Source organism: Bacillus sp. Bwzl_19, from assembly GCF_054900515.1.
Genome location: NZ_CM142729.1, coordinates 2,727,672 through 2,785,342, shown reverse-complemented (window position 1 = coordinate 2,785,342; position 57,671 = coordinate 2,727,672). Strand labels below are relative to the sequence as shown.

The window sequence follows — 57,671 nt, the reverse complement described above, 5'->3', positions numbered from 1 at the left end:
TTTTCCTGAATGTTTTCCGACTCTTCCGGATAGTATGGTGATATGCAGACATGTGCGGTTTTCTAAAAAATTTATAATTCATTTCATAAAATCCCGCCAATAAGCTGAAGCTAATACAAATGTTGATTTGATTATGCGTCTAACAGCAAAAAAAAGAAGGTGGATGTGATGGCATTGAATAAACCCAAAATCGTGGTTTTAGGTGCAGGTTATGGTGGATTAATGACAGTAACAAGGCTTCCGAAACATATCGGGACAAATGACGCCGACATTACTTTGGTCAATAAACACAATTATCATTATGAAACGACATGGATGCATGAAGCGAGCGCAGGAACGCTGCACCATGACCGCTGCAGATATCAAATAAAAGATGTAATCAATGAATCACGTGTCAAATTTGTGCAGGATACCGTAAAAGCGATAGATGTTCAAAATAAAAAGGTGACGCTTTCACAAGGGGACATCCCTTATGATTATCTCGTCATCGGGCTTGGCGCAGTCCCTGAAACATTCGGGATTAAAGGTTTAAAAGAATTCGCCTTTCCGATCGCAAATATTAATACGTCGCGCCAGCTGAAAGACCACATTGAGCTCCAATTTGCGACATACAATACGGAGGCCGAAAAACGCCCTGACCGTTTAACCATCGTCGTCGGCGGAGCGGGATTTACGGGAATTGAATTTCTCGGAGAACTCGCGAACCGCAAGCCGGAGTTATGCAGAAATTATGATATAGATGAAAGTCTCGTCCGGATCGTCTGCGTCGAGGCCGCACCGACGGTTTTGCCGGGATTTGATCCGGAGCTTGTCGATTATGCCGTTCAATACCTTGAGAGCAAGGGCGTTGAGTTTAAAATCGGCACCGCGGTTCAAGAATGCCGCGCTGACGGTGTCACAGTCGGCAAGAAAGATGAAGAGCCAGAGGAAATCAAATCGCAGACCGTAGTCTGGGCCGCAGGCGTGCGCGGACATCCGATCGTGGAGGAAGCGGGTTTTGAAAATATGCGCGGCCGTGTTAAGGTCAATCCTGATCTTCGGGCGCCCGGCCACGATAACGTTTTTATTCTCGGCGACAGCTCGCTCTTTATTAATGAAGAGACGGAACGGCCGTACCCGCCGACTGCTCAGATCGCGATGCAGCAAGGAGAAACAGTCGCCAAAAACCTGGGCCGTTTGATTAAAGGAGGCCAGCTTGAAGAGTTCAAGCCCGACATTAAAGGGACCGTCGCCTCTCTTGGTGAACATAACGCGGTCGGTGTCGTATACGGCAGGAAGCTCAAAGGCACGCCGGCGTCCTTTATGAAAAAGGTAATTGACAACCGCTCGTTATTTATGATTGGCGGACTCGGTCTGACATTGAAAAAAGGGAAGTTTAAATTCTTCTGAAAACCCGCGGCCGCGGGTTTTTTCTTCTCTCAAAAAAGAGCGCTGCGAAAAGCATGTAAGAGAAAAAAACGAATGTTTCCGCTTACATGAGTTGATTTGTTACATATTCTGACTTGGTGCTTGACAAGTAAATATGGTATATTATCAGAAAATTAAGAAAAAGGGTGATCCGCATGAAAACGACAGCAAAAAGCACTGCGGCATGTCCGTTCTGCTCAGGAAAAGGGTATTTTCAATTGCTTCTTGGCGGCTCCGAAACATGTCCCTCCTGCCGGGGAAGCGGCAAAGAGAGACGCTGATTTTTCCAGACGTTGACTTTTTTACCGCCCCCGAGGTACACTGAAAGTGCTGTAGGGGGTGGATGTTTGTGATTAGTTTGCCGGTCGTCCTGATCTCAATCGTACTATTTTTTGTACTGTTTTTCGGCATTGGCTTTCTGTTGAACATGCTGCTGAGAATGTCGTGGATTATGGCTGTTATCTATCCGATTGTATGCCTTTTCATTATCAGCAATAAAAAGATGATCAGTTACGTGCAGGCACCGGGGGAATCATTTCAAAGCCTGTTTCAGCGCATCATGTCATTGGCAGCCGCAGATGTCGTGATTTTGGCAGGCGGACTGGCGGGAGCCGTCATGTCAGGCATTGCCATAAAGGCGCTCAGAAAAAGAGGATATCAAATGTTTTAAGCCGCTTTCTTATTCAAGAAAGCTTTTTTTGTGTTTGTATAGCGCCTCATCGAGTTGGGAACACTGACTCGGAGGAGAGGTGATTTTAGAGTGACGATAATCAGACGCGTATTCATGATCGTGCTCTTTTTAGGCGCATGCCATGCGACATACTTTTCCATAACGGGTGTTGAAGCAAAGGATCTGTCAAATTGGATGACGGAACATCGCGGTGCCGCGTTGAAAAACATCGGTATTCCGTTTCAGTCATTACAGAATCAGCCGGAAAAGAAGGCATCAGGCAAGGTGAAACCCCTGGAAGAAGCTTTTGACTGGAACCGTTATCCGTCTCAAAAGGTGACGGCCACAGGTTATACCGCCGGAGCGGAATCTACGGGAAAATCTCCTGGGCATCCGCAATACGGAATTACATATTCAGGCGTGAAGGTCAAACGTGATTTATATTCAACGGTGGCGGCCGATCCGTCTGTTTTCCCGATCGGGACGATTCTGTTTATACCGAATTACGGATACGGGGTTGTCGCCGATACCGGTTCGAAAATTAAAGGCAGCCGCCTTGATCTCTACTTTGACACCGTAAAGGACGTCTATAACAACTGGGGTAAAAAAACACTTGAAGTCTACATCATTAAAAAAGGGAACGGCACGGTGACCGAGGACGAACTTGTAAAGCTGAACGAAACAAAGTCGCTGCAAGTGTTCAGAAACCAATACAAAACGGTAAAAGAATAAAAACGCTTCAGCATCCGCTGAAGCGTTTTTTACATAAAGAAATAATCTAAAATCAGAGTCAGCACAATACCGGTGACGCCGCCGAAGAACACTTCGATCGGCTGATGGCCGAGCAATTCTTTCAGTTTTTTCTGTTTTTCTTTCTCTTCCGCTTTCGGAAAGTCCTTCGCTTCGCTGACAAACCGGTTAAAATCGATAACCAGCTTATTAATGACCGTCGCCTGTTCACCCGCATGCCGCCTTACACCGGTAGCGTCAAACATCGTAATGACGGCGAAAATCGCGGCGACTGCAAACAGGGGGGAGTCCAGTCCCTGTTCCAAAGCGACTCCGGTTGACAGCGCGGTGACGGCGGCGGAATGGGAACTCGGCATGCCGCCGGTGCTCGTCACGAGAGTCCAGTCAAGTTTTTTGGATACGATAAATTGAATAGGCACTTTTACAACTTGGGCAAAAATAATGGCGGCAAAACTCGCCAGTAAAGGAAAATTCATAAGTACACCCATATGCGACATCCTTTCTGTATCTGCGAAGTCCGATCGTATCGAAAAACTGCAGAAAACGCCCTTAGTTTGGTAAAATAAAATCAATGGAAAAATGTTTTTTCATTATACCACTTTACATAACAAATACCCACATAAGGAGTGTGTACTCATGTTTTATGCATCTGATCAATTGCGGCATCCCGAAACACTTGTCATCGGTCTTTTTCAAAAAAGCACGCTGAGCGGATTTACGAAGGAATTGGATGATAAACTGGACGGACATCTGACACAGCTGTTAAAGGACGGTGATGTCTCTGCCAAACGCAATCGTGTATCAAAAGTATACCCCCCGGCCGCAACCGGTATGAAACGTATTTATTTTATCGGCATGGGAAGGGAAGCGGATTATTCGTTTGAAGATACGAAGGAATGCTTCGCACGCGTGTTTCAGCAGATTCATCAAGATAAGAAACAGGAAGTATCTGTTTTGCTTGATACATTCGTCTCCGGCGAAGTGCCTGCCGCCGATGCCGCTCATGCGCTTTCGGAAAGCTGTCTGCTTGCGGTTTATGAAGTGCAGGATTATAAACATAAATCAAATGAACCGGATCAGGAACTGACTTCAGTCTGCGCCGTGACCGAAGAAGACCTGAGGGAAGTGCAGGCCGGCCTGAATGTCGGCGCGGCATACGGTCAAGGGACGAATTCGGCCCGCACGCTCGTGAATATGCCGGGAAATATGCTGACGGCCACTGATCTTGCCTCATATGCCGCTGAACTTGCGGCAAAATATGATTTCGAGTGTGAAATTTTAGAAAAAGATGAAATGGAAGAGCTCGGCATGGGCGGGCTGCTTGCCGTTAACAAGGGCTCATCCGAACCGCCGAAAATGATCGTTCTGAAGTATCAGGGCAAAGATCAGTGGGAAGATGTCATCGGCCTGGTCGGCAAAGGAATTACCTTTGATACGGGCGGATATTCGATTAAACCGAAAACTGGCATCGTTGGCATGAAAAGCGATATGGGCGGGGCCGCTTCCGTACTGGGAGCAATGGAAATTATCGGCGAATTGCGGCCTGAACAAAACGTGCTTGCCGTCATTCCGTCTACGGACAACATGATTTCGTCCGATGCCATGAAGCCGGATGACGTCATCGTCTCACTCAGCGGAAAAACCATTGAAATCCTGAACACCGATGCGGAAGGGCGCCTCGTGCTTGCCGACGGCATTACATATGCCAAGCAGCACGGAGCTTCGGTCCTCGTAGACGTCGCCACATTAACGGGCGGTGTCATTGTCGCCTTAGGAAACGAAATGACGGGCGCCATGACCAATAACGCCGCGTTTTATGAACAGGTGGCAGAATCGGCGAAAGAATCCGGGGAACCGATCTGGCAGCTTCCGATAACAGAAAAGGATAAAAAACGGGTGAGAAACAGTCAGATGGCTGATTTGAACAATTCTCCCGGAAGAGAAGGCCATGCGATTATGGCGGGGACATTCCTTGGTGAATTTGCGGAAAACACCCCGTGGGTTCATCTCGATATCGCGGGAACCGCGACAGCCAATAAAGCGACATGCTTCGGACCTGCCGGCGCAACAGGCGTCATGGCAAGGACGTTGGCTGTTTTGACTGAACGGTTTACTCCAGAAAAATAACTGCAGCCCGCTGCCTTGATGCAGCGGGTTGTTCATTTCTAAAATCTTTAGTTGACTAAAGCGCAGAATATATGTTAACTTTAATTATCTACTACATTAGCAAACTAAAGGATTTTTGGAGGGACATATCACATGAACGCTGTTGTTGTCGCAGTACTGCTTATGCTCGTTTTAAGCCTGCTGCGTGTCAATATAATTATAGCTTTAATGATCGGAGCGCTTGCCGGCGGACTGACCGGAGGCTTAGGCCTCGGTGAGACGGTGAAGGCATTTACGGACGGTCTCGGCGGAAATGCCACCGTCGCGGTCAGCTACGCGCTGCTCGGAGCATTTGCTGCGGCGCTGACAAAGACGGGGCTTCCCGATGCGATGGTCGAAGCGTCTGTCAAATTAATCGGAAAAAAGGAAGATTCGCGGAAAAAAGCACTGTCTAAAGTGTTAATCGTACTCATTATTTTAATCATATCTTGTTTCTCGCAAAACGTGGTGCCCGTTCACATTGCGTTTATTCCGGTACTGATTCCGCCGCTTTTAAAAATATTTAATGAATTGGAAATGGACCGCAGGCTGATTGCGTGTGTGATGACATTCGGACTGACTGCGCCGTATATTGTTCTGCCTGTCGGGTTCGGACAGATTTTCCAGGGGATGCTGAGAGATAATATGGCGTCAGCAGGTTTAAAGGTGCCGCTCAGTGATATCCCGTATGCTTTAATCATTCCGACGGCGGGGATGGCAGTCGGTTTAATTTTAGCTGTCATCGTCTTTCGGAAACCGAAGAAATATGAGACGAAGGAAATTGCGGGATTATCGTCTTCTCCTTATACGAAAAAAAGCATCGCCATCGCCCTGATCTCCATTGGCGTATCGCTTGCCGTTCAGCTCTATCTGTCTCAGGTGCTCGGAGTGGAAGGCATGATCATGGGCGCGCTTGCCGGCTTGTTTACGCTGTTTATCAGCGGAGTCATGAAGCGCAATGAAGCGGATAAGCTGATTACGGACGGCATGATTCTGATGGCCTTTATCGGGTTTGTCATGCTCGTTGCGGCCGGTTTTTCAAATGTATTGAACAAAACGGGTGATGTGGCTTCCTTGGTCAAAGCATCAACAGGATTGATCGGCAACAGCCAATCATTGGGCGCACTCCTGATGCTCGTCGTCGGTTTGTTAATCACGATGGGAATCGGATCGTCATTTGCAACCGTACCCGTCATTACGACGATATTTGTTCCGCTGTGCGCTCAGCTCGGTTTCAGCCCAATGGCGACGATCGCCGTAATCGGAGCGGCCGCTGCGGTCGGTGATGCAGGTTCTCCTGCAAGTGACAGTACGCTCGGACCGACGTCAGGCCTCAGTGCCGACGGCCAGCACCACCACATATGGGATACGTGCGTACCGACATTTATTTTCTATAACATTCCGCTTGTGATATTCGGCTGGATTGCCGCACTTGTCCTGTAAAAAAAGGCTCCCGGAAAGGGGAGCCTTTTTTTGTATGTTCTAAAAATACTTACGCAGGATTTCGATTGAACCCCGTCGCTTTATGAACGGACCTGTAAACGGCAGGCGCGATAGATGCCAATAACAGTGCTAAAATGATATCTTTTATGAAAAACCAAATCATATAAAACCAGGCCATTCCGTAGCTGATCGGAGCATGAAGCCATAATTTCAGCGCAATATACGTATAGGTCGTGCCAATGATATAGATGACGGCGGTGCCGATCAAAGAGGCCCATGCATAATGCAGGCGGCCGGGTTCTTTTGTTTTTTCCAGCAGCCATCCGGCTGCAAATGCCGCCGGGATGTAGGCGAGAATAAATCCGCCGCTTTTTCCGATAAACGGCGCAAAGCCTGCTGAGAATTGAGCGAAAATAGGAGCCCCCGCGAGTCCGGCCAATGCGTATACCGTCATCGCAATGGCCGCCCGTCTTGCGCCGAGAAGCATCGCAGCTAACAGACAAAAGAAAGGCTGCAGTGATAACGGAATTCCCGCAACTTGCAAAAAGGGAGCCATTGATGTAATGTTGGCGCCGACGGCCATCAGTGCGGCAAACATGCCGATAAGCGCCATATCGCCCGCGCGAAGATTGCGTTGTTTCATTTGATTTTCCCCCTTACACTTGTACCAGATTAGCTTAATCGAAGGAAAATTAATTGTCAACACGAATTTTATATAGGTTTACTAAATGGAGGGAGCCATATGTTTTTCGGAAAAACGAAACAAACAAGGCAGTCGGATCGGATTCCGCCAAATCAAAATGTCACAACGAAGTTTCCCGTGCTTCACGCCGGAAATGTTCCTTATTATGAAGATATGTCAAAATGGAATCTGCAGGTGTACGGGCTTGTGGACCGTCCTATGCTGTTAAGCTTTGAAGATATCAAAGCCTTTCCGAAAGCCGAATTGAAAAATGACATTCATTGCGTTACGGGCTGGTCCCGACTTGATAACGTCTGGCAGGGAATACGCGCGAAAGATATCGCCGAGAAAGCGGGCGTGCATGAAGAAGCGGGTTTCGTCATTTTGCACGCTGAAGAGGGCTGGACGGCCAATCTGCCGCTTTCCGATTTTACGCGGGAGACATCCCTGCTGGCATATGCGCATAATGGAGAGCCGTTAACGCCGGAGCACGGCTATCCGCTCAGAGGCGTTTTTCCTCATCTTTATTTTTGGAAAAGCGCTAAATGGCTGCGCGGCATTCAGTTCACAAAGGAAAACCACCCCGGCTTTTGGGAGAAAAACGGCTATCATATGAGGGGAGACCCATGGAAGAATCAGCGCTTTACATGGGATTAAGCACATATCAACATATAGTTCTTAGGTACCTTATTAGAATAAGGTGCTTTTTTTATATCAAAAATCCATTGACTTTGTTTGGCAAAAAACCTATTATTTGAGGTGTCTTTTGATATTGAAAATCATTATCAATGAGAATAGATAAAGCAATTGTCACAGAGGGGATGAACTCATAATGGACGGAAATCAAACAAAGCGGGGTTCCGCGCCGGCCGGTCGATATGCGATGCCGGGCACAGAAGTAAGAGAAGTGCGTTCAAAAGGAGGCCGTACGTATCGTCTCTTTGTCTCTTTTCCTCAGGAAGAACCGCCTGCATCCGGTTTTCCCGTCATATACCTGCTCGATGCGAATTCCGTGTTCGGAACAATGGCTGAAGCTTTACGGGTGCAAAGCCGCCGGCCTGAAAAAACAGGCGTTGTCCCGGCGGTGATTGTGGGAATCGGCTATCCGACTGATCAGCCGTTTTCCGCCGAACGCCACAGTGATTTTACGATGCCGCTCTCTGAATCAGAACTGCCGGTGCATCCGCGCGGGGCGGCGTGGCCCGAGCAGGGAGGAGCGGAAGCGTTTCTGGCATTTATAGAAAAAGAAGTAAAGCCCGCGGTGGAGCGGGATTATCCGATCGACAGAGACAGGCAGACGATTTTCGGCCATTCGCTGGGCGGTCTTTTTGTGCTGCAAGTGCTTTTGACGAGGCCGGACATGTTCCGGACCTATGTTGCCGGGAGTCCGTCAATCCATTGGAACAAGCGCTTTATTCAGGAAGAAGCGGAGCGTTTGTCAGACCGGATCTCTGAGGGAAATCTTCAAGTCAGCGTACTGCTGGCAGCGGGAGAAATTGAAAAGACGCATAAAAGCAGGATTCCGCAGCACGCAGAGGCGCTGTACTCTGTATTATCTGCGTTTGAAGGTGACGGAGTCCGCGCTGAATACTGCGAGTTTGAAGGAGAAGGCCATATCTCTGTTCTGCCGGTTTTAATCAGCAGAGCCCTGCGTTTCTGCCTGAATCCGGGAGGGCCGCATACCCCGTATTCCCCTTCTTGAGAAAACAGGCCCTTCGAACTAAATGAGGCTGATTCTAATTTTCTAATTGACTGAGTGTTTTGATTTGGATATGATTGTCTTGAACCATAATTGATAATGATAATCATTATCAATAGAGAAAGGGAATGATAATATGACCGCATTGGGAATGAAAGGGAAAACGGCGGTTGTCACCGGCGCCGCTCAAGGCATCGGAGAAGCAACAGCGCTTGCCCTTGCTGAACAAGGAGTAAATGTGGCAGCTATAGATACGAATGAAGGCCTGCTTCTCGGTCTTACTGACAGGCTCCGGCAAAAAGGCGTCCAAGCGCAGGCTTTTGCCGCAGATGTATCAGACAGTGCGGCTGTCAATGATATCATCGCCGCCGTTGAACACGACATGGGCCCTATTGAAATATTGGCGAACGTTGCGGGCGTACTGCGGCCGGGTCCGGTGCATTCCCTCAGTGATGAAGATTGGGCTCAAACATTTTCAGTTAATACGACCGGCGTGTTTCATGTATCACGCGCCGTCAGCCGGTACATGATGGAGCGGAAAAAGGGCGCCATCGTTACGGTCGGTTCAAACGCGGCCGGCGTTCCGCGCGCTTCCATGGCGGCTTATGCGGCGTCAAAAGCGGCTGCCGTCATGTTTACGAAATGCCTTGGACTGGAGCTTTCGGCCTATCATATCCGCTGCAACATCGTATCTCCCGGTTCAACGGAAACCGAGATGCAGCGGGCGATGTGGCAGGATGAAAACGGAGCACGGGACGTCATCAGAGGTTCGCTTGATACATATAAAACGGGAATTCCGCTTCAAAAGCTGGCAAAGCCTTCTGATATTGCAAATGCTGTTTTGTTTCTGGCCTCTGAACAGGCAAACCATATCACGATGCATGACTTATGCGTTGATGGCGGCGCTACTTTAGGCGTGTGATTTACGAGAAGGAGGGACAAACATGACAAATCAATATTTATTGACGGAAGTATCTGCAAAAGAGGTGCTTGACGCTTACAAGCCCGGGGCGTTCTTTTTAGCTTCCCCGAAAAGTACGATGCTTGCGGAAGGAATTTTTTCAAAAGTGCCTGATGCGGGTGAGGAGAAACAGCTGGAATCGCTGCCTGAACGTGTGCGGCAGACGCTTCTTGAGGCAAAGCAGGCCGGCATCAAACATCCGATTGCGGCTGGCGCCATTCCGTTTGACGGAAGAAAAGCTTCCCGGCTTTTTGTACCGAAGGATGTCCATACGGCAGGCCCGCTTTCGTTTACAGAAGCTTCCGCAGAAAAACCGCAATCCAATACATATGACATCCGGCCTGTTCCGGAGCCTGAGGGCTTCATGAGCGGTGTGGAAAAAGGCGTTTTAAGCATTACGGACGGACCGCTCAGCAAGATTGTGCTGTCAAGGACGCTTCATCTGACCGCTGAAAAGGATATAGACATTCCCCAAGCCGTCAAGCATTTGGCGCAGCACAACCCGCGCGGCTATACATTCGCTGCGGATGTGACGGGAACGTCAGAAACAAGAAAAACGCTTTTCGGAGCAAGTCCTGAACTGCTGCTGTCGAAAAGCGGGACATCAATTTTGTCCAATCCGCTGGCTGGTTCCAGACCGCGCAGCACAGATCCCGCCGAGGATCAGAGAAGAGCGGAGGAACTGCTGCAATCACCCAAAGACCTGCATGAACATGCCGTAGTCGTTGCCGCCGTTGCCGCTGCTCTTAAACCGTTCTGCCGCGTGCTTGATGTGCCGGAAAAACCGTCACTCATTAAAACCGAGGCGATGTGGCACCTGTCAACCGAAGTCAAGGGAGAACTTGCTGATCCGTCAACGACATCGCTTGAATTGGCCATCGCTCTTCATCCGACTCCCGCTGTATGCGGAACGCCGACGGATGCGGCGAGAGAAGCGATTCAGGATATTGAGCCGTTTGACCGCAATTTCTACACGGGAATGGCAGGCTGGTGTGATGCTGAAGGTGATGGAGAGTGGATTATTGCACTCCGCTGCGCCGAGGCGGAAACAAGGTCTCTCAGGCTCTTTGCGGGTGCCGGGATTGTCACCGGATCAAAGCCGCAGGATGAATTGGACGAGACTTCGGCAAAATTCCGCACAATGCTCCGGGCGATGGGGCTATATCAAGATGAGATGTGAAAAAGGAGGATACGGATCGTGCTGACAGGATTTACGCCATGGCCGGAAGAATGGGCTGACAAATACCGCAAAGAAGGCTGCTGGAAGGGTGAAACTTTCGGAGGAATTCTGAAGGAGCGCGCGGCTTTATATGGAAATCAAACTGCCGTGACGTATAAAGATGTACATTGGACCTATAAAGAATTAGATGAAAGGGCCGATCGTTTAGCGGCGGGACTGCACAAGCTCGGGATTCAAAAGGAAGACCGCGTTGTTGTTCAGCTGCCGAATATCGCTGAGTTTTTTGAAGTGATTTTCGCGCTGTTCCGGCTCGGAGCGCTCCCCGTCTTCGCACTGCCTTCTCATAGAAGCAGTGAGATTACGTATTTCTGCGAGTTTGCAGAGGCGAAAGCATACATCATTCCTGATACGCATTCAGGCTTTGATTACAGAGAGCTTGCCAGACAGGTGAAAGATAAACTTCCGGCTTTGGCGCATGTCATTGTGGCCGGCGAGGCTGAAGAGTTTCTGGAACTGAGCAGCCTGCACAGAGAGCCTGTTCAGCTGGAAGACGTAAGCCCGGCGGAAGTCGCTTTTTTACAGCTTTCAGGAGGCAGTACGGGGCTGTCCAAGCTGATTCCGAGGACACATGATGATTACATATACAGCTTGCGCCTCAGCGCGGAAATATGCGGCTTGGATCATCACAGCGTTTATTTAGCCGCTTTGCCGACAGCGCATAATTATCCGCTCAGCTCACCCGGTGTGCTGGGAACTTTATATGCCGGGGGCCGGGTTGTTCTGTCACCGACGCCGAGTCCGGATGACTGCTTCCCGTTAATTGAAAAAGAACGTGTCACGATTACGGCGCTCGTCCCGCCGCTTGCCATGGTGTGGATGGAAGCATCTGGATCGCGAAGTGATGATTTATCAAGCCTTCAAGTGCTGCAGGTGGGAGGCGCCAAATTCAGCGCTGAAGCGGCCCGCCGCGTGAAGAGCGCTTTCGGATGCACCCTTCAGCAGGTTTTCGGAATGGCGGAAGGATTAGTGAATTATACGAGACTGGATGATCCTGAGGAGATTATTATCAATACGCAAGGCAGACCGATGTCACCATTTGATGAAGTGAGGGTTTTAGACGATGACGGGCGGAATGTGGCTCCCGGCGAAACCGGACATTTGTTTACACGCGGTCCTTACACGATTCACGGATATTATAAAGCGCCTGAGCATAATGCGAGATCTTTCACAGCCGACGGCTTTTATCAGACCGGCGATATCGTCAAACTGACGGAAGACGGTTATATTGTCGTCGAAGGACGGGCGAAAGATCAAATCAATCGGGGAGGCGAAAAGATTGCTGCTGAAGAGGTGGAAAATCACCTTCTTGCCCACCCTGCCGTTCATGATGCGGCCATGGTATCAATGCCGGATGATTTTCTCGGAGAGCGGTCCTGTGTGTTCGTCATTCCGAAAGGAGAAGCGCCGAAACCGGGAGAGCTGAAAGCATTTTTGCGTGAGCGCGGACTGGCGGCCTATAAAATTCCCGACCGGATTGAATTTACCGCTTCTTTCCCGAAAACCGGCGTCGGCAAGGTCAGCAAAAAGGACCTTCGCGAAACGATCGCCCAAAAATTGAAGCCTGCTGAAATCAAACAATCTTAAAAAAGGAAGTGTTTACATTGGCTATACCGGCTATTCCCGCATATGCGCTGCCGACAGCGTCAGATATGCCTGAAAATAAAGTATCGTGGACTCTGAACCCGAACCGCGCGGTGCTTTTAATCCATGACATGCAGAATTATTTCGTCGATGCGTTTACGAAAGGGGAGGCTCCGATCACGGAGGCGGCTCAGAATATCAAAAAAATAAAAGAGCAATGCAAAGCGCTCGGAATTCCGGTGGTGTACACCGCGCAGCCTGGCAGCCAAGACCTGGCGGACCGTGCGCTGCTGACGGATTTTTGGGGGCCGGGACTCAAAAGCGGGCCTTATGAGGAAAAGATCATTCCGGAACTTGCCCCTGATGATCAGGACATTGTCCTCACAAAGTGGAGATACAGCGCGTTTAAACGGACGAATCTCCTTGACATCATGCGTGAAAGCGGCAGGGACCAGCTCATGATTACGGGAATTTATGCACACATCGGCTGCCTCGTCACAGCCTGTGAAGCATTTATGGATGATATCCAAAGCTTCTTTATCGGAGACGCCGTTGCTGATTTTTCTTCAGAAAAACATAAGATGGCCATCGAATATGCGTCCCAGCGCTGTGCTTACACGGCTTTGACAAACGAAGTGCTGGAGCTCTTGGCAGGCTCTGCTGACGGAGAAGAGAAGACTTCAGCCGCATTGACAAAAGAACGGATGAGGGAGCAAATTGCGGCGATTCTTCAAGAATCACCGTCTGATATTCTGGATCAGGAAGACCTGCTGGATAGAGGCCTTGACTCTGTCAGAATCATGAGCCTTGTCGAACAATGGCGCCGTGACGGAGCTGAAGTGACGTTTGTGGAACTGGCGGAGAATCCGACGCTGGAAGAGTGGTGGAGACTGCTTTCTTCCCGATCTCAAAAAGTCTTGCCGAACGCAGATTATTTATAAGGGAGAGAATAGAATGCATGAAACACAACAGCTGCCTCTGACAGGCGCACAGGCCGGTATCTGGTTTGCGCAGCAGCTTGATCCTGATAATCCGATTTACAATACAGGCGAGTACGTTGAGATTAACGGCACAATTGATGTGAACATATTTAAAACGGCTGTTGAGCGCGTGCTGACGGAAGCCGCGTCATTACACGCCCGCTTCACAGAAGGAACTGACGGGCCGAGACAGATCATCAATCCTTCTTGTGAGGTGGCAATCGATGTCATGGATGTGAGCGCAGAACCTGATCCGATGCAGGCCGCTCTCAGAATCATGCAGTCGGATTTGGCTGAGCCCGTTGATATGGCGGCTGGGCCTTTGTTCCGCGACATTTTATTCGAAGCCGGGCCGGAACGCTTTTTCTGGTATCAGCGCATTCACCACATTGCGATAGACGGCTACGGTTTTTCACTGCTGGCACGGCGTACGGCGCAATTATACACCGCGATACGGGAGGGACGTCCGGATAACGGGCGCTCCTTCGGTTCTTTGGAGGAGCTGGTAAAAGAAGATCAAGAGTACCGAGCGTCTGATCAATTTCTGAAAGATCGGGAATTTTGGATGGAGAAATTTGCGGATGAACCTGATGTCGTCAGCTTGGCAGAAAGAGCGCCGAGAACGTCAACAAGTTTTCGGAGGAGCACGGCTTATCTTTCTGAAACGGTTTTACAGCATGTAAAAGCGATTCCAAACTGGCACGAGGCCGTAACGGCCGCAGTGGCGATATACGTCCACCGGATGACAAACGCCGGGGATATCGTGCTCGGTTTACCGATGATGGGACGAATTGGTTCGATTTCACTGAATATTCCGAGTATGACGATGAATCTTCTGCCTTTACGGCTTTCTCTCCGCCCGGATATGAATGTTCACGAGACCGTCAGCCAAGTGGCAAAAGAAATCCGAAGCATCCGGCGCCATCAGAAATACCGCCATGAAGACCTGCGCCGTGACCTTAAATTGTTAGGAGAAAACCGCAGGCTGTTCGGCCCGCAAGTCAATGTGATGCCGTTTGATTATGCGCTTGATTTCGCCGGAGTGCCGGGCACCGTCCATAACTTATCAGCGGGGCCCGTTGATGATTTGTCAATTAACGTTTACGACAGAGCGGACGGCCGCGGATTGCGTGTGGACTTTGATGCGAATCCGGAAGTCTACAGTGCCGAAGATATCGAAAACCATCAAAAACGCTTCTTGCTGCTGCTGGAGTCGGCTCTGAAAGACCAGACGCAAAAAATCGGCAGACTCAATCTTCTGCTTGAAAACGAACGTCTCCGCGTGCTGGAAAGCTGGAATGACACGCGCAAGGCCGAAAAGCAGAAAAGTCTCCCGGAGCTGTTTCATGATCAGGCTGCAAAAACACCTGACAGCCCGGCAATCATCACGGAAAACGGAGAGCTCAGCTATGCCGAATTGAACAGGCGCGCGAACCAGCTTGCCCGCATGTTAAAGAAAAAAGGGCTCGGGCCGGAACAATTTGCCGCCTTATTGCTTCCTCGGTCACAGGAACTGGTTGTGAGCATGCTGGCCGTTTTGAAAACAGGAGCCGCGTACCTGCCGCTTGATCCTGATTTTCCTTCTGAGCGGATCACATACATGCTCAAAGATGCACAGCCCGCCTGTCTGATTACAACGATGGAATTATCGGGCCGTATGCCGGAGGAAAGCGATGCACAAACGATTATTCTTGATCACCCGGATACGGTAAAAACCGTTGCCGGTCAAAATGCTGACTGTCCTGCTCACATGGAATATTCACCTATGCACCCTGCTTATATCATTTATACCTCAGGCTCAACGGGCAGACCGAAAGGCGTTGTCGTCACATTAAAAAGCGTAAGCAATTTCCTCCTATCCATGTGGGAAATGTTCCCGCTCGGCGCACAAGACCGCCTGCTTGCCGTTACGACTGCTGCGTTTGATATTTCCGGACTTGAGCTCTTCCTTCCGCTTATCAGCGGGGCGGGCTGCGTCATTGCCCGTAAAGAGACGATTCAGGAACCGCAGGCGCTTGCACACATGATTCACTCATACGGTATTTCAATCATGCAGGCAACGCCGACACTGTGGCATTCATTGGTCACAAATGAACCGGATTCACTCCGGGCGCTGCAGGTGCTTGTCGGAGGTGAAGCGCTTCCGAATGCGCTTATGCATGCTCTGCTTGAATTGGACTGTACGGTGACGAATCTGTACGGGCCGACTGAAACAACAATCTGGTCGGCAGCACAGCCGCTTGCAAAAGGCCATAAAGGGGCGCCTCCGATTGGAACGCCGATTTGGAACACGCGGGTATACGTGCTGGACGCCGCATTGCAGCTCGTCCCGCCGGGGGTTGCGGGCGAGCTTTATATCGCGGGCGAAGGACTTGCCAGAGGATATTATAACCGGCCTGATTTAACAGCCGAGAGGTTCATTGCCGATCCGTACGGGTCAGCAGGTGCGAGGATGTACAGGACGGGAGATCTTGTGCGCTGGCGTAAGGACGGCTCTCTTGATTATATCAGCAGAGCCGATCATCAAATTAAAATTCGCGGCTTCCGGATAGAATTAGGAGAAATTGAGACGGTGCTGTCGAACTATCCGGGTATTTTGCAGGCCGCTGTCATTGTCCGTGAAGATCAGCCGGGAGACAAGCGGCTGGCGGCTTATGCTGTCGCGGATCATCCCCTTGATATCGGCGGGCTCCGTGCATTTATGGGCGAAAGCCTGCCGGATTATATGGTGCCGGGCGCGTTTGTACAGCTGGAAGAATTGCCGCTGACACCGAATAAGAAGCTCGATCGCAGCGCTCTGCCTGCGCCGGATTTTTCCGCCGTTCTGTCTGACAGAGGGCCGCGGACGCCGCAGGAAGAAATATTATGCGATCTGTTTGCCGAGGTTCTCGGCCTCGCTCGGGTCGGAATTGATGACGGATTCTTTGAACTGGGCGGACATTCACTCTTAGCCGGACGCCTGATGAGCCGGATTCGGGAGACGATGGGCGCAGAGCTCGGCATTGGCCGCCTGTTTGATACACCGACCGTTACCGGGCTCGCCGCGCAGCTTGACACCGCAAAGAGTGCGCGCCCTAAGCTCAAGCCTTTTGACCGGCCGGAGCACATCCCGCTGTCATTTGCGCAGCTGCGTTTGTGGTTCCTTTACTGCCTTGAAGGTCCGAGCCCGACTTACAACATTCCGGTGATTGTCCGCATGTCAGGAAACCTTAACCAGTCAGCGCTGAAACACGCTTTTTACGATGTTGTCAGCCGTCATGAAAGCCTGCGCACCGTTTTTCCGGAAAATAAGGGATCATCTCATCAGCTCATTTTACCCGCTGAAGAAGCCCGGCCTGCGTTTACAGTGACACATGCAGACAAAAGTGAGCTTCAAGACATGATTGCCGCTGCAGCACGCTACCGGTTTGATTTGGCAAAAGAGCCGGCCGTCCGGGCTGAGCTGTTTGATCTTGGTGACGGTGAGTATACGCTGATGGTTCTCCTGCATCACATCGCAGGTGACGGCTGGTCCTTGAATCCGCTCATGCGTGACTTATCCGCAGCCTATACCGCCCGTCAAACAGGCGAAAAAGCAGAATGGACACCCCTGCCGATTCAATACGCGGATTATGCGCTCTGGCAGCAGCAGCTTTTAGGCAGTGTGTCTGATTCTGAGAGCTTAATAGCACGGCAGCTTGATTTTTGGAAGAAAACGCTTGAACATGTGCCGGATCAGCTGGAGCTGCCGTCTGATTTTCCGCGTCCCGCCGAATCAAGCTACAGAGGCGGCGTCATTCCGGTCAAAATCGGTCAGGAGCTTCACAGCCGTCTCCTCTCGCTAGCCAGAAATCAGCGCGTCAGTCTGTTTATGGTGCTTCAATCAGGGCTTTCGGCGCTGCTGACCCGGCTCGGGGCAGGAACCGATATTCCGATCGGCAGTCCGATAGCCGGCCGCAGTGATGACGCATTGGGCGATCTTGTGGGCATGTTCATCAATACACTGGTACTGAGAACCGATACCTCAGGCGATCCAAGCTTTAGTGAGCTTCTTGAGAGGGTGCGGGAGATGAATCTCGCGGCATATGAAAATCAGGACGTGCCGTTTGAACGTCTCGTGGAAGAATTGAATCCGGTTCGTTCCCGCTCAAGACATCCGCTGTTCCAAGTGATGCTCGCATTCCAAAATACGCCTGATCCTGTGCTCAGCCTTCCGGAAATGGAAACAAGCCTGCAAATCAGCAGCGTCGGAGCGTCCAAGTTTGATTTGACACTTGAATTGGCTGAACGGCGCCATGACGACGGCACGCCTGCCGGTATTGAAGGCCTGCTGGAATTCAGCACGGACTTATTTAAAAAAGAAACGGCTGAGGCACTTGCGGGACGTCTGCTTCTTCTGCTCGAAGATGCTGCGGCGGACCCGGATAAGCCGATCGGAAGCTTAACCATTCTTTCCGATGAAGAGCGCCGAAAGCTGTTGCCGGTTAAACGGACTGCACAGCACATTCAGCCTCAGCAGACACTGCCTGAACTGTTTGAAATACAGGCCGCTGAAAAACCTGATGAAACGGCAGCAGTATTTGAAGAGCGCCGACTCACTTACAAAGAGCTGAATCAAAGGGCTAATCAGCTTGCGCATATGATGATTGCCCGCGGCGTCGGCCCGGAGCAGTTTGTCGCGCTGGCTCTGCCTCGCTCTTTAGATATGATTGTCGGGCTGTTAGCCGTCCTGAAGACGGGAGCCGCGTATTTGCCGCTTGATCCTGATTATCCGGCGGACCGCATCGCTTTTATGTTACATGATGCCAAGCCCGTATATATGCTCACCAACCGTGAAGGCTCAAGTAAGCTCTCTGTCGGAAGCGGTATGCCCGCCTTCATCTTAGATGACCCGCAGAATAAAAAAATACTTGAGCAATATGCCGTCACGAACCCTGCGGATGCCGACCGGCTTTGTCCGCTGTCGCCGCTTCACCCGGCATACGTCATTTACACGTCGGGATCGACCGGTGTGCCGAAAGGCGTCATCATTCCGCACAGCAATGTCATCCGGCTGTTTGAGTCGACGCAGCACTGGTATCACTTCGATTCTGATGATGTATGGACGATGTTTCACTCTTACGCGTTCGATTTTTCTGTCTGGGAAATTTGGGGGCCGTTGCTTCACGGCGGACGTCTCGTCGTCGTGCCGCATGACACCAGCAGATCTCCGGAAGCGTTTCTGCATCTCCTCGTAAAAGAGCGAGTGACCGTGCTTAATCAAACGCCGTCAGCATTTTACCAGCTGATGCATGCGGAAAAAGAAAACAAAGAGCTGGGGCGTCAGCTCGCACTCAGATATATCATCTTCGGCGGCGAGGCGCTTGAGCTGAGCCGGCTTGAGGACTGGTACAGACGCCACCCGGATAATAAACCCGTGCTCGTGAATATGTACGGCATTACGGAAACGACGGTGCACGTCAGTTATCTTGAATTAGATAAAAACATTGCCGAACTGAAGGCAAACAGCCTCATCGGCTGCGGTATTCCTGACCTGAACGTATATGTGCTTGATGATCGGCTGGAGCCTGTGCCTCCGGGCATAACGGGCGAAATGTATGTTGCCGGAGGTGGCGTGGCCCGCGGTTACTTAGGGCGTCAAAGCCTGACCGCGGAACGCTTTGTGGCTGATCCGTACGGCCCGCCGGGAACAAGGATGTACAGGACGGGGGACTTAGCCCGTCTGCGGCCGGACGGTTCGCTTGATTATATGGGCAGGGCGGACCACCAGATTAAAATCCGCGGGTTCCGAATTGAACTGGGCGAAATCGAAGCGGTTCTCGTCAAACATCCGGGTGTCGAGGACGCTGCCGTGGTCGTTCGTGAAGATCTGCCGGGAGATAAACGGCTCGCCGCTTACCTTGTCCTTTCTGATCTCAGTACCTTGGATACGGGGGACATGCGCCGGTTTGCCGGAGAAAGCCTGCCGGATTACATGGTGCCGTCGGCTTTTGTCCAAATGGATGAACTGCCGCTGACCCCGAATGGCAAGCTTGACCGAAAAGCGCTCCCTGCGCCTGACTTCCAAATGGAGGTCTCCGGCCGGGGGCCGAGAACCCCGCAGGAAGAAATACTGTGTGAACTGTTCGCAGAGGTGCTTCACCTCCCGCGTGTCGGTATTGATGACAGGTTCTTTGATTTAGGCGGCCATTCTTTACTTGCGGTTCATTTAATGAGCCGTATTCGGGAAGCGACGGGGGCTGAGCTGAGTATCGGAACATTATTCGAAGCTCCTACTGTGGCAAGCCTTGCTGAAAGGCTTGAGACGGGCACGGGCACAAGCGCGCTTGATGTTCTGCTTCCGCTCAGAACGGCGGGAGAAGAAACACCGCTCTTCTGTGTCCATCCGGCCGGGGGTCTCAGCTGGTGTTATGCCGGGCTGATGTCTTCTTTAGAAGCTGATTATCCGATTTACGGCTTACAGGCGAGAGGCATCGGGAAAAAAGAAGCGCTTCCGCAAAGCTTAGATGACATGGCGGCGGATTATATTGAAAAAATCCGCACCGTGCAGCCGAAAGGGCCGTACCGTCTGCTGGGCTGGTCACTCGGAGGAAATGTCATTCAGGCCATGGCGACACAATTACAGAGCCGGGGCGAAGAGGTTTCCCTCTTGGTGATGCTTGATGCGTACCCGAATCATTTTCTTCCGATAAAAAATGCGCCTGATGATGAGGAAGCCGTCATTGCCCTGCTTGCCCTTGGAGGGTACGACCCGGACAGCCTCGGGGATCAGCCGCTTGATTTTGATACCGCGCTGACCATTCTCCGCCGTGAGGGAAGCGCATTAGCCAGCCTGGATGAGTCAGTGATGATGAATTTGAAAGACACATACGTTAATTCTGTCGGTCTGTTAGGAACATACAAGCCGAAGCCGTTCCATGGAGATGTTCTGTTCTTCAGATCCGCGATTATTCCCGAGTGGTTTGACCCCATTGAACCGGATACTTGGAAACCGTATATTACGGGGAAAATCGAGCGGTATGACTTAGACTGCCGCCATAAAGATATGTGCCAGCCGGGCCCGCTTGCCGAAATCGGCGCGATTCTGGCGGAGAAATTAAACGGACGGCGTACAGTCCGGTAAAGAAAGGAATGAGCTGATATGACAAATCCATTTGAACGGGAAGACGGCTTATATCATGTGCTCGTCAATGCTGAAGGCCAGTACTCGCTGTGGCCGGCCTATCTGGATGTGCCGGACGGGTGGGAAACCCGCCTGACAAATGAAAACCGTTCCGTTTGTCTCGAATATATTGAAACAAACTGGCGTGACATGAGGCCTGAAAGCCTGAAACGGGCTGAACCCGCTAAGATGTAATAAAAAAAAGCCTGCCGTTGATTCGGCAGGCTTTTTATGCGGAAATCAGCTGTTAAGCTGTGTGTGATCACAAAATTTATAAGGGTGGCCTTCTTCATTCGTGCACCATGACTGAGACAGAAAAGCCAAAAAGACCGCGGCCCACTGGTCTGCAAACTGGATTAAAATACCGCCGTCATGCCACGTTCCGTTATCCTTCTTCCAGCGTGTATCAATTGGATTTCCCTGATTCATATGAATATTATGCATGCCGTTTGTCGGTTTGAACCCGAAAATCTTATCAGCGTCCTGCTCCGGCCCGAATTTAGAGCCGTAAATATAGACGGTGGCTTTTTCTGTTTTTGCTTTTTGCATATACGTTTCAATAAAATCATTTAAGTCATTATCCGGACCGGTGACTTCATGCGGGAGCGGCACCATGTTCCGGGGATCAAACAATCCGCCGCGGACGTAATCCAGCGCCAGCTCACGGCTGGTTTCATCAATTGGGGTGTATCCATACGGTATGTTGGGCAGCAGGGTGATCGCGCTTGCGTCAAAATGATCGCGCGCCGCATACAGAACCTCTGATTCTTTTGAACTTGACATGACATTGATCGCACAGCGATAGTGCGTATCAGGCTCGCCTAGCACCTCGACTTGAAAATGCGGAGAATCATCATCTGTTTCCCTTCTCATATCTAACACAGTGCCTTTTAATACACCATAGTGCTGAACAGCCATATGAATCCTCCTTTTTCTTCCGGGATATGAATTGATATTCGAGATCGGAGGCCGTTTTTCCTTTTACGAGAAAGAAAAAAAGGACAGCCTGCTGATCAGGCCGTCCTCTTCATATCTATTAAGCTTTTGCAGCTGAACCTCGCATCGCTTTTTCAGCAGGCACATAGTCATAGCCTAAGTCTTTGGCTACCGCTTCATACGTGACGTGTCCGTTAGCCGTATTCAGGCCGGCTTTAAGCGCCGGGCTGTCTGCAATGGCTTTTGCCGCGCCTTTATTGGCGATTTCAAGCGCGTAAGGAACGGTCACATTCGTTAATGCGAGCGTAGATGTACGCGGTACGGCGCCAGGCATATTGGCGACAGCATAATGAACGACGCCGTGTTTTTCATAAGTCGGATTATCGTGTGTTGTAATATGATCAACGGTTTCCACAATGCCGCCCTGATCGATGGCAACATCAACAATGACGGAACCCGGTTTCATTTGTTTAACCATTTCTTCCGTAACGAGGGTCGGCGCTTTGGCTCCCGGGATGAGCACGGCACAGATCAGAAGATCCGCTTCCGCGACGGAGTCTGCAATATTTACAGGGTTTGAGATCAATGTTTTAATCTGATGCCCGAAAATATCATCAAGCTGACGCAGGCGGTCTGCGTTCAAGTCGATCATCGTCACATCGGCACCGAGTCCGACAGCCATTTTCGCGGCATTTGTTCCGACGCCGCCTCCTCCGATGATCGTGACTTTTCCGCGGGATACACCCGGTACGCCGGCTAATAAAATTCCTTTTCCGCCCTTTGGTTTTTCAAGGAACTGAGCTCCGATTTGAGCGGCCATTCTGCCGGCCACTTCAGACATCGGCGTAAGCAGCGGAAGTGAACGTCCGTCCGTTACCGTTTCGTACGCAATAGCTGTCACGCCTTTTTCTGTAAGCGCTTTAGCTAATTCCGGCTCTGCGGCTAAATGAAGGTAAGTGAATAAGATCAGGCCTTGACGGAAATACGCATACTCCTCAGCCAGCGGTTCTTTTACCTTCATGACCATTTCTGCATCCCAAACTTGCTTTCTGTCCTCCAGAATTTCCGCGCCTGCGGATACATAATCTTCATTTGTAAAGCCGCTTCCGAGTCCTGCTCCGGATTCCACAAGAACCCGATGGCCGTTTCCGATAAGCTGTGAAACGCCTCCAGGTGTTAATGACACTCGATTTTCATTGTTTTTGATTTCCTTTGGAACCCCGATAATCATGTCTGTTTCCCCCAATGTTTGTGTGATGCTTCAAGTGTAGCGCGATTGTTGCGAAAATTCTTTGTTTGAAACAGAAAATAAAAAAACACGGATTTGTGAAATTTCACGAATCCATACTGCGAAGCTTGATATCGAGGTAAATCGTAAACTTTTCATTCACATTTTTTAAGTCGATTTCTGCGATCTGGCTGATTCTTTTCAGCCTGTAATTCAATGTATTGACATGGATGTTAAGCGCTTTAGCGGCGGTGTTGACATTGCTGTCGGCATCGATAAAATGTTCGAGCGTTTTGACCATATCGGCCTGGTGCTCTCTGTCATACTGCTCAAGCTTTGACAGGGAATAGTTCATATAGCCGCTGTGCTTGCGTTTTTCATCCAAAACATCAAGGTACTGATAAATCCCCAGTTCAGAAAAGCTGAAAAGGTGTTTGGTTTCTCTCACAAACCGTTCTTTCGCTTTCAATACGGAGAGCGCTTCCTGATAGGAGCGGTAAACGTAAGAAATCGATTCGTAAATACCGCCGAAAGCAATCGACGCATCCTCAATTTTATATCGTTCTTTCAGCTGTTTTTGAACATAGAGGGCGAACTGCTTTAAATCTTTAAAAGGCTGATCGGATTTCGGCGCGGCTAATAAGATTAATTCATTTGAATCGACAGTCGCCAGCATGACATGAATCTGCTGTGTCGTTTCCTGCAAATATTGCAGCTGCTGTTCCGTCTTTTCAGTCAGCTCATCATGTAAACGGATGATCATGACGCTGAACACGGACGGCAGCGCCATTCCGAGCTTATGAAACCCTTCGGCCATCTCGGCTTCCTGATAAATATGGCCGGTCAGCATTTTCCAAAAAAACTCCTGGCCCCGCTCTTCGATTTTTGTTTTGCGGATCTGCAGGTGCAAAAGCTTGTTCCGCACCGCTTTGGCGGCCAGCTGAAGCGTCTTCAGGTCCTCGTCATTGAGCTTTTTTTTGATCTCAAGCGCCCATATAAATCCGAGAACCTGGCTGTTTTTCCAAATGGAAATCGCCACGCGGTTGCTCAGGCCCACCTCGTCGATTTCTTTCACTTTGATCGGCTGGTCTGTTTTTAAAAGCGCCGGAATGGTTCCGTCTTTCCACAGTTTGTTGATGACTTTTTCAGGCACCCTCCGTCCGATAATCGTCGACGTCCGGGCCGGATCTGTACAATCGCTGTGCGTGCTGTATGCAAGCAGTTTATGATTCACGTCTTCTATTGTAATAGGGCATTGAAGAACTTCACTGATATGGTCGGCAACATCTTCAAGCCTGTCGAAACTGTACTTAAATGGATCTTTTGGATTGGTCATCTGTATCCCTACTTTTTCATAGCTTCATATCTTGATCTTACCATCTTGCTTTTCAGACTGAAAGGCATCTTTGAACGGAAATAAAATAGGAAAATAAGATCATTTGACAAAATCAAAAAGAATAAGAAAATCATACTATTGTATTTACAAAATGTGTAAATTCGACGAAAAATCCAGTATATCATAAGACTCATTTTGTAAAATTAAAACAGATTTGTTTGACTGTGCCGAATTGTTGTTTTTATAATAATGACGTTCAAAAAATAAGTGAATTAGCCCATATTTAGGCTGATGACACAGGAGGGTATAAGGAATATGTCTGGATTAATTCGTGTCACACCCGAAGAGCTAAGAGCGATGGCTAAGCAATATGGCGTTGAAAGTCAGGAAGTCATGAATCAGGTTGACCGCCTGAACCGCATGATTTCTGATTTGAAAGGCATGTGGGACGGTGCTTCAAGTGAAGCATTTGCGGATCAATATGAGCAGCTGAAACCTTCATTTATTAAAATGTCTGAATTGCTGCAAGATGTGAATCATCAGCTCGAACAAACGGCAAATACGCTTGAGTCTACTGACCAAGATATCGCTAACCAAATTCGCGGATAATAAGATGAATGAAGAAACGGAGCGCCTGATTCAATCAAGAAGACGGCGCTCTTTCTATGTAAGGGTGATATGAAAATGTATATCGATATTACAATAGATTTAACACAATATAACGGCAGCGTCTTCGATCTCAGATTGTCAGATTACCATTCTGTGAAAAAAGTCATCGATATTGCCCGGCAGGCTCAGCACGTATCCGTTCCGCCGCGTGAAGGCTATTGGATCAGAGTGGTCAATAAAGAAACGGTTTTTTCCGGGGAACAAAAACTATCTGACTGCGGCATTACGAACGGAGACCGTCTTGAAATTTTATGAGAGGAAATGGTGGAATGACAGATCATAACAGATCTTATTTAGAAACTGAATTAGACGCCGTCCGGGCAGAAACCGAATCAGGCTTCACCTTCACCTTTCAGCGGGAAAAAGTCAAGCTTCTTGACGGGCTGGAAGCAAACGTGATTAAAGATGCTGATCCTTTTTTTCAAAAAGAGGTTTCGGTTTCAGAAGACGAAGTAACCATAACAATCAGACCCCCTTCTTCTTATCAGGCTTTCCGCTATATAAAAGGAAAAGATAAAAAAAGCAGATGGCAATTTGCCTACCGTCTCGTGCAAGCTGTGAAACAGCACAAGCTGAAACGCCTTAATCTGATTGCTGCGCCGGAAAATATCGTATTTGATAAAGCGCTGACGCCTTACTTTCTTCATTACGGCGTAAAGGAGAGTCTCCCGCCTTATGAAGAAGATAGACAAAGGGTGTGGAAAGAGCTCAAAGCCTGTGCGGCGCTTGCAGCTGACGGGGCGTACACCTTCGAAGAATATCTGAAGTATAAGGAGACGCTTCAATTCTCTCCTGAGGTGAAAAGCGTGTTAGAGGCTGAGACGTTTGAAGAACTGGAAGAAACAATTCAAACCACAATTGATTCCCTCGAAGCGAGGGACAAGACATACATAAAACTGCCGAAAAAGAAATGGAAAATCCAAAGATACACCGGTCTGGCGCTTGCAGTTCTCCTTGTGCCGGCGCTTCTGTATTCCTTGTACGTGTTGTTTTTCGCCCAGCCGAAGCAAGAGGCAATCACGGAAAGCAACCGCTATTTTCTCAATCAGCAGTACAGCAAAGTCATTGACACACTCGCTAAATACGATGCGGAAAGTCTCCCTGAATCTGTGCAGTACGAGCTTGCTTCCTCTTATGTGGCGGTTGAAAATCTGAGCGAAGAACAGCGGAAAAACATTGGGAATCTGGTCACGCTGCAATCAGATCCGAAGCACTTCCTTTATTGGATCGATATCGGCAGAGGGGAAAATGAAGAAGCCATCAATATCGGCCGCAATCTTGAGTACAACCCGTATATCTGGCTCGGGCTTACAAAATATAAACAGCAATTATTAGCGGACGACAGTATGAAAGACGATGAAAAGCAGAAAGAACTGGACGCCGTGGAAAGCGAGCTGGCGAAGGCGAAAAAAGAGCAGGAAGAGCAGAACAAAGAAGCGGAGGAAAACCGTGACACCGCCGAAGCTTCCGCCGGCCAGGATGAAGGCGGCAAACAGGACAAAGCGAAGGATAACAAAGAGAACGACAAGAAAGATGAGAAAAAAGATGAAAAAAAATAACAGCACACATCAAATGGCCGTAAGTAACGATCAGGCTGTCAGGAGGTTCGCCATATGAGTCTGTTATGGGTCTTTTACCGAGAGCACGTACAAAAGATTCAGCTGTCTGAACTCCCGCCGTCTCAGCCGATAACGATCGGCCCGGATATAAAGGATACGATCACGGTCGGCACACTGCCTTTACGGCAAACCGCCGCCACCCTTTATCGTAAAGAAACAGACCGTTATGATGTTTTCCTGGGAAATAACTGTGCCGGCGAATTGACAATAGGAAATGAAATGCCTTGCAGAATGGAAGAAGAGACGATGCGGCTTCTTCTCACTCCTGATCAGGAAGAATCCTCCGTTTATTTTGTCGGCAGAAAGGACGAGATCGTTTTCTCATCAGAAACAGAGGAAGCGGATATATACAAAGAGCCGTCGTCCGCTCAAAAAGGCGCTTTTTATCTCCGAAAAGCGGGAGGAAGCTGGTCTGTCATTCCTGATGGCCAGGAAGTTTATGTAAACGGAGAGCTCACAAAAGTCCCTGAAAGGCTTCGGATGGGAGATGAGCTGCTGTGGAATTTTCTGCGTCTGAGGCTGGCGGAGGACGACCTTTTAGAAGTCGTTCATCACGAGGAGTTTCAAACCGGCTTAATCAAAACGGTAAAGCCGAGCACCGAAATGAAAAAGAAATACCCGCAATATCGAAGAACGCCGCGGATGGTCTATGATCTTCCCGAAGACCGCGTTTCATTCAGCTTTCCCTCACAGGAAAGCGAGCAGAATAACAGGGGGCTCTGGCTCGTCATTCTGCCTCCTGTGGTCATGCTGATTGTAATGGGGGTTGTCGCCATTATACAGCCGAGGGGCATTTTCATTCTCGTTTCTTTAGCGATGTTTATGATGACTCTCATTACGTCCACCGTGCAATATTTCCGAGAAAAAAACCAGCGGAAAAAACGGGAGGAGAAGCGTGAGCGTGTGTACAAGCAGTATTTAGAGAGTAAACGGAAAGAACTTCAGACGCTGTCGGAAAAACAATTGCAAGTGCTGACGCACCATTTTCCCACGTTTGAAAAAATGAAATATTTAACCTCTGAAATCAGCGGCCGCATTTGGGAGAAATCGCTGGAAAGCAGGGATTTTCTGATGCTCCGGCTCGGAACGGGCACTGTCCCGGCAAGCTACGAGATCTCGATGAGCGGAGGGGACCTGGCGAACCGTGATGTGGATGACTTAATGGAACAGTCGCAGCACATGCAGCGTGTATATAAAGATATCCGCCATGCACCCGTGACCGTTGATTTACAAGAAGGGCCGATGGGGCTTGTCGGGAAACCCCAGATCGTCAAAAATGAAATTCACCAGCTGATCGGCCAGCTCGCTTTCTTCAACAGCTACCATGACCTGCGGTTTGTCTTTATCTTTCATGAAGATGAATATAAGGAATGGGAATGGATGAAGTGGCTGCCGCAATTTCAGCTGCCTCATATGTATGCGAAAGGGTTTATTTACAATGAACAGACCCGTGATCAATTGTTATCTTCCATTTACGAGCTGCTGCGGGAGCGGGATTTGGAAGAAGATAAAGAGAAAAAGATCTTCCAGCCGCATTTTGTCTTTGTCATCACGAATCAGCAGCTGATCGCAGAGCACGTCATTTTAGAATATATCGAAGGCCGGCATGAGCATCTCGGCATCTCAGCGATCATCGCCGCGGAAACGAAGGAAAGCCTGGCAGAAAACATTCACACCCTCGTCCGCTACATTAATGAAGATGAAGGAGACATCCTCATTCAGAAGAAAAAAGCGGTCCAGATCCCGTTTAGGCTGGACAGGCATGAACGGACAAACAACGAGCGGTTTTCCCGAACGCTTCGGACATTGCACCATCAGGTCGGGATGACGAATTCCATTCCCGAAACGGTCTCATTTTTGGAGCTGTTTCATGCGAAGGAAGTAAAAGAAATCGGCATCAGGCAGAAGTGGGAGACAAGTGAGTCGGCAAAATCACTGGCTGTTCCGATCGGCTACAAAGGTAAAGACGATATCGTGTATTTAAACCTGCATGAGAAAGCCCACGGGCCGCACGGATTGCTGGCGGGAACGACCGGCTCCGGGAAAAGTGAATTTCTGCAAACGTTTATCCTGTCATTGGCCGTTCATTTTCACCCTCATGAAGCGGCGTTTTTGCTGATTGACTATAAGGGCGGGGGAATGGCGCAGCCGTTTCGCAAAATGCCGCACCTTCTCGGAACCATTACGAATATCGAAGGAAGCAAAAACTTCAGTATCAGGGCGCTTGCCTCTATAAAAAGCGAGCTGAAAAAACGGCAGCGGCTGTTTGATCAATATCGCGTCAATCACATTAATGACTATACAAAGCTGTATAAACAGGGGGAAACGGATATTCCGATGCCGCACCTGTTTTTGATTTCAGATGAATTTGCCGAGCTCAAAAGCGAAGAGCCTGACTTTATCAGGGAGCTTGTCAGCGCGGCACGCATCGGGCGGAGCCTTGGTGTGCATTTAATCCTTGCCACGCAAAAACCGGGAGGCATCATTGACGACCAGATATGGAGCAACTCACGCTTTAAGGTCGCGCTGAAAGTCCAGGATGCAAGTGACAGTAAAGAAATTCTGAAAAACAGTGATGCGGCGAATATTACAGTCACCGGACGCGGCTATTTGCAAGTCGGAAATAATGAAGTGTATGAGCAGTTCCAGTCTGCCTGGAGCGGCGCCCCTTACATGGAAGATGTATACGGCACCGAGGATGACATTGCCATCGTTACCGATACCGGCTTAATTCCGCTGTCTGAAGTGGATGCGGACGACTTGGCGAAAAAAGACGCCCCGGCAGAAATAGAAGCCGTAGTCGAAGAAATCGAGCGGATTCAAAAAGAAATGGGCATTGAAAAGCTGCCGAGCCCATGGCTTCCGCCGCTTGCCGCACGTATTCCGCGCACGCTTTATCCCGCAAAGGAAAAAGACCGCTTCTTCATCGCCTGCGTGGATGAGCCTGATCAGCAAAGACAGGCGCCTCTCGCTTATACGATGATGGATGACGGCAACATCGGCATTTTCGGCTCATCCGGATACGGCAAGTCAGTGGCTGCCATCACTCTCCTGATGAACTTCGCGGAAGGGTACACGCCAAAAGAGCTTCATATGTACATCTTTGATTTCGGAAACGGCACGCTTCTGCCATTGGCAAAGCTTCCGCACACCGCAGACTATTTCTTAATGGATCAAATGAGAAAGATCGAAAAATTCATGATCCGCATCAAGGAGGAAATCGAGCGGCGGAAACGGCTGTTCAGAGAAAAAGAAGTCAGCCATATCAAAATGTACAATTCGCTCAGCGAAGAAGAGCTGCCGTTTATATTTATCACAATTGATAATTTCGACATCGTCAAAGACGAAATGCATGAATTGGAAACGGAATTTATCCAGATTTCACGCGACGGGCAAAGCTTAGGCATTTACTTCCTGCTGACCGCAACGAGGGTAAACGCCGTCCGTCAGTCATTGTTAAATAATATAAAAACGAAAATCGTCCATTATTTAATGGATCAGTCAGAAGGTTATTCCATTTACGGGCGCCCGCCGTTCAGTCTTGAACCGATTCCGGGCCGCGTCATGATTCAAAAAGAAGAACTGCATTTCGCGCAAATGTTTCTTCCGGCTGAAGCGGAAAATGACCTCGAGATGTTCCAAGCGCTGAAAGCCGATGTCAAAGCTTTAGCTGAGCGCCATTCCGGAACAGCCGGTCCACACCCGATTCCGATGCTCCCGGACATGCTGACGGCCGGCGAATTTTCGCTCCGTCTCGGCCCGGACCAAGAACCGTTCCGCATTCCTGTCGGGCTTCATGAGGAAAAGGTCAGCCCGGTATACTTTGATCTGGGCAAATATAAGCATTGCCTCATCTTAGGCCAGACACAGCGGGGAAAAACAAACATCCTGAAAGTCATGCTGAATCACCTGCTGCGTGAAAGCACGGAACGGATCGGACTGTTTGACTCGATTGACCGCGGATTGTCGCAGTATGCGCAGGAAACAAAGGTCAGCTATCTGGACACAAAAGAAGACATACAGAAGTGGATTGAAGCGGCTGAAGCCATTTTCACGGAGCGGGAAGCTCAGTATGCACAGGCCGTCAAAAATGGCGATGTGCACAAACTCAATTTCTCTCCGATCGTGTTAATGGCCGACGGCATTACAAGATTCCAGCAGACAATCGACACCGCCATTCAGGACAAGCTGGCGATGTTTATGAAATCTTACGCGCATGTAGGCTTCAGTTTTATCCCGGCGGGCAATCACAGCGAATTTTCAAAAGGCTATGATTCCTTAACGACGGAAATGAAACAGATCCGCCACGCGATGCTGCTTGTGAAAAAATCTGAACAAAATGTCATTCCGCTGCCTTACCAGAGACAGGAACCGGACATTCAGCCGGGCTTCGGCTATTTGGTTGAAAACGGCAAGGAGCAAAAAATCCAAATACCTTTATGTTCAGCGGAAAGGGAGGCCGTCAGATGACTGAACAACGAAAAAGCCTGATCAAATTAGTAGCCGCGATCGTCATTATTCTGCTGCTGCCGGTGCTGTTTTTCCGGTTTATCGGCGATGACCCGGGAAAACAAAAAATCAATGCCACCCGCCAAATCGCAGTCGTGAATGAAGACATGGGCTTACATGATGAAACAGATGAAAATGAGGATAGGGAATCGGTCCATTTCGGCAAAGAAGTAGCGGCGGCTCTCGGCGACCGTCCGGATTATTCCTGGACGGTCGTCAACAGGAGCGCGGCTGAAAACGGCCTGGCGGATAAGAAGTATGACGCAGTCGTTTACATTCCATCCGATTTTTCAAAAGACATTTTAAGCTATGACAAGGAGCGTCCGCAAAAAGCTACGCTGACATTCAATATTCAAAGCAACCTGAACGCCGTCAACAAAGAAAAAGTGCAGCGTGAGCTTGAAGACGCCCAAAAATCAATGAATAAAAAAATGTCGGCATTGTATTGGAATTTCGTCTCACAAAAAGTGAACAATGTCAGAGGCGATTTTGACAAGATCGTCAATAAAGAATCAGAATTTCAAAATGTCATGTACAACTTTTACAAGCCGAGCTCCAATGACTTGGCAGGTGAGATCAAACGGCAAAAAGACCTGATTGACGAACTGAAAAAATCAATGAACGAAGCGCAGGGCGCAGCAAAAGAAAAATTGACCTCGGCAGATGAAGCCAAAAACACGCTCAAAGACTTTGCCGATACAGTTGAGCGCTATAAACAATATCAGGAAAATCAGAAAAAACTGCTGCTGGCCGCGCAGGAACAAAATCAAAAGCAAATCACAACCGGACTGAACGCTATTAAAGCGCAGCAGGCCGCCAACCAGTTCAGCACCATGATGAGCGGGCTGTCTTCAGGCATAAACCGGGCGCAGACACAGCTTGACCAGACAGGATCGGCACTGGCAGCCGCCCAAAAGGTGAGAGAAGCGCAGGTCCCTGAGCAGGAACAAGGGATGGCAAATATTCAATCCAATTTACTTGACAATTATTTGACTCAATATAAAGCCCAAGCAAGATTTGAAACACTGAACAGCATTCAAGCCCTTATGAAAAGGGATCGCCAGAACTTAACCGTTCCGGAAAAAGACCCGGGGGATGACGGCTCGGATGAACCGAAAGAAGAAGAAAAACCGGAAGAAGAAAAACCCGGTGATCTGAAAATTGACCTTGACGATCAGCGTAACGAATTAAAACGCATCTCCGCTGAGATCAATTCTATTTCTGACGGTTTAAAAGAACCGGAAAAAGAAAATCCAGACCCTGAAAACCCGGGCCATGGGGATAATGGTGAAAACTCCGGCGGTACCGAACCGAATGACGGGACGGCTCCCGGAGAAGACGGAAAAACGGATGACGGCACAAAAGAACAGCAGTCTCCTTCCGATAACACAGGCGATCAGCAGACAAAAACAGCCGCAACCGCTAAAAACGTCACTCCGCTTGCTGATGACCCCGCGGACGATCCGAACGGCTCTGAAGGAGACGGCGGCACAGAAGTATCTAAGGCAAAAGAAAGGCTGAACCAAGCCGCAGAGCGCATTCAGCAAATTGAAAAAGAGCTTGAAGAGAAACAGCAGACACATAATGAAGAACTGAAAAAACGTCTCGATGCTCTTGATGAAGAAATCCAAGGCCTTAAAGACCAGATTGCCAAAGTTGAAAAACGTGCGGACAAATTACAAAAAAAGCTGGAACAATCAGAAGAAACGAGAAAACAAGACTTCAATACCGTTTACAGAATGATTTTAAAAACAGAACAGAACATTTTGAACTACCCGTCATTGGACGGCGGCCGCAAATCTGCTCTTGAACAGATATTTGCCGCTGACATCAATACAAAAGTGATATCCGATTTAATGAGTTACTATAATGATTTATCTTTGTATGAGGCAACACTTTATCATTCTCTCGACGCAGGCTCGCTGCCTGATGTGAAAAACAGGGTGCTGAAAGCCCAGCAAGGCGAAGTCCAAACCGTTCTCGCCATCAAACCGATTGAAACGGCAAGCTGGGAAAACCTGAAAAACAATAAGATGCAGACAGATGAAGACATCAGCAATTTCATTAAAGGCATGACCGAATTCTCGGATAACTACAGCTCATATATCAGAGATGAACAAGCCGGAGTGCTCGATGAGCTCGCCAGCATCGCAGACAGCGCGGCTAAAGCATCTGATCAGCTTGCTGAAGGCGCTGTGCAGGAAGCGGCAACGTTCAGCGGAGACAGATTAACCGGAACGATGGCGCTCGGCGCTCAGGATACCGTCGGCCGCGAAGTGCTGCAAATGTCTGACACGATGGGCCATCTGTCAGAACGCCAGTCCGGCATCATCAGCTATACCGACAATATGCAGCAAAGCGTAAATGACGTACAGCAGAAAGCGGACACCCTGAACAGCAATTGGGGCAAAAACGTCGATTCCACAAAATTGATCAGAAATGACGTGTACGGCATTTTAGGGAACGCGCTCGTTGACGGACAGGAAAACGGATACGTTTACGATTATCTCGCCAACCCGCTTAAAATCAGCGGAGAGGTGCCGGAAGACCGGGTTCAGAATGTTCCGCCGGTCGTCATTTTGGTGATCGTTTTGATCAGCAGTCTTCTGATCGGCTATTTCAGCTCGTATTATCAGCAGGCGCCGCTTCTCGTCAAAGGCGCGCTCTTTGGGATTTTAAACATTATGGTCGGACTGATGATCAGTCTGTTCGGTCTGAATATCTACTCGCTTCCGGACGATCAGACGATTAAATGGTCAATCTTTACGATTCTCTTGCTCGCGGCGAGTTCGGCTTTTATCCGGGCAGCCTTTGTCTTTGGCTCGATCACCGGATGGATCGCTTCGTCAGCGCTCATTCTCTTTTATGTGGCGCCTTTGATCGACTTGATTATGCCGAACTTTACCTTTGACAGCCCGGTTTCGAAAGTCTATATCGATATCCAATACGGTACGGGCCATCTGTTTGCGATGGGAATAACGGTTCTTGTGATTATTACGCTGATTGCGGCGGTGCTTCCGCTCATTATTCGGCTGTTTGCGGAAAAAACGGAGGAAAGTGATCAGTCTTATGAGGCGTAACACATTCATGGAAAAAGGGATCTTGCTGTTTGCTCTCTCCTTTTTCCTTTTCCTTCCTCAAGCCGCAGCCGCGAATGAGGACAATACTGATGTCAAGCCGAATGAATATGAAAAGAAAGACATTGAAATTCGTACGGATTACCTGCACGACGACGCCTACTCCGAAGAAAAAACGGCGCTTCCGAAAGAGCAGAAGGACATTACGTTTGATCAACCGGCCGAAAGCCCGGATGAAAAACTGATATCAAATTTGTTTACATCGTCAGACACTGAGCCGAATACGATCAAAGCGCAATCGAAAAAACTGGGGATCACTTTTGCCGAGCCGGCGGTGCGCCATACCTCGGCAGATATGGAAGCGGATGAGAAAAAGACTTCTTTTCTTTTGCCTGTCATTTATGCCGTCCTGATCCTCTTCGGCATTGCGGCGATGATTTATCTGATTCCGAAAGTCACGGCGCAGGAAAAGGCAAAGCGGTAAACAGATCGCTTGTGTTTGCGGGAAGACAGTCCGTAAAATAAGAAAAAAAAGGAGGAGTGTCATGCAGTTTTTTCTGATAACAGGCGCATCAAAAGGATTGGGGCGGGCGCTTGCGGAACAGGCGCTTCAAGAAGGAGCCGAAGTCGCCGCGCTTTCAAGAACGATAAGCGGAGAAAAGCGCGAGGGACTGACAGAATACAGTGTTGATTTAACCGATCTGTCAGACACCGAGCGGCAGATGAAGGCGATTCTTGATCAAGCTGATGAGAAGCGGTATTCCGCCGTCACACTGATCAATAATGCCGGAATGGTAGAACCGATCAAGCGGGCGAAAGAAGCTTCCGCAGAAGAATTGAACCGCCATTACACCCTTAATCTGACGGCGCCTGTTTTGCTCAGCCAAATGTTCACGAAGCGTTTCGAAGCGTTCACCGGCAGCAAAACCATTGTCAACATCACATCGGGCGCGGCGAAAAATCCTTATAAAGGCTGGAGTGCGTATTGCAGCTCAAAAGCTGGGCTTGATATGTTTACGAGAACATTCGGGTTTGAACAGGAAGATGAAGAGCTGCCGGTCCGCATGTTGTCATTCTCACCGGGAGTGATGGATACAGACATGCAGGCCGTCATTCGTTCTTCATCCAAAGAAGATTTTCACGACATCGATCGGTTCCGCAATCTGAAAGAAACGAACAGCCTCAGAAGTCCGGAATACATCGCTGGTGTCATCCGCTCACTGATCGCAGGAGAGCCGGAAAACGGACGGATATACGATATCAAAGAGTTTTTGTAGAGCAGCTTCCGCGCTGCTCTTTTTTATTTGTACAATCACTTCGCGGCCCGGCGGCATATTATGACTGAAACGCAATATAAGGGGTATAATAATGTATCGGATGAATTGAGTTTCTTCTCGATTTATGTTAGGATTCTAAAAATATAAATAAGGAGGGGTTTCCATGAGAAATGTAACGTTAATGGATGTCTTCACCCATCCAATCGCACAAAAGTATTTACAGCGTTCCGGCGTCGCCCATGCGGTTGCCTGCGCGTTTCATGCATACCGTCTTGCCGTAAAAGCAGGTGTCAGCCCGGATCTTGCGGCGAAAGCGGCTTTACTGCATGACATCGGCCATTACGAATGGTACACAGACGGCAAATGGGATTATGAAAAGTACAGAAGAAACGATATCCATGCCATTAAAGGCGCTGAACGGGCGCATAAGCTGCTCATCCGGCTCGGTGAAGAACCGAAAGCGGCGAAAGAGATTGCGCTGGCGATTCTGCTTCACACCGATTCCTATCTGCCTGAAGGCGAACTGGACAAGAATACGCTCCAGCAAATTGTGAAACAAGCGGATGAACTCGATGAAGAACCCGGCGGACATCACCATTACCGCCAAATGGACCATACGGCCGCGCTCAAACAAATCCAAAAGCTTGATCAGTTAATTGACCAAGCCCAATATCCCATAAGAAGCTCAGTCTAGGCCACTCATGCGGCCTTTTCCGCTTACATAACTCCGCATACTCACTAACCCTTTTCCCCTCCGATAGACGTACTGTGTCAAAGCCTTTGTCCGCTGCATATGCTGAAGGAAAACATAGTAAAGGGGATCAGCGAAAATGGCCCATCAAGGAAGCCCGCAAATCGTCTCGTTAGTAGATCCTTACGTTTATCAGACCATCCATAAGCTTATCGGCTCAAGGTTTATCATTCAAACCGTCAGACGCATTGTCAGGGGACGGCTGATTGATGCCACTCCAGATCATATCGCCATTGAAGAAACGCATGACCGCGTATTTTATATCAGAAACCGCCATGTGGTTTCTGTCATGCCTGATTATACCGAACGTGTGTAACAGCCCGATAAGGCGCAAACCGGAGGCCGTCCTTACAAAACCCCGGTGCGTCTTCTTTTTTGAGATACATAGATGCACGGCGGCTTTTTTTGGTACAATCACAGTACAAGTTCACATAACAATAGGAGGAAACCGCTTGTTGAAATCAAAGGTCCATTTTTGGACGCTGCAAATTTTGCTCGTTTTGCTCATAATTTACGTATCAACGAAAGTCTCGTTTATTTTTCAGCCGTTTTTCGGTTTTATCAGCACTCTGTTTTTTCCGATTCTGATCTCGGGCATTTTGTTTTTCATTTTTAATCCGATCGTGCGCCTGCTTGAGAAAAAAATCCCCCGGACATTGGCGATCCTGCTCATTTATCTCGTTTTCATCGGCCTGATAGCCTTTATGTTCACCGCAATCGGACCGATTGTGGCTTCCCAGGTCACGGGGCTGTTTAACAATTTCCCTGATTACATTAATCAGATTCAAAGCTTGACGACACAATTATCCCATTCCAAATGGTTTACGTGGATGATGACGCAGGATTATGTGTCGATAGAAAAAATTCAGCAGTCTCTGACGGGATTTTTACAAAGTCTTCCGCAAAATATTACCGCAAGCCTGTCCGCCGTGTTCGGCGTCGTTACGAATATAACGCTTGTCGTGATCACCGTTCCGTTCATCTTGTTTTATATGCTGAAGGACGGCCGGCGTTTTCCGCTCTTGGCGGTCAAAATCCTGCCTTCTTCCTACCGGGCGGAAGGTCGGAAAATATTCAATGACTTATATGTCACATTGGCCGCATATTTCCAAGGCCAGCTGCTGATCTGTCTCTTTGTCGGGACGGCATGCTTTATCGGATATTGGATTATCGGCCTGCCTTACGCGTTAATTCTCGGGATGGTGATTGCCGTCACCAATATCATTCCGTACCTCGGACCGTTTCTCGGGGCTGCGCCGGCGGTAATTATCGCGTTTATGGATTCTCCGGCTAAGGCGCTGTTTGCCGTTATTGTTGTCGTTGTCGTCCAGCAGCTTGACGGAAACCTGCTTTCTCCGCTTGTTATCGGGAAACGGCTCAATACCCACCCGCTCACCATTATTCTTCTGCTTGTCGGAGCGGGCAGTTTCGGCGGCATTCTCGCAATGATTCTGGCTGTGCCGGTTTACGCGGTCTTAAAAGCATTCGTCTTAAATATCGTCCGCCTTATCAAACTTCGTCAGCGGTCAAAACACGAAGACAACCGCAAGCCGAAATAAAAACGGGCACAACTCCGCACGCGCCGCATAAAATGCTGTAAAGAAAAGCGGAGGTGTGGGTATGCCTGCAATTGTGGGACCGATTTATATTATGAGCTTAGCCGGAGACGCTGCGGCGAGCTTCGGTGACGTGTTTGCCATTTCTCCCAAAGCCGTTGACCACTCAGGCGCGGGGGCAGGGGCGTTTCATTCCGGAGATTTTGTCAAAGTCACTAATAAATTCAGCAAAACGCTCTTTGAAGATATCGATCTGTTTGACGAACCTGATTGGTTTAACGCGTGACAGCCTCCCTTTAGGAGGCTGTCGCTTTTTTGTAGTATAATAGAATCAGTCTTTATAAAAGGGGAATTTTTATGAAAATCAGAAAAGCGAATATTACCGTGCAGTCCGGAATGATCGGCGATGTGTATCTGCATGAAAATAAAAAAGAACAGCATACCCTCGTAGCCGTTCCGGAACTTGAGTGGAGCACGATTATTTCCTATGAGGAAGAGAAAAAGGCGCTGGCGCAGCGGCTTTTACAATCATTCAGCAAACTGATTGATGAAGAGCCTGCCGGAGAGCTCGCCGGCAAGATCTCCCATTGGGTCGCTGAAATGTAACGAAACGGTTTACCGCGTCCATGCCGGGGCGATAATTGTAAAACAAGCTGAGGAGGGACAGGCCGATGAGCGACAAAACAGTTGACCTTTATTTACAGCAGGGTATGTATGGCCCTCTGCAGACGAAACCGGATGAACGCCATTTATTTTTAGGCTCGCTGCGTGAAAGAGTCATCATTGCCCTGACGAAGGGGCAGGTGCTGCAAAAGAAGCCGTATGAAGAAGTGAAACAGGCGCTGAAAAACCGAAAAGACGCGGTGCTGTATATAAACGGAAGGCTGCCGTATCATGCTTATTCACCATATATGAAGCTTGCCGCACTGGACGGTGTCCGAAGCTCAGTGATCTCGGACCTTCAATTTGAAACGCCGCTCGGCCTGGTTTTTGCCGCCGATCATGCTGTGAACCTGGACGGCATTTATGTTCAGGATGACATTTTTCAGCGTTCACTCCTGAAATAAATGTCATTTTACAATGCCAATTCACTTACAGGTGGAGATAGGATATAATGGTTTTCATATGAATGGCGGGGAGGCCGGCTATGAAAAAAGCATTTATATGCATTGATTATACGAATGATTTTGCAGCAGAGAACGGAGCATTGACGTGCGGAGAACCCGCAAGGCAAATTGAAGATACGATTGTCAGTTTGACGCAAGCTTTTATAGAAAACGGTGATTACGTTGTTTTTGCGGTGGATTCACATGATGCAGACGATGACTTTCATCCCGAAATACGCCTGTTTCCTCCGCATAATATCAACGGCACGGAGGGCAAGGAGCTGTACGGAAAGCTTTCGCCTCTTTATGAGAAACATAAAAACGCAAAAAACGTAAGCTATATGGAAAAAACGAGATATTCTGCTTTTGCGGGAACGGATTTAGAGCTGAAACTGCGGGAACGGCAGATCACTGAACTGCATCTTGCGGGCCTGTGCACCGACATCTGTGTTCTTCACACGGCGGTTGACGCCTACAACAAGGGCTTTCAGATCGTCATTCATCAAAACGCTGTGGCAAGCTTTAATCCTGAAGGGCATGAATGGGCCCTGTCCCATTTTAAGAACAGCATCGGAGCGCAAGTGGCAGAGTAAGGAAGGGGAAAATAATTTTGGTGGAGCATGGTTTTAAAGACGACAGTTTGTCTTTACATACAGATCTTTATCAAATTAATATGGCCGAAACGTACTGGAGAGACGGCATTCATGAGAAAAAAGCGATCTTTGAGCTTTTTTTCAGAAAGCTTCCCTTTGAAAACGGCTATGCGGTATTTGCGGGCTTAGAAAAAGCAATCGAATACTTGGAGAACTTCAAATTTACCGACAGCGATCTGAATTATTTAAAAACGGAATTGCACTATGATGATGATTTCATTGAGTATTTACGGGATCTTTCTTTTACCGGGTCTCTTTACAGCATGAAAGAAGGAGAGCTCGTTTTTAACAACGAACCGATTATGCGGGTCGAAGCGCCCCTCATTGAAGCGCAGCTGATTGAGACGGCTCTGCTTAACATTGTGAATTACCAAACATTAATCGCGACAAAAGCAGCCCGCATTAAAGGCGTTGTCGGTGATGAGGACGCCCTTGAATTCGGCACGCGGCGCGCCCATGAAATGGATGCGGCTATGTGGGGAGCGAGAGCGGCCCTGATCGGCGGCTTCAGCGCGACGAGTAATGTAAGAGCCGGAAAGCGCTTTAATATCCCGGTATCCGGCACGCACGCCCATGCGCTCGTGCAAGCGTACCGTGATGAATATACGGCTTTTAAGAAATATGCGGAGACGCACAGAGATTGCGTGTTTCTCGTAGATACGTACGATACGATCCGTTCAGGCATGCCGAATGCGATTAAAGTCGCGAAGGAATTCGGCGACCGGATCAACTTCATCGGCATCCGCCTGGACAGCGGGGACTTGGCGTACCTGTCAAAAAAAGCGCGTGAAATGCTTGATGAAGCGGGTTTCAAAGACGCAAAGGTTATCGCTTCAAGCGACCTTGATGAGCATACGATCTTAAATCTGAAATCGCAGGGAGCGAAAATCGATACGTGGGGAATCGGCACAAAACTGATTACCGCATACGATCAGCCGGCCCTCGGCGCGGTTTACAAGCTTGTGGCCATTGAAGAGGACGGCAAACTGACCGATACTATCAAAATTTCGTCAAACCCTGAAAAAGTGACAACGCCGGGAAGAAAGAAAGTATACCGGATTATCAACAAGCTGAATCATCACTCTGAAGGGGATTATATCGCTCTTTATGACGAGCGGGTAAACGACCAGAAACGCTTAAAAATGTTCCATCCCGTTCATACATTCGTCAGTAAATTCGTCACTGATTTCTATGCGAAAGACCTGCATGAGCCGATTTTTGAAAACGGCGTTTTATGTTATGATAATCCAGAAATTACCGATATCCAGCAATATGTCCAGGAAAACCTCAAACTTCTGTGGGAGGAATACAAACGGATCAGCAAGCCGGAAGAATATCCGGTCGATTTAAGTGAAGACTGCTGGAGCAACAAAATGCAGCGGATTCATGAGATCAAAAGCAAGCTGAAACGGGAGCTTGAATAGATGATAAAACGGCCTTTCCTTTCTCTGGAAAGGCTTTTTGTTTGTGATAATATTTTTCACATTTAGACAAATTTCGTCAAGTTATTTGATATACTTATGTTCGAAGGCCGCACCTAAGGGGGTAAATGAATGAAGGTGTTTGTTGCGAGACAGCCTATCTTCAACAGAAACGAACAGGTTGTTGCTTATGAACTTCTTTACCGGGAGAGTGAAGAGAACCGTTATTCGGCCGCGGACGGAGATAAAGCTACTACAGATCTCATTATAAACAGCTTTATCAACATCGGGATCGAAAAGCTGACAGAGGGGAAACGCTGCTTTGTGAATTTTACAGAAAGCCTGATGTTTTCAGATCTCCCTACCTCCTTTGATCCTGACCAGCTCATTATCGAAATTCTTGAAGACATACCGATCACTCCGGCACTGATCTCAAGATGCAGACAGCTGAAGAAATTAGGATATACATTAGCACTTGATGATTTTTACGCCATCAATCCGGCAAATGAAGAATTATTGGAACAGCTGATGAAATATATTGATATTTTAAAAATCGATTTCCTGCAATCTTCGCGTCTGGAACGCAAAAAAATCATTCAGACGTACAGCTGTAAAAATCTGATTTATTTAGCGGAGAAAGTGGAGACAAGAAAAGATTATAAACAGGCAGCCATAGACGGCTTTCACCTGTTTCAAGGATATTTTTTCAGTGAACCGCGTGTCATCAGCGGAAATGATCTGACGTTTCATTTTCATTCTTACTACCAGCTTTTAAACGAATTAAACCAAGACCAGCCCAATATAGAGCGCGTAACGGAATACATAGAGCGGGACGTTACATTATCGTATCAGATTCTGCGTTTTTTAAACGGATCGCAAACAAGGCTGAAAAAAAAGATAGACAGCATCCAGCAGGCCATCATGATGCTTGGGCTGAATGAGATTAAGCGTTTGATTTACATTCTTTCATTCAGAGATTTAACGGCGAAAAGCCACTCAAGCCAAAAAGAAATCATTAAGATTTCTTTAATCAGGGCCAAGCTGTGCGAACTGCTGGCGAAAAGAACCGGAAGACCGCAGCCTTCCTCTTACATGCTGATCGGCATGTTTTCACTCATCGATACGCTTCTCCAGAGAGAGCTTGAGGACATAGTCAAAGAACTGCCTTTAATTGATGAAGTCGGACAGGCGCTGCTCGGTTATGAAAACGATTATTACATGATGCTCGGGCTCGTCAAAGCCATTGAATGCAACAACTGGGACTGTGACGAGTGGGGAAAAGAACTGGACAAAGAAGAAGCATATGAATGTTACTTACAGGCGATCGAATGGTGCCGGCAGCTTATCGTGAATTGAGGCGCTTTAAGCCGACCACCTGAGGGCGATGATGAACCGGCTTTGCTCTCTGAACAGACTGACACGGATGCCGTCGGGATTAAATGTCACATCAAAATCATTTTTGATGCCGGTCTGCTTAATGAGCCGCTTGACCGCCGCGGCGTCAGATGATTGCGCTGCGGTGAGGATGCGGCGCGCAAGCTCTTTTGACGCCGACAGCCGCGCAAGGAGCAGGCGGGCGTCCTCCAGCATGCCCGCAGCCTCTTTTGCGGACGCTGTCAAAATATCTGCGTGAATCGTGGGAGCAGGCGCAGGATTGCGGTATGGCGCGGCGAAAACAGGACAGCATGGATACACATAAAGCATGCGGCGGCCTCCTTCTGAGATAACATTCGTTATACATGAGTATAGGCGGCGTGATAACGAGTTATGACATGCAAAAAGACCACAATGCGGGTGTTGCGGTCTTTTCGGTGTTTGTCGGTGGTTATGCGACGCTGTTCGCCCATTCTCTTTTGAAATTGCGACGTCAGGGACTATAGTCCTTAGCGGTTTGTCGGAAAACCGTTAAAAAACCAGCAGAACCACCAGATTGATCTGCTTCATCCCAAACGTCTGCCTTTATGGTAGTTATATAGTCCTGTTCGCCAAATGCTCTGTTCGGGACTATGGGATTACCGTGGTTTGCGGTGTCACGCAGATACTTTTACACATACTTTTCGGTGAAAAATCCCGCAAAAACGTTTACACTATTAGTAACAGATCAAATACCTAGGACTCGTTCACCATACACAATTCATTGATCTTTCAAAAAAAGGAGTGTGGAAACGGTGGAAAAGAAATTAGAAGAAGTAAAGCAATTATTATTCCGACTTGAAAATGATATCAGAGAAACAACCGACTCATTACGAAACATTAACAAAAGCATTGATCAGCTCGATAAATTCTCATATGCAATGAAAATTTCTTAAAAAGACTTGGAAACAAGTCTTTTTTTTGTGCATTTTTCACCCATTTCATGGATAAAGTATTATACGATTGTTAAAAAACGAAAAACCTGCTGTCTTTCATCACCTGCATTTAGTAAAATAGAATGGGAGGGTGAAGACAATTATTGAGCAAATGTGTTTAGATGCCGAAACGATTAAAGGGAAGATGAAGGAAATTGTTGGGGATAAAGTCGATAATCTACATTTAGAAGAGACTCTTTTGACCTTCATTAATGAAAAGAAGCACTTTTCATTCGGTGTCCTTGCTTTCCAGCATTATGTTGCTTTTAAGGGTACACATTCCTCGGAAATCACACTACTGGCCGCTGGAATTGAACTTTTAATTTTAGCTTTTGATATTTTTGACGATATTGAAGATGAAGATAACTTTAATAAGGCATGGATGCAAACTGACCATGCTATATCCCTGAATGCGGCTACTTCTCTGTATTCAATAAGCCTGCAAGCCATTTGTGAGCTTGAATCAAACATCGATTTTTCAAGACTTGCAATAAAATATGCCCTAAATGCAATGCAAGGTCAGCATAATGATCTAAGAAATTTCCCGGAGACTGAAGAAGAGTGTTTACATATGATAAAACAGAAATCAGGATCGTTAACTGCAATGTCAGCTGTTTTAGGGGCGATGCTTGCAAGTGGTGAATTTAACGCAACAATTGAGAATTATTCTTATAAAATTGGCGTTATTAAACAAATTGAAAATGACTATTATGGTTTATTTGATAAAAGCCGTAGTGATATAAAGAAGAAGAAAAGAACTTTGATAAACTTGTTTTTAAATCGTCAGTTTAATAGTGCCTCAAAAAAAGTTTTAAATATGATGAATTCTAAAAACAGCTATTACTCTCTCATATCGGACAGAAATTATTTTGAAGAATTGCTGTGTAAAGCAGGAGTCAGACAATATGTTTTAATGTTAATTAAAATATATGAAAATGAAATTTATAACGAAATGGAAAAGTTGAACATAAGAATTAAACTATGGTGAGAATTATGGGGGAGTAATATGAAGAAACAAGACATTGTGAATTATCTTATAGAAAATCCAAGAGTGATCCATCAATTGGAAGAGGGGGAAGTTTGCTTGATCGGAATTCCCCATTCAATTATCCCCGCGATTATAGAAATATTCAGTAACAGCACTTATAAGAAAAAACCTGAATTTACATTTTGGGATCAATAATTTTTAAGAGAGTTGTGATCCATTGAGGTATTTTATTAAGCATCTTTCAATCGCACTGTTGATATTTAGTTTTTTCTATATTGCACATATTATATACTTTACCCAGAATGGAATTTTAGTCGGAACCTATGTTGTTGAAACATCAAAACATGAGTTTGAAGTTGTTAAAATTACAAAATCTTCTTACGGAAGATACTTGAATTTAAAAGAAGGGGACAAAATTCTACAGATAAATGGGCACATGCCTTCTTCTCAAAATATCAAAAATGGTTATTTAGCAAAGGCTAATAACTTAAAGGTTGAGAGACGTAATCATGAAATTCAATTGCATGGTTCAGAGGATTTGTCTTTAAACAGTTCAGTTAGTTTCTTTATTTATATTGTCCCTTGTATATTATTTGCACTAAGCTTATTATGTATTTTCTATATATACAAAGTCAATCGTATAAAAAATACAGTTTCTGCTTATATTCTAATCTGCTTCTTAATTTTTATATCGATAGCTTATTTAAGTGCAGGCGGTGTAACAAGAGGATATGAGATAAATAGATATGTTAATCTTTTTACTTTTTTAAATGTGCCTGTACTATACCTGCATTTTTTATATCAATATTTTAAAGAATTAAAAATAAAATTTTCAGCAAAGAGTATAGTATATATTCTTTACTGTTTACCTGTCCTTAACATTGTTACAGAACTTTTTAGATATCGATATGATTTATACTTTGTTAGAGACATGAATTTATTGTCATTTTTTATCGAGATACTAATAGTGTATATGTATATTGTTTATTATGCCATTATTTATAGAAAGAGAGATCATGCTTATCTATTAAAAGTGTTACTAATATCTAACACAATAGCTTTTTTACCATTTACTGTTCTTTATCTTCTTTCTGAAGTTATTTTAGGACAGTATATTTATTCAGCTATAGTAACTGCTCCGTTTCTGCTCATTATTCCATTGGCATTGGTTTATCAATTTGTTGTCAACAAGATTTATGATATAGATTTTTTGTTGGGAAGAATTAGATACTATAGTTTTTTGTCTATTGTTCCTACAATAGGGGTTGTATGGCTGTCAATCTTATATGAAAGTAAAGGTAATCATTTTAACACCATTCAAATCACTTTATATGTGTTTTTGATTTTTTTGGCGGTCTTTTACACCAAAGAGGTTTTAGACTATAAATTCCGTTTGAAACGTTTTTCAGAAAAATACAATTATCAAGACAGCATTTATAAATATACACAGCTTCTTAAAAGTGTGTCAGCTTTAAATCAAGTGTTTATGAATCTGAAAAAGACTATATTGGATGTATTACCTGTAAGTAAGGCTTACATTTTTGAAATCAGTTCAGACGGAGATATTCTTTATTTTGATAAACAAAACATCGAACCGAATTGGCAGCCGTATAAAAAAGAATTTGATAAAGTCACATCAGAGATTGGGAAGATAATTGAAGTAAATCAAGGATTTCTGATGAAGATTGGAGAAAGAGGGGCAAATTCATACATTTTGCTCTGTTTATCCAGCATTAATACCCCAAGGCTGACAAGGGATGAAATCTCTTGGTTAAAGACATTGTCTTTTTATACAAGTGTTTCGATGGAAAACATTTTACAGATCGAAGAACTCATGAACCATTTACAAGATCTAAAACAACAAGGTTCAAACCCGGTCTGGCTCAAAAAGCTGATGTTTACGATTGAGGAAAAGCAGCGGTCGGATTTGGCCCGTGATCTGCATGATTCGGTGCTGCAGGATTTGATTTCTTTGAAACGCCAGTGTGAGCTGTTTCTGGCCGATTTTAAGAAAGAAGAGCCTTGTCACATAGAGGTGCAGGACAAGCTTCATCAGATGAATGAGCAGATGTCGGATGTGATTTTGATGACCCGGGAGACGTGTCATGAGCTTCGGCCTCAGCTGCTGTATGATTTGGGTCTGGTGAAGGCGGTATCCAAGCTTGCCGCTCAGCAGCAGGAGCGTGCGCCGTTTCATATCCGTCTGAATACGGGACGGTTTACGGCGGCGCTGGATTTGGATACGCAGCTGAATTTGTACCGCATCATTCAGGAATTTCTTTCGAATGCCATGAAGCATTCACAGGCGAATGAGGTGCTGATTATGCTGATCAGCATTCAAAATAAAGTGATTCTGCATTATGAAGATGACGGGGTCGGATGCAATCAGGAGGAAGGCAGCGGACAGGCGATGAGCATGGGGCTTTCGGGTATTAAGGAGCGCGTCCGGGCGCTTGACGGCCGGATGAAAATCGACACAAGTGAAGGAAATGGTTTTAAAGCGGATATTGAAATGGAATTGTAACCAATTTATCACTAAATCGACTTGGCAGAAGCCAAGTCTTTTTAATAAAATGGAAATGAATGAGTAAAAGGGAGGAAACCATGAAAAAGATACTAGTGATTGATGATCATCCGGCTGTCATGGAGGGCACCAAGACGATTCTGGAAACGGACACGAATCTTTCTGTCGATTGCCTTAGTCCCGATGCCAGTGAACAATTCGTTCTTCGGCATGATTTTTCAGCTTACGATCTCATATTAATGGATTTAAATCTGGGTGATGACCTCAGCGGCATAGAGCTTTCCAAGAAAATCTTAAAAGAGAATCCTCTCTGCAAAATCATTGTTTACACAGGTTATGAGGTTGAAGATTATTTTGAAGAATCCATCCGCGCGGGTCTGCACGGTGCCATCAGCAAAACCGAGTCTAAAGAGAAAATCATGCAATACATATATCACGTGCTTAACGGACAGATTTTAGTTGATTTCTCCTATTTCAAACAGCTGTTGACCCAGCAAAAAACAAAAACGTCTTCTTCCCCTCAAAGTGAGCAGGATCGGTTAACACCGAGAGAGCGCCATATTCTTCAAGAGGTCGAAAAAGGTTTGACCAATCAGGAAATCGCCGATGCGCTTCACTTAAGCAAGCGGTCGATTGAATACAGCCTGACATCCATTTTTAACAAGCTGAATGTCGGCTCCCGTACAGAAGCGGTGCTGATCGCCAAGTCAGATAACGTACTATAAACCTTGAAAGGAGAATGACCTATGAATCTGAAAAATACATTGCTCGGCGCACTCGGCATTGAAATCACTGAAAACACGGCGGGAAGATGCGTCGCGGTTATGCCGGTGGATAAGAGGACGGTGCAGCCTTTCGGATATCTGCACGGAGGCGCATCAGCAGCGCTGGCGGAGACCGCAGCCAGTGTCGGGGCCCAGCATTTTATCGATCAGTCGTCACAGGCGTGTGTCGGACTTGAGATTAACGCCAATCATTTAAAATCCGTGAAAGAGGGCGGTACGGTCACGGCGATTGCGCAACCCGTTCATACAGGCAGAACAACCATTGTTTACGAGATTAAAATTTTTGATGAAAGAGAAAGGCTGATCTGTGTTTCCCGCTGCACGCTGGCTGTTATAACAAAATAAACAAACAGCCGGAACCCTGAATCGTCCGGCTGTTTGTTTTTACAAATATGAATCTTTTTTTCGTTTGATCACAAAGTTTCTGATCCCTTTATAATCATCCTGAACGCTTCTTTTATCAAGCGCCGCTCCTGAATTGTACGCCGCCCTGCAGATGAGGTGCGCCCCGACCGGAGCCGTCAGCAGGATAAAAATCATCCCGAGCAGTATTTTTACAGAAATTTCTCCGGTCAGCATCCACAAGTAACCCAAAACGCCGAGCAATATCAAATTAACGCCGAGTGTCGAGCCTTTTGAGGAGGCGTGGGCGCGTGTATACACATCAGGAAGCCTGAGTGTGCCGAAAGACGCGACCAGACAGATCAGCGATCCCATCAGAATACAAACGGCGACGGCCCATTTAACGATATCGATCATTTTCGATAATCTCTCCTTTCTCCAAAAACTTAGCGAAGGCAATCGTACCGATAAATGATAAAATGCCGAGCAGCAGAATGATGTCCAAAAAGGCCGTTGTTTTTATGAGAATGGATACAAGCGCGGTCATGGCAATCAGATTAATGCCGATCCCATCAAGCGCGACGACCCGGTCCGGTATCGTAGGCCCTTTAATGACGCGAATGACGTACAGAAGAGTCGAAACCGCCATAATGCCGAGCGATAATTGCAGAATAAACGTAAACATCAGCGGCTCACCTCCTGAATGGCTTTCTCAAAAGAGACACGGATGTCATGAATCGCTTTCTCCGCATCTTCAATGTCCATGGCGTGTATATAGAGAATCGACCGATCATCGGAGATATCCATCACAAGCGTACCCGGTGTTAAAGTGATCAACAGCGAGAGCAGCGTGATCTCCCAATCCTCCGTCAATTCCGTCTTAAACGCGAAAATACCCGGGCGGATGTTCATTTTCGGAGACATAATGGTTTTCAGCACGCTGACATTGGCCAGATATAATTCTTTTATAAAGATCAGCATCAGTTTGATGACTGACCATATTTTCCAAATATAAAACGGCTGCGAGAAGAAGCGCCGGAAAAAAAACAGCGCCGCCAAGCCCGCGATAAATCCGGTAATAAATCCCGCCGTGCTGAGGCTGTTTGTGAGAAACATCCAGCAAACAGCGAGAAACACATTTAATAATAGTTGAAAAGCCATGCCATCTACTCCTTCAAAACAGCTTCAATGTATTTTTCCGGATTCAGCAGATTCTCAGCCGTCTGATTGACATACGGTGAAACCCATTCGGTTCCGAGTCCGAACAGAAGCGACAATAGGAGAAAAGCGGCTGCCGGATAAAGAAGTCCTTTTGCGGACCGTCTTGCGGTGCCCGGTATTTCTTTTTCTTCTCCCCAAAAAGCGGTCGTAAAAACCTTCAGCACGGAGTACAGCACTAGCAGGCTTGACAGCAGAATCAATACGGAAAACAATGTTTCCCCCTTATCGAAACCGCCTTCCGCGATCTTCAGCTTGCCTACAAATCCGCTGAACGGCGGGATGCCGGCCAGAGATATGGCGGAGATAAAGAACATCCAGCCTAAAACCGGATAACGGGTGATCAATCCGCCCATTTTGTGCAGACTGGCAGTGCCTGTCAACGCGATAAGCGTGCCCGCCAGCATAAACAGGGCTCCTTTAATCAGCATATCGTGAATCAAGTAATACACCGCTCCTTGAATGGAGGCAGGCGTGTTCATGGCAATGCCGAACAAAATCACGCCGACGGCTGTAATAATATTGTAGATGACGATTTTCATGACATCCGAAAAGGCGATAGATCCGATTACGCCGAATAACACCGTCAGCATCGCAAGCCACATCATCAATTGGTGGGTAAAGCCTGTATCGTGAATAAAAATCAGGGTGAATACTCTCAAAATGGCATACAGGCCGACTTTCGTCAAAAGAGATCCAAATAAGGCTGAAATCGCAGCCGGCGGGGCGTAATAAGAGCCCGGCATCCAAAAATACAGCGGGAATATCCCGCCCTTTAAACCGAAAACGACGATAAACAGGACGCCGATGACGGTTATCAACCCGGTCTGGCCCGATTCGCTTATTTTTACGCTCAGATCAGCCATATTCAGCGTGCCCGTCACCGCATATAAGTAACCGACACCGATGACAAAAAACGCGGATGACACAATGTTAAATACGATATACTTCAATGATTCTCTTAATTGAATTTTCGTTCCGCCAAGCACGATCAGCATGTAAGACGCGATCAGCAGTAACTCAAAAAAGACGTACATGTTGAACAGATCACCCGTCAAAAACGCTCCGCTTACACCGGCCAGAAGAAACTGCACCCCTGAATAATAGAAAGCGCGCTCCCGTTTTTCTCCGATGGAGCGGAAGGAGTACAAAATGACAAGCAATCCGATGACCGCGGTTGTCAAAACAAGCAGTGCGGCGAGCTGATCTGCGGCGAGCACAATGCCGTACGGCGCTTTCCAGCCGCCGAGCGTCAGCGTCTGAATCCCGTGTGTAAAAACCGTCTGAACGAGAATGGCGCTGATGACGATGGAGACAGCGGAAGCGGCGGTGCTGAATATCCGCATCAGCATAATGTGCCTGTTCATAAAAATCAGCAGCACCGCGGCAAGCAGCGGCACCAGGATAGGCAATATCACAAAGTTATTCATGTTGATCATTTCCCCTCATTCGATCCATATCGTCCGATTTCAGTTCCTGATAGGCGCGAAACGCCATTACGAGCAGGAAGGACGTGACGCCGAACGAAATAACGATCGCCGTCAGTATGAGTGCCTGCGGCAGCGGATCGACAAACAATGTGCTTTTCCCGCCCAGTATGGGAGGGGCGCCTTTTTTCAGTCCGCCCATGGTCAGAAGCAGCAAATGGACGCCGTGGCTTAAAAGCGCGGTGCCGATAATCACGCGCAGCAGACTTTTAGAAAGCAGCAGGTAGGTTGCCGCCATAAACAAAATACCGGCTATGACAGACATTAAGATTTCCACTATTCTTCCTCTCCAATCGTTTGAATAATGGTCATCGTAACGCCGACAACAACGAGATACACACCTAAATCAAACAAAGTGGCCGTCGCAAGCTCCGTATTCCCAAGCACCGGGAGATGAAAATGGCCGAATGTATGGGTGAGAAAGGGCGCCCCGAATAAGAACGAACCTGCACCCGTCGCAATTGCGATAAGCAGACCCACGGCCGCTACATAAATAAAATTGACGGGCAAAATCGATTTGACGGTTTTTAAATCAAAGGCCAAAAGCAAAAGCACGATGGCCGAAGACGTAATCAGCCCGCCGACAAATCCTCCGCCGGGAGCGTTATGCCCCGCTAAAAATAAATAGAAAGAGAAAAGCAGAATGATAAAAGATACAAGCTTCGTAGCCGTCTGAAGGATGATGTCGTTTGTTTTTTGCTGTCTCAACGCTCTTCTCCCTCCTCTTTTACTTTCGTTCTGATCATGCTGTAAATGCCGAGTGCGGCAATCGACAGCACTGTGATTTCAAACATCGTATCAAATCCCCTGAAATCAACGAGGATGACGTTGACGATATTGTTGCCTCCCCCGAGCTTATGGCTGTAAGCGGTGAAAAAGGAGGCGATGCTGTCTTTTGTTTTTTCGCTGGAAGACGCGATCCCGAGCATTGTCACGATGACGCCGACGCCGAGAGAAATGATAAAATTCGTCATCCGGAATGTTCTTGTCTTCTTTTTCCGCCGCATTTTCGGCAGATGATAAAAACAAAGAAGAAACAAGGCGACGGATATCGTCTCAATGACAAGCTGTGTGAGCGCCAGATCGGGCGCTCTGAAAATCACGAAAAACAGCGCGAGCGTGTACCCGACAACACCGAGTGAGATAATGGCCGTCAGCCGCGATTTGGCAAACACAGTCGCCGCCGTCGCGCTCACCATAACGAGGGAGAGCACGATTTCATACAGGCCGATTTCAGCCATTCCTTTCGTTGTCACGGAAAAGCCGCCTTTCATCACAAACGCCGTTCCGATGAGAATGATAAACGCCGCAAAAGTATACAGCAGATAATCCCGCAAGAATCCGGTCATATAAGATGACGTCAGCTGATAAGATCTTTTTTCCATATTGCCCGTCACCGCATCGTAAAGCCGGTTCAATGACAGTTTTTTCGGAAACAGTCCGTACAGCCGCTCCCATTTAGACAGCGTCACGTAACCGATTGTGCCGACAATGATGATCCCGAGGGTCATCAATAACTCAGCCGTCACCCCGTGCCACTGGGAAATATGGACGTGGAATGTATCTCCGCCGGTTAACAGAGCCGGATAAATGGAATTCATCGCCGGTTCAATCAGGCTGTAGGACAAAACGTTCGGTGCGAAAAACAGACTGACGGCGCAAGCGGCAAGAATTACCGGCGAAATCAGCATGCCGAGCGGAGCTTCATGCGGCGTCTTTTCAAGCTGATCAGGTTTGCGCGCGCCTCTGAACGTTCTGAAAAACAGCTTCATGCTGTAGATAAAAGTGAAGACACTGCCGATCCATGCGAGAACGGGGAACAGCACGCCCCACGTATCAAGATTGAAAATATCTGCATGAGCAATCCGCAGCATGCTTGTAAAGAACATTTCTTTACTTAAAAAGCCGTTAAAAGGAGGGAGGCCCGCCATGGAAAACGTTCCGATCAATGAAACGGTGAACGTTACCGGCATGAGCGCCATCAGTCCTCCGAGCCTGCGGATATCCCGTGTCCCCGTTTCATGGTCGATAATGCCGACCACCATAAATAAACTTCCTTTAAAAGTAGCATGGTTTATTAAGTGAAACACAGCCGCGGTCACAGCCAACGTAAAATACTCTGAATGCTGATAATGAAGCGCGGCGGCTCCTGCACCGAGCATAGATACAATCATACCGAGCTGGCTGACTGTGGAAAAAGCCAGAATCGCTTTTAAATCGGTTTGTCTGACCGCGTTGAAGGAAGCCCATACCATCGTGATGAGACCGACTGAGGCAACCGTCCAAAACCAGACGGGTGAAAATGCAAAAATCGGGCTGAATCTGGCAATCAGATAAATACCCGCTTTCACCATTGTAGCCGAGTGCAGATAGGCGCTGACAGGAGTCGGCGCCTCCATGGCATCAGGCAGCCAGATGTAAAACGGAAACTGCGCTGATTTCGTAAAGGCTCCCAGTAACAGGAGAATCATCGCCGGAATAAAGAACGGATGGCCGGCAATAATATGCACCTGGTTGACCATTTCTCTGATACTGAATGAGTCTGTCATCAGATACAGCAGGATAAAGCCGCCGAGCATACACAGTCCGCCGCCGACGGTAATCAATAGTGATTTTTCCGCCCCGTAGCGTGATTTCTCCCGCTTATACCAATACCCGATTAATAAGAAGGATGACAGGCTTGTCAGCTCCCAAAACATATAAAGCACAATGACATTATCGACGAGCACAACGCCGAGCATCGCGCCCATAAACATCAGCAGGTACACATAAAAGGGGCCGAGCTTTTCTTTGTCCTTCGATAAGTAAAAAATGCTGTAAAGAGTCACCAAAGAGCCGATTCCCGTAATCAATAAAGCGAATAACAGCCCGAGTCCGTCAATATAAACGGTATAGTTAATGCCGAGGGACGGAATCCATTCGGCCGCATACCGGACGGTCTCTCCGGCCATTGTAATAGGGAGCTTGCTGATAAAGTAAACAAACAGCACAACGGGCAATATCAGCACAAACCAGCCTGTATGGACCCGTTTTACCCGTTTATAGAGAAAGGGAACGATAAATGCAAATAAAAAAGGCGCCAAAATCGCGAAATGTAACAGCTGCAACAAAAGACCTCCTTTGCTTGTTTTTCATCAAGCAACTGCTTTATGTAAGAGTGAACCAATCAATTCACGGTCATAGGACCCAGTACAAATTATATCGCACTTTTTTTTACCCTGCTACGGCATAATGTATTCCTCTCTGTATTTTTGTGGTCTTTTGAACCCAAAATAAATTTATCAAATTTCCTGATCTTTGTATATACTTTTATCTTTCAGATCAAGCTTTAAAAAAGGAGCTGGTCAGATGAAGAGAAAGGCGGCGGCCTGTATTGGAATATTTTGCTCTATTATCGCAGGAACATTCATAGCGGACGGTTTTTGCAAAGGACGGCAGCAGACGGAGGCAGATGAATGGGAGAGTTTTTTTCTCGGTGCGGAATACGCACACGGCAAGCTGAGTGCGGCTGAATCAATACAAACACCGTTTCAGCCGCGTGAGTATATAAGAATCGTCTATAAATGAAAAGAGTTCCGGCACCAGGGCGCGGAACTCTTTTTTGTGTGATGATCAGCGTTTTCCTTTAATGTAAGGGATGCCGTTGGCTTTAGGCGCATCAGCGCGGCCGATGAAGCCGGCAAGCGCGAGAATGGTCAGGATGTAAGGGGCCATCAGCATGTATACATTCGGAATGTCTTTGAACAGGGGCAAAAGCGAGCCGATAATGCTTAAACTTTGCGCAAATCCGAAGAACAGCGCCGCTCCGAGCGCGCCGATCGGATGCCATTTGCCGAAAACAAGAGCGGCAAGAGCGATAAAGCCTTGCCCGGAAATGGTAGAGTGCGTGAAATCAAGCGCGATCGTGGAAGCATATACACCGCCGCCGAGCCCGCCGAACAGCCCGCTGATCATGACGCCGATATAGCGCATGCCAAACACATTGATTCCCATCGTATCGGCCGCCATCGGGTGTTCGCCGACAGAACGGATACGGAGGCCGAACGGCGTTTTGAATAAAATAAACCAGGAAACAAAGGCCAGTACGATAGCTAAAATCGACGTATAATATACGTCAGAAAAGAAAATCTTTCCTAAAACCGGAATATCGCTTAACCCGGGGATGTTCGCTTTGTAAAAGGGCACGGGAATTTTATCAGTCTGAGCTTTTCCGTAAATCAGCTTGACGATAAACAGTGTCGCTCCTAATGCGAGCATATTGATCGCCACACCGGTTACCGTCTGGTCGGCACGGAAAGAAACCGCGGCAGCCGCGTGAATCAGCGAGAACAGCCCGCCCGCAATCATGGCGGCAGCCAAGGCAAGCCACGGAGCAGCGGCACCGAGCTCGCGTCCGAAAAATAAGTTGAACATGACGCTTGTAAAGGCGCCGATAATCATCAGTCCTTCCAGACCGATATTGACAACCCCTGATCTTTCGGAAAACACGCCGCCGAGAGCGGTTAAAATAAGCGGAGCCGCATATACGAGTGTTGCCGGGACAATAATGGATAAAATCTGCAGGAAGTCCACTTACTTCGCCCCCTTATTCTTCAATTTATCAAGGATGAGCCGGATGGCGTAGCTTGATGCCACAAATAAAATAATAATGGCGATGACGATGTCAACGACTTCAGAAGGCACGCCGGATTCAATCGGCATATTTAAGGCGCCGACTTTAAGGCCGCCGAGAAGACATGCCGCAAGAACCACGCCGATTGCCGTGCTGCCGCCGAGAAGCGCAACCGCGATGCCGTCGAATCCGACTCCGGTAAACGCGCCTTTAACCGCCGCATATTGAAAGGTTCCGAGTCCTTCCATCGCACCGGCCAGCCCCGCGAATGCACCGGAAATCATCATGGCGTACATCATATTTTTTCTGACGCTCATTCCGGCGTATTGTGCGGCGTGCTGGTTAAATCCCACAGCCCGGAATTCGAATCCGCTTTTTGTTTTATGAATAATAAACCACATGAAGACTGCCATGAAGAGAGCGATCAGAATGCCCCAGTGAAGGCGGGAGTAATCTGTCAGCTGCTCTAAAAACGGCGAGCGGAGCGACGCGCTTTCATGAATTTTGCCTGTTTTGTCCCGGTGATCGGTCATGACATCGGAAATGAGATAATTGGTTAAATGAAGAGCGATATAATTCATCATGATCGTGACAATCACTTCATGGACAAAAAAACGGGCTTTTAAAAATCCGGGAATCAGCCCCCAAATGCCTCCCGCGGCAGCAGCCGCCAATAACGCAAGCGGAAGGTGGATGTAAGCGGGGGCGTCAAAGGAAGTACCGACCCAAACCGCGGCGGTCCAGCCGACAAGGAGCTGTCCTTCAACACCGATATTGAACAGGCCGGTCCGAAATGCGAACGCCACAGCCAATCCGGACAAAATATAAGGCGTAATCTGCCGGATCGTTTCCCCGATGTAATACACCTCGCCGAAAATGCCGTTCCAAAGAGCCGAATACCCGCTTGCGACATTGTAGCCGCTTGCGAGCATGATGACTGCGCCCGCAGCCAAACCAAGGATGATCGCAATCAGCGGCACAGCCAGATGAGAAAGTCGATTAATCATGTATTTTCCCTGCCTCCATTTGCTTACTTCCCGCCATTAAAAGTCCGAGCTCCTGCTCGCTTGTTTCAAGCGGATTGACGTTTGCGATGATGCTGCCTTCAAAGATGACGGCGATGCGATCGCTGAGATTCATGATTTCATCAAGCTCAAAAGACAATAGCAGCACCGCTTTACCGGCGTCACGCTGCTCAATGAGCTTTTTATGGACGAATTCAATCGCGCCGACATCGAGTCCCCGCGTCGGCTGGGCCGCAATTAAAAGATCCGGATTTCTGTCCACTTCCCGCCCGATAATGGCCTTTTGCTGATTTCCTCCCGACAGCGCGCGCGCAGGCGTATATTCATCAGGCGTTCTGACGTCGTATTCTTCAATCAGGCTTCGCGCTTTGTCATAAATCGCGTGTTTATTTAATATGCCGAAAGAAGAGTAGGGCTTTTGATAATAACTTTGCAGCACGATATTTTCTCCGATCGGAAAATCAAGGACGAGCCCGTGTTTATGCCTGTCCTGCGGTATATGCCCGATTCCGGCTTCAGTCATTTTCCGCGGCGGCATGTTTTGCAACTGTCTGCCGTTTAATGTGATCGTGCCGGCATGTGTTTTTCTGAGACCTGTAATCGCCTCAATTAATTCAGACTGGCCGTTTCCGTCAACGCCCGCAATGCCGACGATTTCACCGGCTCTGACAGAGAGGGAGAGCTGTTTGACTGCCTCAACTCCGCGCGCGTCTTTAACCGTTACATCAGAAAGCGAAAGCACTTCTTGTTTCGGATCAGCCGGTTGTTTATCCGTTTTGAATGAAACTTCGCGCCCGACCATAAGGCTTGCCAGTTCATCTTGATCCGTCTGTGCGACATCGAGTGTTGTAATGCCTTTTCCTTTCCGGATGATGGTGACACGGTCGCAGACTTCCATAATTTCTTTTAATTTGTGGGTGATGAGGATAATTGATTTTCCTTCATTGACCAGGTTTTTCATAATCTGAATCAGTTCTTGAATTTCGTGCGGGGTCAGCACCGCGGTCGGTTCATCAAAAATGAGAATGTCGGCACCTCTGTAGAGGGTCTTTAATATTTCCGCCCGCTGCTGCATGCCGACAGAAATATCGGCAACTTTGGCTTCGGGATCAATCTGCAGGCCGTAACGGCCGGAAATATCGCGCACGTCCCGGGCGGCGCGCTTTCTGTCAATCCGGCCCAATGTTTTCGGTTCTTTTCCGAGAATAATATTTTCTGAGACGGTAAAGGTATCCACAAGCATAAAATGCTGGTGCACCATTCCGATGCCGAGATCATTGGCTTTGTTCGGGCTGTTGATGTGAACGCGTTCACCCCGCACCCGGATCTCGCCTTTTTCCGGCTGATACAGGCCGAATAAAACGTTCATGAGTGTCGATTTTCCCGCGCCGTTTTCACCGAGCAGGGCGTGTATTTCGCCTTTTTTTACTTGAAGCGTGACGTCATCATTGGCGACGATTCCCGGAAATTCCTTGCGTATATTAAGCATTTCAATGATATAATCC

Annotated in this window: 53 protein-coding genes (1 of these 53 only partly in view); 37 read left to right on the top strand and 16 right to left on the bottom strand. The window is 47.8% G+C overall.

Going from position 1 to position 57,671, the window contains the following annotated elements:
• The first annotated feature begins 168 nt into the window (after nucleotides 1-168).
• The 4 genes from ACW5MY_RS14760 to ACW5MY_RS14745 all read left to right on the top strand — a co-directional run bounded on the left by ACW5MY_RS14760 (nucleotide 169) and on the right by ACW5MY_RS14745 (nucleotide 2,809).
• Complete coding sequence (locus ACW5MY_RS14760; RefSeq protein ID WP_013353433.1) at nucleotides 169-1,389, top strand: NAD(P)/FAD-dependent oxidoreductase; 1,221 nt, start codon at nucleotides 169-171, stop codon at nucleotides 1,387-1,389.
• Between the two features lie 173 nt (nucleotides 1,390-1,562).
• Nucleotides 1,563-1,688: a YuiA family protein gene (locus ACW5MY_RS14755; RefSeq protein ID WP_013353432.1), complete on the top strand. Its 126-nt coding sequence runs from the start codon at nucleotides 1,563-1,565 to the stop codon at nucleotides 1,686-1,688.
• A 68-nt stretch (nucleotides 1,689-1,756) separates the two neighbouring features.
• Nucleotides 1,757-2,077 (top strand): YuiB family protein, encoded by a 321-nt coding sequence (locus ACW5MY_RS14750; protein WP_014470918.1) that lies wholly within the window; start codon nucleotides 1,757-1,759, stop codon nucleotides 2,075-2,077.
• Nucleotides 2,078-2,167: 90 nt separating this feature from the next.
• On the top strand, nucleotides 2,168-2,809 hold the full coding sequence (locus ACW5MY_RS14745) for a 3D domain-containing protein (protein ID WP_013353430.1): 642 nt from the start codon (nucleotides 2,168-2,170) through the stop codon (nucleotides 2,807-2,809).
• 29 nt (nucleotides 2,810-2,838) lie between these two features.
• Here the strand turns inward: ACW5MY_RS14745 and ACW5MY_RS14740 are convergent, their stop codons facing one another.
• Nucleotides 2,839-3,315, bottom strand: coding sequence for a divergent PAP2 family protein (locus ACW5MY_RS14740; RefSeq protein WP_013353429.1), 477 nt, complete (start codon nucleotides 3,313-3,315; stop codon nucleotides 2,839-2,841).
• A gap of 148 nt (nucleotides 3,316-3,463) precedes the next feature.
• Between ACW5MY_RS14740 and ACW5MY_RS14735 the strand changes: the two genes are divergently transcribed.
• Nucleotides 3,464-4,954, top strand: a complete 1,491-nt coding sequence (locus ACW5MY_RS14735) for a leucyl aminopeptidase (RefSeq protein ID WP_013353428.1) — start codon at nucleotides 3,464-3,466, stop codon at nucleotides 4,952-4,954.
• A 132-nt stretch (nucleotides 4,955-5,086) separates the two neighbouring features.
• Nucleotides 5,087-6,415: a Na+/H+ antiporter NhaC family protein gene (locus tag ACW5MY_RS14730; RefSeq protein WP_013353427.1), complete on the top strand. Its 1,329-nt coding sequence runs from the start codon at nucleotides 5,087-5,089 to the stop codon at nucleotides 6,413-6,415.
• 49 nt (nucleotides 6,416-6,464) lie between these two features.
• On the opposite strand, the gene ACW5MY_RS14725 is transcribed toward ACW5MY_RS14730, so the two are convergent.
• Complete coding sequence (locus ACW5MY_RS14725) at nucleotides 6,465-7,058, bottom strand: biotin transporter BioY (RefSeq protein ID WP_013353426.1); 594 nt, start codon at nucleotides 7,056-7,058, stop codon at nucleotides 6,465-6,467.
• Nucleotides 7,059-7,157: 99 nt separating this feature from the next.
• On the opposite strand from ACW5MY_RS14725, the gene ACW5MY_RS14720 reads away from it, so the two are divergent.
• From ACW5MY_RS14720 to ACW5MY_RS14685, 8 genes are all read left to right on the top strand, one after another.
• Nucleotides 7,158-7,754: a sulfite oxidase-like oxidoreductase gene (locus ACW5MY_RS14720; RefSeq protein ID WP_013353425.1), complete on the top strand. Its 597-nt coding sequence runs from the start codon at nucleotides 7,158-7,160 to the stop codon at nucleotides 7,752-7,754.
• 175 nt (nucleotides 7,755-7,929) lie between these two features.
• Entirely contained in the window at nucleotides 7,930-8,799 is an 870-nt protein-coding gene (locus ACW5MY_RS14715; RefSeq protein WP_013353424.1) for an alpha/beta hydrolase, read from the top strand.
• Between the two features lie 133 nt (nucleotides 8,800-8,932).
• The gene (locus ACW5MY_RS14710) at nucleotides 8,933-9,718 is read left to right on the top strand and encodes a 2,3-dihydro-2,3-dihydroxybenzoate dehydrogenase (RefSeq protein WP_013353423.1); all 786 of its coding nucleotides are present in this window, start codon (nucleotides 8,933-8,935) and stop codon (nucleotides 9,716-9,718) included.
• Nucleotides 9,719-9,740: 22 nt separating this feature from the next.
• Nucleotides 9,741-10,937 carry an isochorismate synthase DhbC gene (dhbC, locus tag ACW5MY_RS14705; protein WP_013353422.1) on the top strand — a complete coding sequence of 399 codons (1,197 nt, stop codon included), beginning with the start codon at nucleotides 9,741-9,743 and terminating at the stop codon, nucleotides 10,935-10,937.
• Nucleotides 10,938-10,955: 18 nt separating this feature from the next.
• Nucleotides 10,956-12,581 (top strand): (2,3-dihydroxybenzoyl)adenylate synthase, encoded by a 1,626-nt coding sequence (locus ACW5MY_RS14700; RefSeq protein WP_013353421.1) that lies wholly within the window; start codon nucleotides 10,956-10,958, stop codon nucleotides 12,579-12,581.
• Nucleotides 12,582-12,598: 17 nt separating this feature from the next.
• Entirely contained in the window at nucleotides 12,599-13,519 is a 921-nt protein-coding gene (locus ACW5MY_RS14695; protein ID WP_013353420.1) for an isochorismatase, read from the top strand.
• A gap of 13 nt (nucleotides 13,520-13,532) precedes the next feature.
• Nucleotides 13,533-20,660 carry an amino acid adenylation domain-containing protein gene (locus ACW5MY_RS14690; protein ID WP_014472203.1) on the top strand — a complete coding sequence of 2,376 codons (7,128 nt, stop codon included), beginning with the start codon at nucleotides 13,533-13,535 and terminating at the stop codon, nucleotides 20,658-20,660.
• Between the two features lie 18 nt (nucleotides 20,661-20,678).
• Nucleotides 20,679-20,894 carry an MbtH family protein gene (locus tag ACW5MY_RS14685; RefSeq protein ID WP_013353418.1) on the top strand — a complete coding sequence of 72 codons (216 nt, stop codon included), beginning with the start codon at nucleotides 20,679-20,681 and terminating at the stop codon, nucleotides 20,892-20,894.
• A gap of 45 nt (nucleotides 20,895-20,939) precedes the next feature.
• Here ACW5MY_RS14685 and ACW5MY_RS14680 read toward each other — a convergent pair whose 3' ends face one another.
• The 3 genes from ACW5MY_RS14680 to ACW5MY_RS14670 all read right to left on the bottom strand — a co-directional run bounded on the left by ACW5MY_RS14680 (nucleotide 20,940) and on the right by ACW5MY_RS14670 (nucleotide 24,199).
• Entirely contained in the window at nucleotides 20,940-21,617 is a 678-nt protein-coding gene (locus ACW5MY_RS14680; RefSeq protein WP_013353417.1) for a YukJ family protein, read from the bottom strand.
• Nucleotides 21,618-21,735: 118 nt separating this feature from the next.
• Entirely contained in the window at nucleotides 21,736-22,866 is a 1,131-nt protein-coding gene (gene ald, locus ACW5MY_RS14675) for an alanine dehydrogenase (RefSeq protein WP_013353416.1), read from the bottom strand.
• Nucleotides 22,867-22,969: 103 nt separating this feature from the next.
• Nucleotides 22,970-24,199: a PucR family transcriptional regulator gene (locus tag ACW5MY_RS14670; protein ID WP_013353415.1), complete on the bottom strand. Its 1,230-nt coding sequence runs from the start codon at nucleotides 24,197-24,199 to the stop codon at nucleotides 22,970-22,972.
• Between the two features lie 315 nt (nucleotides 24,200-24,514).
• On the opposite strand from ACW5MY_RS14670, the gene ACW5MY_RS14665 reads away from it, so the two are divergent.
• From ACW5MY_RS14665 to ACW5MY_RS14590, 16 genes are all read left to right on the top strand, one after another.
• Nucleotides 24,515-24,808, top strand: a complete 294-nt coding sequence (locus ACW5MY_RS14665; protein ID WP_013353414.1) for a WXG100 family type VII secretion target — start codon at nucleotides 24,515-24,517, stop codon at nucleotides 24,806-24,808.
• Between the two features lie 75 nt (nucleotides 24,809-24,883).
• Entirely contained in the window at nucleotides 24,884-25,123 is a 240-nt protein-coding gene (yukD, locus tag ACW5MY_RS14660) for an ESX secretion system protein YukD (RefSeq protein WP_013353413.1), read from the top strand.
• 14 nt (nucleotides 25,124-25,137) lie between these two features.
• On the top strand, nucleotides 25,138-26,427 hold the full coding sequence (gene essB, locus ACW5MY_RS14655; RefSeq protein WP_013353412.1) for a type VII secretion protein EssB: 1,290 nt from the start codon (nucleotides 25,138-25,140) through the stop codon (nucleotides 26,425-26,427).
• Nucleotides 26,428-26,481: 54 nt separating this feature from the next.
• The gene (gene essC / locus ACW5MY_RS14650; RefSeq protein WP_289393864.1) at nucleotides 26,482-30,957 is read left to right on the top strand and encodes a type VII secretion protein EssC; all 4,476 of its coding nucleotides are present in this window, start codon (nucleotides 26,482-26,484) and stop codon (nucleotides 30,955-30,957) included.
• Entirely contained in the window at nucleotides 30,954-34,076 is a 3,123-nt protein-coding gene (gene esaA / locus ACW5MY_RS14645) for a type VII secretion protein EsaA (protein WP_289393863.1), read from the top strand. Before essC ends, esaA begins: the two co-directional genes overlap by 4 nt.
• Before the next feature lie 7 nt (nucleotides 34,077-34,083).
• Nucleotides 34,084-34,557: a type VII secretion protein EssA gene (gene essA, locus ACW5MY_RS14640; protein ID WP_013353409.1), complete on the top strand. Its 474-nt coding sequence runs from the start codon at nucleotides 34,084-34,086 to the stop codon at nucleotides 34,555-34,557.
• A gap of 61 nt (nucleotides 34,558-34,618) precedes the next feature.
• Nucleotides 34,619-35,350 (top strand): (S)-benzoin forming benzil reductase, encoded by a 732-nt coding sequence (locus ACW5MY_RS14635; protein ID WP_013353408.1) that lies wholly within the window; start codon nucleotides 34,619-34,621, stop codon nucleotides 35,348-35,350.
• Between the two features lie 163 nt (nucleotides 35,351-35,513).
• Nucleotides 35,514-36,044, top strand: a complete 531-nt coding sequence (locus tag ACW5MY_RS14630; RefSeq protein ID WP_013353407.1) for an HD domain-containing protein — start codon at nucleotides 35,514-35,516, stop codon at nucleotides 36,042-36,044.
• Between the two features lie 136 nt (nucleotides 36,045-36,180).
• Nucleotides 36,181-36,417, top strand: a complete 237-nt coding sequence (locus ACW5MY_RS14625) for a DUF2642 domain-containing protein (protein WP_003152023.1) — start codon at nucleotides 36,181-36,183, stop codon at nucleotides 36,415-36,417.
• A gap of 136 nt (nucleotides 36,418-36,553) precedes the next feature.
• Complete coding sequence (locus ACW5MY_RS14620; protein WP_041481665.1) at nucleotides 36,554-37,660, top strand: AI-2E family transporter; 1,107 nt, start codon at nucleotides 36,554-36,556, stop codon at nucleotides 37,658-37,660.
• Nucleotides 37,661-37,721: 61 nt separating this feature from the next.
• The gene (locus ACW5MY_RS14615; RefSeq protein WP_013353405.1) at nucleotides 37,722-37,943 is read left to right on the top strand and encodes a spore germination protein; all 222 of its coding nucleotides are present in this window, start codon (nucleotides 37,722-37,724) and stop codon (nucleotides 37,941-37,943) included.
• A 71-nt stretch (nucleotides 37,944-38,014) separates the two neighbouring features.
• Entirely contained in the window at nucleotides 38,015-38,263 is a 249-nt protein-coding gene (locus ACW5MY_RS14610; RefSeq protein ID WP_013353404.1) for a YueH family protein, read from the top strand.
• 65 nt (nucleotides 38,264-38,328) lie between these two features.
• On the top strand, nucleotides 38,329-38,724 hold the full coding sequence (locus ACW5MY_RS14605) for a YueI family protein (protein ID WP_013353403.1): 396 nt from the start codon (nucleotides 38,329-38,331) through the stop codon (nucleotides 38,722-38,724).
• Nucleotides 38,725-38,804: 80 nt separating this feature from the next.
• Nucleotides 38,805-39,356, top strand: a complete 552-nt coding sequence (locus tag ACW5MY_RS14600) for a cysteine hydrolase family protein (RefSeq protein ID WP_013353402.1) — start codon at nucleotides 38,805-38,807, stop codon at nucleotides 39,354-39,356.
• Nucleotides 39,357-39,373: 17 nt separating this feature from the next.
• Nucleotides 39,374-40,840, top strand: a complete 1,467-nt coding sequence (locus ACW5MY_RS14595) for a nicotinate phosphoribosyltransferase (protein WP_014472199.1) — start codon at nucleotides 39,374-39,376, stop codon at nucleotides 40,838-40,840.
• Nucleotides 40,841-40,969: 129 nt separating this feature from the next.
• Nucleotides 40,970-42,193: an EAL and HDOD domain-containing protein gene (locus ACW5MY_RS14590; RefSeq protein WP_013353400.1), complete on the top strand. Its 1,224-nt coding sequence runs from the start codon at nucleotides 40,970-40,972 to the stop codon at nucleotides 42,191-42,193.
• Between the two features lie 6 nt (nucleotides 42,194-42,199).
• Here ACW5MY_RS14590 and ACW5MY_RS14585 read toward each other — a convergent pair whose 3' ends face one another.
• The gene (locus ACW5MY_RS14585; protein WP_013353399.1) at nucleotides 42,200-42,541 is read right to left on the bottom strand and encodes a hypothetical protein; all 342 of its coding nucleotides are present in this window, start codon (nucleotides 42,539-42,541) and stop codon (nucleotides 42,200-42,202) included.
• A gap of 464 nt (nucleotides 42,542-43,005) precedes the next feature.
• Between ACW5MY_RS14585 and degQ the strand changes: the two genes are divergently transcribed.
• From degQ to ACW5MY_RS14555, 6 genes are all read left to right on the top strand, one after another.
• Nucleotides 43,006-43,146, top strand: a complete 141-nt coding sequence (degQ, locus tag ACW5MY_RS14580; protein WP_013353398.1) for a degradation enzyme regulation protein DegQ — start codon at nucleotides 43,006-43,008, stop codon at nucleotides 43,144-43,146.
• 151 nt (nucleotides 43,147-43,297) lie between these two features.
• A complete protein-coding gene (locus tag ACW5MY_RS14575) occupies nucleotides 43,298-44,173 on the top strand; it encodes a polyprenyl synthetase family protein (RefSeq protein ID WP_013353397.1) in 876 nt (291 codons plus the stop codon).
• An 18-nt stretch (nucleotides 44,174-44,191) separates the two neighbouring features.
• A complete protein-coding gene (gene comX, locus ACW5MY_RS14570; protein ID WP_013353396.1) occupies nucleotides 44,192-44,368 on the top strand; it encodes a competence pheromone ComX in 177 nt (58 codons plus the stop codon).
• A gap of 22 nt (nucleotides 44,369-44,390) precedes the next feature.
• Nucleotides 44,391-46,697, top strand: a complete 2,307-nt coding sequence (locus ACW5MY_RS14565; protein ID WP_013353395.1) for a sensor histidine kinase — start codon at nucleotides 44,391-44,393, stop codon at nucleotides 46,695-46,697.
• A gap of 80 nt (nucleotides 46,698-46,777) precedes the next feature.
• Nucleotides 46,778-47,422, top strand: a complete 645-nt coding sequence (locus ACW5MY_RS14560; RefSeq protein WP_014472195.1) for a response regulator transcription factor — start codon at nucleotides 46,778-46,780, stop codon at nucleotides 47,420-47,422.
• A 21-nt stretch (nucleotides 47,423-47,443) separates the two neighbouring features.
• Nucleotides 47,444-47,827, top strand: a complete 384-nt coding sequence (locus ACW5MY_RS14555) for a hotdog fold thioesterase (protein ID WP_013353393.1) — start codon at nucleotides 47,444-47,446, stop codon at nucleotides 47,825-47,827.
• A gap of 39 nt (nucleotides 47,828-47,866) precedes the next feature.
• On the opposite strand, the gene mnhG is transcribed toward ACW5MY_RS14555, so the two are convergent.
• Genes mnhG through ACW5MY_RS14520 form a run of 7 tightly spaced genes read right to left on the bottom strand, consistent with a single transcriptional unit; the run spans nucleotide 47,867 to nucleotide 53,636 of the window.
• A complete protein-coding gene (gene mnhG, locus ACW5MY_RS14550) occupies nucleotides 47,867-48,241 on the bottom strand; it encodes a monovalent cation/H(+) antiporter subunit G (protein ID WP_013353392.1) in 375 nt (124 codons plus the stop codon).
• Nucleotides 48,225-48,509 carry a Na(+)/H(+) antiporter subunit F1 gene (locus tag ACW5MY_RS14545; protein ID WP_013353391.1) on the bottom strand — a complete coding sequence of 95 codons (285 nt, stop codon included), beginning with the start codon at nucleotides 48,507-48,509 and terminating at the stop codon, nucleotides 48,225-48,227. The genes mnhG and ACW5MY_RS14545 overlap by 17 nt, the downstream gene beginning before the upstream one ends.
• Nucleotides 48,509-48,985 (bottom strand): Na+/H+ antiporter subunit E, encoded by a 477-nt coding sequence (locus ACW5MY_RS14540; RefSeq protein ID WP_013353390.1) that lies wholly within the window; start codon nucleotides 48,983-48,985, stop codon nucleotides 48,509-48,511. Before ACW5MY_RS14540 ends, ACW5MY_RS14545 begins: the two co-directional genes overlap by 1 nt.
• 5 nt (nucleotides 48,986-48,990) lie before the next feature.
• Entirely contained in the window at nucleotides 48,991-50,472 is a 1,482-nt protein-coding gene (locus ACW5MY_RS14535) for a Na+/H+ antiporter subunit D (protein ID WP_013353389.1), read from the bottom strand.
• Nucleotides 50,465-50,806 (bottom strand): Na(+)/H(+) antiporter subunit C, encoded by a 342-nt coding sequence (locus ACW5MY_RS14530; protein WP_013353388.1) that lies wholly within the window; start codon nucleotides 50,804-50,806, stop codon nucleotides 50,465-50,467. Before ACW5MY_RS14530 ends, ACW5MY_RS14535 begins: the two co-directional genes overlap by 8 nt.
• Entirely contained in the window at nucleotides 50,806-51,237 is a 432-nt protein-coding gene (locus ACW5MY_RS14525; protein ID WP_013353387.1) for a Na(+)/H(+) antiporter subunit B, read from the bottom strand. Before ACW5MY_RS14525 ends, ACW5MY_RS14530 begins: the two co-directional genes overlap by 1 nt.
• A complete protein-coding gene (locus tag ACW5MY_RS14520) occupies nucleotides 51,234-53,636 on the bottom strand; it encodes a Na+/H+ antiporter subunit A (protein ID WP_014470898.1) in 2,403 nt (800 codons plus the stop codon). Before ACW5MY_RS14520 ends, ACW5MY_RS14525 begins: the two co-directional genes overlap by 4 nt.
• 241 nt (nucleotides 53,637-53,877) lie before the next feature.
• Between ACW5MY_RS14520 and ACW5MY_RS14515 the strand changes: the two genes are divergently transcribed.
• The gene (locus tag ACW5MY_RS14515; RefSeq protein WP_013353385.1) at nucleotides 53,878-54,096 is read left to right on the top strand and encodes a hypothetical protein; all 219 of its coding nucleotides are present in this window, start codon (nucleotides 53,878-53,880) and stop codon (nucleotides 54,094-54,096) included.
• A 45-nt stretch (nucleotides 54,097-54,141) separates the two neighbouring features.
• Here ACW5MY_RS14515 and ACW5MY_RS14510 read toward each other — a convergent pair whose 3' ends face one another.
• The 3 genes in view from ACW5MY_RS14510 to ACW5MY_RS14500 are tightly spaced (each overlapping or abutting the next) and all read right to left on the bottom strand, a layout consistent with a single transcriptional unit that may run on beyond the window.
• Complete coding sequence (locus ACW5MY_RS14510) at nucleotides 54,142-55,101, bottom strand: ABC transporter permease (RefSeq protein WP_013353384.1); 960 nt, start codon at nucleotides 55,099-55,101, stop codon at nucleotides 54,142-54,144.
• Nucleotides 55,102-56,148, bottom strand: a complete 1,047-nt coding sequence (locus ACW5MY_RS14505) for an ABC transporter permease (protein ID WP_013353383.1) — start codon at nucleotides 56,146-56,148, stop codon at nucleotides 55,102-55,104.
• Nucleotides 56,141-57,671: the 3' portion of an ABC transporter ATP-binding protein gene (locus tag ACW5MY_RS14500; protein WP_013353382.1), read on the bottom strand. Its footprint extends 2 nt past the window's final position; only the last 1,531 of its 1,533 coding nucleotides appear in the window; the start codon is cut by the window's right edge — 1 of its three bases falls inside, at nucleotide 57,671; its stop codon occupies nucleotides 56,141-56,143. Before ACW5MY_RS14500 ends, ACW5MY_RS14505 begins: the two co-directional genes overlap by 8 nt.

Bases quoted from the DNA above. Each gene is read 5' to 3' on its own strand.
- essA (WP_013353409.1), top strand. From the start codon at position 34,084: ATGGAAAAAGGGATCTTGCTGTTTGCTCTCTCCTTTTTCCTTTTCCTT.
- ACW5MY_RS14605 (WP_013353403.1), top strand. From the start codon at position 38,329: ATGAGCGACAAAACAGTTGACCTTTATTTACAGCAGGGTATGTATGGC.
- ACW5MY_RS14755 (WP_013353432.1), top strand. From the start codon at position 1,563: ATGAAAACGACAGCAAAAAGCACTGCGGCATGTCCGTTCTGCTCAGGA.
- ACW5MY_RS14725 (WP_013353426.1), bottom strand. From the start codon at position 7,058: ATGAAACAACGCAATCTTCGCGCGGGCGATATGGCGCTTATCGGCATG.
- ACW5MY_RS14575 (WP_013353397.1), top strand. From the start codon at position 43,298: ATGTGTTTAGATGCCGAAACGATTAAAGGGAAGATGAAGGAAATTGTT.
- ACW5MY_RS14540 (WP_013353390.1), bottom strand. From the start codon at position 48,985: ATGGCTTTTCAACTATTATTAAATGTGTTTCTCGCTGTTTGCTGGATG.
- esaA (WP_289393863.1), top strand. From the start codon at position 30,954: ATGACTGAACAACGAAAAAGCCTGATCAAATTAGTAGCCGCGATCGTC.
- ACW5MY_RS14690 (WP_014472203.1), top strand. From the start codon at position 13,533: ATGCATGAAACACAACAGCTGCCTCTGACAGGCGCACAGGCCGGTATC.
- ACW5MY_RS14615 (WP_013353405.1), top strand. From the start codon at position 37,722: ATGCCTGCAATTGTGGGACCGATTTATATTATGAGCTTAGCCGGAGAC.
- ACW5MY_RS14515 (WP_013353385.1), top strand. From the start codon at position 53,878: ATGAAGAGAAAGGCGGCGGCCTGTATTGGAATATTTTGCTCTATTATC.
- ACW5MY_RS14760 (WP_013353433.1), top strand. From the start codon at position 169: ATGGCATTGAATAAACCCAAAATCGTGGTTTTAGGTGCAGGTTATGGT.
- essB (WP_013353412.1), top strand. From the start codon at position 25,138: ATGACAGATCATAACAGATCTTATTTAGAAACTGAATTAGACGCCGTC.
- ACW5MY_RS14505 (WP_013353383.1), bottom strand. From the start codon at position 56,148: ATGATTAATCGACTTTCTCATCTGGCTGTGCCGCTGATTGCGATCATC.
- essC (WP_289393864.1), top strand. From the start codon at position 26,482: ATGAGTCTGTTATGGGTCTTTTACCGAGAGCACGTACAAAAGATTCAG.
- ACW5MY_RS14730 (WP_013353427.1), top strand. From the start codon at position 5,087: ATGAACGCTGTTGTTGTCGCAGTACTGCTTATGCTCGTTTTAAGCCTG.
- ACW5MY_RS14670 (WP_013353415.1), bottom strand. From the start codon at position 24,199: ATGACCAATCCAAAAGATCCATTTAAGTACAGTTTCGACAGGCTTGAA.
- ACW5MY_RS14610 (WP_013353404.1), top strand. From the start codon at position 38,015: ATGAAAATCAGAAAAGCGAATATTACCGTGCAGTCCGGAATGATCGGC.
- ACW5MY_RS14585 (WP_013353399.1), bottom strand. From the start codon at position 42,541: ATGCTTTATGTGTATCCATGCTGTCCTGTTTTCGCCGCGCCATACCGC.
- ACW5MY_RS14715 (WP_013353424.1), top strand. From the start codon at position 7,930: ATGGACGGAAATCAAACAAAGCGGGGTTCCGCGCCGGCCGGTCGATAT.
- ACW5MY_RS14600 (WP_013353402.1), top strand. From the start codon at position 38,805: ATGAAAAAAGCATTTATATGCATTGATTATACGAATGATTTTGCAGCA.
- yukD (WP_013353413.1), top strand. From the start codon at position 24,884: ATGTATATCGATATTACAATAGATTTAACACAATATAACGGCAGCGTC.
- ACW5MY_RS14665 (WP_013353414.1), top strand. From the start codon at position 24,515: ATGTCTGGATTAATTCGTGTCACACCCGAAGAGCTAAGAGCGATGGCT.
- ACW5MY_RS14560 (WP_014472195.1), top strand. From the start codon at position 46,778: ATGAAAAAGATACTAGTGATTGATGATCATCCGGCTGTCATGGAGGGC.
- ACW5MY_RS14710 (WP_013353423.1), top strand. From the start codon at position 8,933: ATGACCGCATTGGGAATGAAAGGGAAAACGGCGGTTGTCACCGGCGCC.
- ald (WP_013353416.1), bottom strand. From the start codon at position 22,866: ATGATTATCGGGGTTCCAAAGGAAATCAAAAACAATGAAAATCGAGTG.
- ACW5MY_RS14545 (WP_013353391.1), bottom strand. From the start codon at position 48,509: ATGTTTACGTTTATTCTGCAATTATCGCTCGGCATTATGGCGGTTTCG.
- ACW5MY_RS14625 (WP_003152023.1), top strand. From the start codon at position 36,181: ATGGCCCATCAAGGAAGCCCGCAAATCGTCTCGTTAGTAGATCCTTAC.
- ACW5MY_RS14590 (WP_013353400.1), top strand. From the start codon at position 40,970: ATGAAGGTGTTTGTTGCGAGACAGCCTATCTTCAACAGAAACGAACAG.
- ACW5MY_RS14735 (WP_013353428.1), top strand. From the start codon at position 3,464: ATGTTTTATGCATCTGATCAATTGCGGCATCCCGAAACACTTGTCATC.
- ACW5MY_RS14635 (WP_013353408.1), top strand. From the start codon at position 34,619: ATGCAGTTTTTTCTGATAACAGGCGCATCAAAAGGATTGGGGCGGGCG.
- ACW5MY_RS14685 (WP_013353418.1), top strand. From the start codon at position 20,679: ATGACAAATCCATTTGAACGGGAAGACGGCTTATATCATGTGCTCGTC.
- ACW5MY_RS14555 (WP_013353393.1), top strand. From the start codon at position 47,444: ATGAATCTGAAAAATACATTGCTCGGCGCACTCGGCATTGAAATCACT.
- mnhG (WP_013353392.1), bottom strand. From the start codon at position 48,241: ATGATCGATATCGTTAAATGGGCCGTCGCCGTTTGTATTCTGATGGGA.
- ACW5MY_RS14630 (WP_013353407.1), top strand. From the start codon at position 35,514: ATGAGAAATGTAACGTTAATGGATGTCTTCACCCATCCAATCGCACAA.
- ACW5MY_RS14535 (WP_013353389.1), bottom strand. From the start codon at position 50,472: ATGAATAACTTTGTGATATTGCCTATCCTGGTGCCGCTGCTTGCCGCG.
- comX (WP_013353396.1), top strand. From the start codon at position 44,192: ATGAAGAAACAAGACATTGTGAATTATCTTATAGAAAATCCAAGAGTG.
- ACW5MY_RS14680 (WP_013353417.1), bottom strand. From the start codon at position 21,617: ATGGCTGTTCAGCACTATGGTGTATTAAAAGGCACTGTGTTAGATATG.
- dhbC (WP_013353422.1), top strand. From the start codon at position 9,741: ATGACAAATCAATATTTATTGACGGAAGTATCTGCAAAAGAGGTGCTT.
- ACW5MY_RS14720 (WP_013353425.1), top strand. From the start codon at position 7,158: ATGTTTTTCGGAAAAACGAAACAAACAAGGCAGTCGGATCGGATTCCG.
- ACW5MY_RS14740 (WP_013353429.1), bottom strand. From the start codon at position 3,315: ATGGGTGTACTTATGAATTTTCCTTTACTGGCGAGTTTTGCCGCCATT.